The sequence below is a fragment of the Pseudomonas sp. SDO524_S393 genome, assembly GCF_054071875.1.
This window is the reverse complement of record NZ_JBSVVZ010000047.1, coordinates 1-51,974: the sequence shown is the minus strand read 5'-3', so window position 1 is coordinate 51,974 and position 51,974 is coordinate 1. Positions and strand designations below refer to the sequence as shown.

The following is a 51,974-nucleotide window of genomic DNA, read 5'->3' as shown; positions in this document are numbered from 1 at the left end:
GAGATGTGATCGCTGACACGCCGCCTTCGCGAGCAAGCCCGCTCCCACATTTGAAGCCGAGACCGGCTTCCAGAAACCGGTCTGCAAACACCCCCGAAATCCTCCTGAAAGGGCCAGTACTTTGACGTCAAAACCCCAATACTGGCCCGTTGATAACTAATCCCCCACCCGAGAATTATTCTCGCTACAATCCGCCGCTTTGCCCCCGGATACGGGCGTTCCCAGCCCGTCGGTCACGAGATGTCCCATGCTTATCGGTAGTTATTCACCCTCCCTGGTCGTGATCTCGCTGTGCGTCGCGATCCTGGCTTCCTACACCGCACTGGACCTGACGGGTCGCCTCGCGACCGCCAAAGGCCGGGCGGTTTATTTCTGGATGGCGGGCGGTGCCCTGGCGATGGGCGTGGGGGTATGGTCGATGCATTTCATCGGCATGCTCGCATTGCGTTTGCCGTTTGCCCTGGGCTTCGACCTGGGGATCACCGCACTGTCATTGGCGATTGCCGTGCTGTCCTGCGGGTTCGCCTTGTGGCTGGTCAGCCAGCCCCGGCTGCCGGCCTGGCAACTGGCGTTTGGCGCGCTGATCATGGGCGCGGGTATCAGCAGCATGCATTACACCGGCATGGCCGCGATGCGCATGACCCCGGGCATCGATTACGACCCGACGCTGTTTGGCGCTTCGTTGCTGATCGCCGTGATAGCCTCCGGCGCGGCGTTGTGGATCGCTTTCCATCTGCGCCGGGACACACCCTACGTGCGTCTGGCACGCGGAGGTGCCGCGGTGGTGATGGGCTTTGCGATTGTCGGCATGCATTACACCGGCATGGCCGCCGCGCGGTTTGCCGATGAGAGTTTCTGTGGCGCGGCGCTCAACGGCTTGAGCGGCAAGGGCCTGGACAACCTGGTGCTGGTGACATCCCTGGCGGTGTTGATCATCGCGTTGTTGACCTCGCTGCTGGATGCGCGCCTGGAAGCTCGTACCGCCGTGCTGGCCGACTCCCTGACCCTGGCCAACCAGGAGCTGACCCATCTTGCCTTGCACGACATGCTCACCGGTCTGCCCAATCGCACCTTGCTGGCGGACCGCATCCAACAGGCCATGCAGGCGGTCAAGGAGCAGGGCGGTTGCTTTGCATTGATGTTTATCGACCTGGACGGTTTCAAGCCGGTCAACGACGCCTTCGGCCATCACATGGGCGACCAGTTGCTGCGCGAAGTCGGCCTGCGCCTGCGGGAGGATTTGCGTAGCCAGGACACCCTGGCGCGTATCGGCGGTGACGAGTTCGTGCTGCTGGTGCAACTGAACCAGCCGGATGACGCCCTGCGCCTTGCCGAGCGCCAAGTGGTGCTGATCAATCGCGCGTTCACGGTTGCCGAGCATGAGCTGAAGATTTCCGCCAGTGTCGGCATCGCCATGTACCCGGGCAACGGCGGCAATCCCCAGGAATTGCTGATGAACGCCGACGCCGCCATGTACCACGCCAAGGGCATGGGCAAGAACGGCTACAGCTTCTTTGATGTGTCGATGAACACCAATGCTCGCAAGCAGTTGCAGTTGTTGCAGGACCTGCGCAATGCCCTGGAGCACGGGGAGTTTCGCCTGTACTACCAACCCAAGTTCGACGCGGTCAGCGGGATTGCCGTCGGCGCCGAAGCCTTGCTGCGCTGGGAGCACCCACAACAGGGCCTGTTGTTGCCTGCCACGTTTATCGAACTGGCGGAAAAGACCGGGTTGATCATCCCCATTGGTGAGTGGGTGCTCAACGAAGCGTGTCGCCAGATGGCGCTCTGGTATGCCCAAGGGTATGAGGATTGGCGGATTGCCGTGAACCTGTCGGCCTTGCAGTTCTGTCATGCCGGGCTGGTCAAGAGTGTGGCCACGGCGCTGGAGCGGCACCGGTTGGCGGCGAATAACCTGACCCTGGAGATCACCGAAACCACCGCCATGAGCGATGCCGACGCGAGCATGACGGTGTTGCAGCAGTTGTCGGACATGGGCGTCGATCTGTCCATCGATGACTTCGGCACCGGCTACTCCAGCCTGATGTACCTCAAGCGCCTGCCGGCCAATGAACTGAAGATCGACCGCGGGTTCGTACGGGACCTGGAGCACGACAGCGATGACGCCGCCATCGTCTCGGCCATTGTTGCGCTGGGCCAGGCCCTGGGTCTGCGCATCGTCGCCGAGGGCGTGGAAACCGACGTGCAGCAAAGCTTCCTGACCCGCCTGGGCTGCAATTCCCTGCAAGGGTATCTGCTGGGCCACCCGCTGCCGGCAGAGGGGTTCATGGCCGATATCCAGCGTGCCGAAGACGCGGTGGCGCCTGACAAAAGCCGTGCGTGACGGCTATTCTCTGGTTCAGCCATACACATCAGGTTGAATCAGGAGACTGCTGGCATGGACAAAGTCCTCATCATCACCGGGGGCAGTCGCGGGATTGGCGCCGAGACGGCCTTGCTGGCCGCGCGGCAGGGCTACCGCATCTGCATTAACTATCAATCCGACGAGGAAGCGGCCCACCGTGTTCTGGAGCAGGTGCGCGGCCTGGGCGCCCAGGCGATTGCCGTGCGGGCGGACGTGAGTATCGAAGATGAGGTGATCGGCCTGTTCAACCGTGTGGATGCCGAGCTGGGGCGGGTCACGGCGCTGGTCAGCAATGCCGGCACCGTGGGCCACAAATCGCGGGTCGATGAAATGTCCGAGTTCCGCATTCTCAAGATCATGAAGACCAACGTACTGGGGCCGATCCTGTGCGCCAAGCATGCGGTGCTGCGCATGTCGCCCCGCCATGGTGGGCAGGGCGGCAGCATCGTCAATGTGTCTTCGGTGGCGGCGCGCCTGGGTTCGCCGGGTGAATACGTCGACTACGCCGCTTCCAAGGGCGCCCTCGACACCTTCACCCTGGGCCTGTCGAAGGAGGTCGCCGGCGAGGGCATTCGCGTCAACGCAGTGCGCCCGGGCTACATCTTCACCGATTTCCACGCCCTGAGCGGCGACCCGGACCGGGTCAGCAAGCTGGAGTCCGGTATTCCCATGGCCCGGGGCGGCCGCCCGGACGAAGTGGCGGAAGCGATTGTGTGGTTGCTGTCGGACAAGGCTTCCTATGCCACCGGAACCTTTCTTGATCTGGGCGGTGGGCGTTGACGGTGGGCCAGTCAGTGCCCGAGGTTCTGTAGCGCGTCGTAACCTTTTTCTGCAAATTCCACCAGAAGACGCGCTTCTGAGTTTTTGCGGGTGGCATAGCCCGCGTTGTGAAAGCCGTTGATTTTATTGTCGCCGCGCTCACTGTTGCCTACCTTTCGATCATTCAGGTTGTCGATAAAGTTTACGACCCGGGCAAGGCTGTAGACCGTATCGGCACGGCGTTTCCTGCCGAGATGGGTGGCTGTCCAATCGCCCAGCTGGCGCTTGAGTGCGTCGGTAATGATGTAGCTGTGGGGGCGCCGCAACAGGTGTTTGAGGGCGGGACTGGTGTCGATGATCTGTCGGGCTGTTCGCGTGTCGCCGGAGGGGCGCTGTTCCGGGGCTGTGGGGGCGTACAGCCAGTTATGTTCGGGAAGAAGTCCGGGAATGACACTGGGGGCGTTGAGGCGCATGAAAGGCTCTGCATCAGGTTGAAAGTCACTGAGTGGCGTTTCGCGAGGGAGGGTTCCAGTGACGTTGCTGCAACCTAAAACGACCGCACAATCCGCCCCAACGTCTCCATTGCCTTCTCCGACGCCTCGGTCCACGGGCTGCCGTAGTTCAAGCGTATGCAGTTCCTGAAGCGCCGGGTGGCGGAAAAGATCGGTCCCGGTGCAATGCTGATGCCTTGCGCAAGGGCCATCTGGAACAGCTTCAGCGAGTCGGTCTGCTCCGGCAGTTCCAGCCACAGGAAGTAGCCGCCGGTCGGCCGGCTGACGCGGGTCTGTGCCGGGAAGTAGCGGGCGATGGCCGCCAGCATGGCGCTTTGCTGTTCCTCCAGGGCATAGCGCAGTTTGCGCAGATGCCGGTCGTAGCCGCCGTGTTGCAGGTAATCGGCAATCGCCGCCTGGGCCGGCATCGATGGGCACAACGACGTCATCAGCTTCAAGCGTTCGACCTTCTGCGCAAAACGCCCGGCCGCCACCCAGCCCACGCGATACCCAGGGGCGAGGCTTTTGGCGAAGGATCCGCAATGCATCACCAGACCCTCGGTGTCGAAGGCCTTGGCCGGTTTCGGTGCTTGCTGGCCGTAATACAGCTCGGCGTACACATCGTCCTCGATCAACGGTACCTGGTGGCTGCGCAACAGTTCGACCAGGGCCTGCTTTTTCGCTTCGGGCACGGTGGCACCCATGGGGTTCTGGAAGCTGGTCATGGTCCAGCAGGCCTTGATCGGGTAGCGCTCCAGGGTCTGCGCCAGGGCGCCGAGGTCAATGCCATCGCGGGGATGAACGGGAATTTCCACGGCCTTGAGCTTCAAGCGTTCGAGGACTTGCAAGCAGGCATAGAACGCCGGGGCCTCGATGGCCACCAGGTCGCCCGGTTCGGTCACGGCCTGCAGGCACAGGTTCAGGGCCTCGAGTGCGCCGTTGGTGATCAGCAGCTCTTCCATCGGCAGCATCAGGCCGCCGACCATGTAGCGCAGGGCGATTTGCCGGCGCAGTTGCGGATTGCCCGGCGACATATCGGTGACCACCATGCGCGGGTCCATCTCACGACCGGCGCTGGCCAGCGAGCGCGCCAGGCGCGGCAGCGGGAACAGCGTCGGACTGGGGAACGCCGAGCCGAACGGTACGGTATTCGGGTCCTTGATCGAGTCGAGCACCGAGAACACCAGCTCGCTCACATCGACTTCGGTGGACTCGTGCACCTGTTCGCTCACCACCGGCTCGGAAAACGGGCTGGGCGCGTGGGTGTTGACGAAGTAGCCCGAGCGCGGTCGTGCGCGGATCAGCCCGCGACGTTCCAGCAGGTAGTAGGCCTGGAACACGGTGGACGGGCTCACCCCGTAGGTCTGGCTGGCATAGCGCACCGAGGGCACGCGCTGGCCGGGGCCAAGCACGCCGGAGCGGATCAGTTCTGCGATGTCATCGGCGAATTTTTCGTAGCGTTTCATGGGGGCCTAATTTACTTGCTGAAATGTACGCAGGGCAAAATGTGGGAGCTGGCTTGCCTGCGATGACGGCGGCAGATCCGCCGACAGTGTTGACTGACGTGACGCTATCGCGGGCAAGCCCGCTCCCACAGGTGGAGCTCTACAGGTTCGCATGGATCTCAGCGGTTCAGCGGCGCCACGAAACGGCTGTCGGCGGCAGTGTAGATCCAGGGTTCATCCACGTCCGTGACCTTGAAGCGCAATGTCTGCGAACTGTTCGTCGGCTTGTCGGCCAGCAGCGTCACCGACACCGGCACATCGCTGATTTCTCCCGGGGCCAGGCTGAGCAGGGTTTTGCCTTGCAACTGGAAGCCCTCGGCATCCACCAGTTCCAGACGGTAATCCTGGCGCTGCTGGGTCTTGTTGATCACTTTGAGGCTGTAGATGTTTTCGATCAGGCCCTGGGCGTTCTCGCGGAACAGGCCCCGGTCCTTGGTGACATCCAGCGACACCATGGGCCGTTCGATCAGCGCCACCACCAGGGCGGCGATCATCACCAGCAACACGGCACTGTAGCCGATCAACCGTGGCCTGAGCAGGTGGGTTTTGCCGCCTTGCAACTGATGTTCGCTGGTATAGCTCACCAGGCCACGGGGGTAGCCCATCTTGTCCATGATCGAATCGCACGCATCAATGCACGCCGCGCAGCCGATGCATTCCATTTGCAAGCCATCACGGATGTCGATGCCGGTGGGGCACACCTGTACGCAAAGCTGGCAATCGATGCAGTCGCCCAGGCCGACGCTGGCCGGCTGCACATCACGCTTGCGCGGCCCACGGTGTTCGCCCCGGGCGGTGTCGTAGGCAATGGTCAGGGTGTCTTTGTCGAACATCACGCTCTGGAACCGTGCATAGGGGCACATGTGCATGCACACCGCTTCACGCAGCCAGCCGGCGTTGAGGTAGGTGGCAGCGGCGAAAAACAGCACCCAGAACAAGCTCACGCCGCCCAGTTGCAGCGTCAGCAGTTCTGTGGCGAGCGGGCGAATGGGGGTGAAGTAACCGACAAACGTCAGCCCGGTCAGCACACTGATCGCCAGCCACAACGTGTGTTTGGCCGAGCGCCGCGCCAGTTTGCCCAGGCTCCACGGCGCTGCTTGCAGTCGAATGCGCTGGTTGCGCTCGCCTTCGGTGAGTTTTTCGCACCACATGAACAGCCAGGTGAAGGTGCTTTGCGGGCAGGTATAACCGCACCACACCCGGCCGGCGAAAACGGTGATGGCGAACAGGCCGAAGGCGCAGATGATCAGCAGCGCCGAGAGCAGGATGAAGTCCTGGGGCCAGAAGGTCGCGCCAAAAATGTGGAATTGGCTTTGCGCCAGATCCCATAGCACCGCCTGGCGACCGCCCCAGTTCAGCCAGACGGTGCCGAAGAACGCCAGGAACAGAACACCGGCACCGCAGATCCGCAAGGTACGGAACAGGCCGGTAAAACTGCGGGTATGGATCAGCGCGTCGCTGGCGTTGGCCTTCACCTTCTTCGGGGGCTTCGGGGTGTACAGCTCCACGGATCGGACGGGGATTCTTTCGCTCATGGTCATTCGCTCATCAGCCTCCATCAGGCGGATGCACTATGACCGTGGCACTGTTTTCATAACAGATTCAGATAGGGCTATAAAAAGCGGATCAGATGAACCGTGAGACGCCCCCTGCGACAATGCGCTGCACCCCATATCTCGTAGGGTACAGCGCAATTGCAAATGGGCTGATACAGATCAATCAAATCGCCGAACCAGGTTCGCTGACCTTCTTGTGCTGCCGCTCATCGGCGGCGCCGGCGACGGTGAGCGCATCGGCTTCCTGCTCGGTGATGTACACCGGGTGGGTGCCGAGCTCGACATACGACATGGCCTTGGGGATATCAGTCCTGACCGTCACCCGTCTGGCCGGCAGGCTCTGCTCCTGGCCGTCGTCATTGACCTTGAAATAGCACGTCTGGTTTTCGATGCGTACGGGCATGGCGATCTTCCTTTTCCGGATCGGTGTACGTGTTAGGGGCAATCGGGGGGCCAATGGTTCGAGGCAACTGACTGGCGGTCGCCGCTGTCCATCCTTTACCGATAACGATAATGGAGCGCGGTCCATGGACGCCTGGTGGCATGAAGTGTGGCAAACCCTGCTGGCCGAGTTCGCCGATATCGGCGACGCCAGGCAACTGACCCAGATTACCGTGCGCTTGCTGATCGCCGCCGTGCTGGGCGGCATTCTGGGCTTCGAGCGCGAGAGCAAGGGCAAGGCGGCCGGCGTGCGCACCCATATGCTGGTGGCGCTGGGCGCGGCGTTGTTCGTGTTGGTGCCGCAGATGTCGGGCAATCAGGCGGATGCCATGAGCCGTGTGGTGCAGGGTGTGATTGCCGGTATCGGCTTTCTGGGCGCGGGCACCATCATCAAGGGTAAGGATGACGAAGAAGGGCACGTCAAGGGCCTGACCACTGCCGCCGGCTTGTGGATGACCGCTGCGATCGGGGTCTCGGCCGGGTTGGGCCGGGAATCGACAGCGGTCCTGAGCACCTTGCTCGCCCTGGCGGTGTTCAGCGTGATGCCCAAAATCGTCAGGCTGCTGGAGAAGGAGCGCTGATCACAGCACCAGGTTGCTGTGCCGCACCTCGCCAAACACCTTGATCACCATGGGAGGTTGGCCGGGGTTGCCGTTGATGGCGATCACGCTGGTGTGGGTGCCGGGCAGATAGTGGATCTGCATTTCGCCAGGCGCGCCGGAGAAGTGTTCGACCAGGTGTAACGGTTTTCCCGTTTGGCGTTGAATATCGGACAGGTCCAGTTTGTCGTTTCGATTGAAGTTCCTGATTTCGCTGGGCGTGCCCAGGGTGGACTCTTCGATCGAGCGATAGCGGTAGGTTTCCGGGCCGTTGCTGGCGGATGGGGGGGCGTCGTTGGCGCCTCGCGCTGCATCAATCTTGTCTGCGGTCAATGATTCGCCGATTCCGATCAACGTATTGCCGACGGTCTGGATTTCGGAGAGCTGGCGCTTCAGGCCGGAGAGGCGCTTTTGGATGTTGTTCTGTTGCGAGACGTCACTCTCGAGCCCGCCACCGTCGAATGACTGCGGCAGCATGGCAACGTTGTTCAGTGTTTCCTGGCGTTTGTAGTTTTTTCCCACTTCATCGAGCGCCGGGTCTCGCTGAGTGCTGACCGTCTCCTTGCTCAGTTGCTTGCCAATGGTCTTGAGGACCTTGGCATTTGCTTCGGCGTCCGGACCGCGTAACAGGCTGGCAATATTCCCGGGGCTCAATAATGAGCGCAGTTGTTCCAGCAGGGCTTTGGTGCCTTTGTCGGTGGGCGAGCGCAACAACAGGCCGAGATTGGCTGGGGTCAGCAGGGCACTCAGCTCGTTCAGCGCCTGGGTGGTACCGGAGGATGGGGCAGGCGCAGAGGCTATCGCTTCAGCGGTCTTGGGTTGCACGGACCATTGCGGTCCTGATCTCAACAGGGCGGCGATGTGTTCCTGCGTCAACACTGACGCAGGAGGCGGTGATGCGGACTGAGGTTGCAGGACGGGATGATTCTGTCGGGAAGCGATGGGCCACATAAGTCTGTCCTCGCGCAGGAGTCAACGCGGTCACCCAGGGGTTGGGCGTCGCGTGCGCGACACGCAGTGTAAAAAACACGGGGTTGGCGACAGCCAAGGACAAACCTTTTGATCCTGTGGGAAGTTTTACTTTTTAGAACGGTTTGACGCTTGAACCGGTGCGCTCGCCGATGCGCACCGGCCTGATTCCCGGAAGATTCAAACGATCACCGGCGGCATGGTCGTCGGCGGTTCTTCCACCGCTGGCGGTTGGTTTTCCGGTGGCTCCTTCTCGGGCACCGGGTCCGGCTCGGTCGGCGGCAGGGTGGGTTTGTCGATGTTCGGGTCCGGGGTTTCGGCAGGAATCGGGATATTCATCGGTATGGCCTCCTTTGTGCTTTGCTGTATCGGTGGACAACCGGTGCGCGGGTTTGATTCCCCGCTCAATGGCCGCACATCCACCTGAACTTTTGCCCGGCGCCCAGGCTCGGACCTATGACGGCGCGGCTCAGGGAGGGCGTGCCGGTTCAGAATTTGGATCAAGCGGAGAGCGTCCACGGGGCGTAAGGGGAAGATGCTCGATGACGACTGAAACACTGGCTTCAGACAAATCCTTGCTACCGCTGTCCCAGGCATTGCTGTTGCCCAGGATCGCCATCGAAAGCACTTCGCCGGTTATCGACGGCGGCGATTTTGCGGTCAAGGCCGTGGTGGGCCAGCGGATCCACGTCACCAGCAAGGTGTTTGCCGACGGTCATGACAAACTCGCGGTGCTGGTGCGCTGGCGCCCGCTGGGGGAAGAGCGCTGGCACAGCGTGGTCATGACCGATGTGGGCAATAACGGCTGGGAAGGCGCTTTCACCGTGACGCGCCAGGGGCCGCACGAATACTGCATCGAAGCCTGGATCGATACCTACGCCAGCTTCTGCTATGAGCTGCGCAAGAAACACGAAGCCGGCGTGCCGGTCAGCCTGGAATTGCAGGAAGGCCGCAGCCTCGTGTTGCAGGCTGCGGAGCGCAGCGATAACGAGCTGCGCGATCGCCTGATGCTGCTGCACCACGAACTCTCCGGTCTGCTGGAAACCGAGCAGGTCGCGCAGTTTCTGCACGAAGACAGTGCACACCTGATGACCCAGGCCGATCATCGTGCCTATCTGAGCATCGGCACGGTCTATCCAATCGATGTCGAGCGCCAGGCCGCACAATTTGCCAGCTGGTACGAACTGTTTCCGCGTTCGATCACCGACGATCCTGCACGCCACGGCACCTTCAACGATGTGCATTCGCGGCTGTCGACGATCCATGACATGGGCTTCGACGTGCTGTATTTCCCGCCGATCCACCCCATCGGTCGCAGCCACCGCAAAGGCCGCAACAATTCCCTGACCGCCGGCCCTGATGACCCGGGCAGCCCGTACGCCATCGGCAGTGCCGACGGTGGCCACGAGGCGATTCACCCGCAGTTGGGCAGTCGCGATGACTTCCGGCGCCTGGTCAAGGCCGCCGCCGAGCATGGCCTGGAAATCGCGCTGGACTTCGCGATCCAGTGTTCCCAGGATCACCCGTGGCTCAAGCAACACCCTGGCTGGTTCAACTGGCGCCCGGACGGCACGATCAAATACGCGGAAAACCCGCCGAAAAAATACCAGGACATCGTCAACGTCGATTTTTATGCGGCCGATGCGATCCCCAGTCTATGGACCGAGCTGCGCGATATCGTGGTGGGCTGGGTGGAAGAGGGCGTGAAGACCTTTCGCGTCGACAATCCCCACACCAAACCCTTGCCCTTCTGGCAATGGTTGATCAGCGATGTGCGCGCCAAGTACCCCGACGTGATCTTCCTCGCCGAAGCCTTCACCACGCCCGCGATGATGGCGCGCCTGGGCAAGGTCGGTTATTCCCAGAGCTACACCTATTTCACCTGGCGCAACACCAAGGCCGAGCTGAGTGAGTACCTGACGCAGTTGAACGCGTCGCCGTGGCGTGAGTGCTATCGCCCGAACTTCTTCGTCAATACGCCGGATATCAACCCCGGCTTCCTGCATGAATCGGGACGCCCGGGTTTTCTGATCCGCGCCGCGCTGGCCACCATGGGCTCCGGCCTGTGGGGCATGTACTCGGGTTATGAGCTGTGCGAAGCCGCGCCGGTGCCGGGCAAGGAGGAATACCTGGACTCGGAGAAGTACGAGATTCGTCCACGGGATTTCAACGCGCCCGGCAACATCATTGCCGAGATCGCCCAGCTCAACCGTATCCGCCGGCAGAACCCGGCCTTGCAGACGCACCTGGGGCTCAAGCTCTACAACGCCTGGAACGACCACATCCTGTATTTCGGCAAACGCAGCGAGGATGGCAGTAATTTCATTCTGGTGGCGGTCAACCTCGATCCCTTCAACGCCCAGGAGGCGCATTTCGAATTGCCGCTGTGGGAAATGGGGCTGCCGGACGATGCGCAGACCCAGGGCGAAGACCTGATGAACGGTCATCGCTGGACTTGGTACGGCAAGACCCAGTGGACGCGGCTGGAGCCGCAGATGCCGTTCGGGATTTGGCGTATTACATATTCCTGAGACTTTCTGAGACGGGCGGCTTACCCCTGTGGGAGCTGGCTTGCCTGCGATAACGATCTATCAGTCAATATTCTCGCTTCTGACAGACCGCTATCGCAGGCAAGCCAGCTCCCACATTGATCGCGTTCCATCAGGCAGATCTCAAAGCATTTCGGGAGTTTCCAATGGCGAAGAAACCCAAGCCAGCCACTTTCATCAAGGACCCGCTCTGGTATAAGGACGCGGTGATCTACCAGGTTCACGTCAAGTCCTATTTCGACGCCAACAACGACGGCATCGGCGATTTTCCCGGGCTGATCGCCAAGCTCGACTACATTGCCGACCTGGGCGTGAACACCATCTGGCTGCTGCCGTTCTATCCTTCGCCACGCCGCGACGACGGCTACGACATCGCCGAATACCGCGGCGTGCACAGCGACTACGGCACCCTGGCCGACGCCAAGCGTTTTATCGCCGAGGCCCACAAACGCGGGCTGCGGGTCATCACGGAACTGGTGATCAACCACACTTCCGACCAGCACCCCTGGTTCCAGCGTGCGCGCAAGGCCAAACCCGGTTCGGCGGCGCGGGACTTCTACGTGTGGTCCGATGACGACCAGAAATACGATGGCACCCGCATCATCTTTCTCGACACCGAAAAGTCCAACTGGACCTGGGACCCGGTGGCCGGCCAATACTTCTGGCACCGCTTCTATTCCCACCAGCCGGACCTCAATTTCGACAACCCGCAGGTCATGAAGGCCGTGCTGGGCGTGATGCGTTACTGGCTGGACATGGGCATCGACGGCCTGCGCCTGGACGCCATTCCCTACCTGATCGAGCGCGACGGTACGAACAACGAAAACCTGCCGGAAACCCACGCGGTGCTCAGGCAGATCCGTGCCGAGATCGACGCCCATTACCCGGACCGCATGCTGCTGGCCGAGGCCAACCAGTGGCCGGAGGACACCCAGCTGTATTTCGGCGAGCAGAAGGGCGACGACGGTGACGAGTGCCACATGGCCTTTCACTTCCCGCTGATGCCCCGCATGTACATGGCGCTGGCCCAGGAAGATCGCTTCCCGATCACCGATATTTTGCGCCAGACCCCGGAAATTCCCGCCCATTGCCAATGGGCGATCTTCCTGCGCAACCACGATGAGCTGACCCTGGAAATGGTCACCGACAAAGAGCGCGACTACCTGTGGAACTACTACGCTGCCGACCGTCGCGCGCGCATCAACCTGGGCATTCGCCGACGCCTGGCGCCGTTGATGGAGCGCGACCGGCGCCGGGTCGAGCTGCTCAACAGCCTGTTGCTGTCGATGCCGGGCACGCCGACCTTGTATTACGGCGATGAAATCGGCATGGGCGACAATATCTACCTCGGCGACCGCGATGGCGTGCGCACGCCGATGCAGTGGTCCATCGACCGCAATGGCGGATTCTCCCGCGCCGATCCGGCCAGCCTGGTGCTGCCGCCGATCATGGACCCGCTCTACGGCTACCAATCGGTCAACGTCGAAACCCAGGCCCAGGACCCGCACTCGCTGCTGAATTGGACGCGGCGCATGCTGGCGATCCGTAAACAGTCCAAGGCGTTTGGCCGTGGCAGCCTGAAGATGCTTTCGCCGAGCAACCGCCGCATCCTGGCCTATACCCGCGAATACACCGGCGAAGACGGGCGTACGGAAATTATCTTGTGCGTGGCCAACGTGTCGCGCAGCGCCCAGGCCGCCGAACTGGACCTGTCGGCGTTTGCCGGCATGGTGCCGGTGGAAATGCTCGGCGGGAATGCCTTTCCTCCCATCGGCCAGCTGAATTTTTTGCTGACCCTGGCGCCGTATGGTTTCTATTGGTTTGTGCTGGCGGCGGAAAATCAGATGCCCAGCTGGCATGTGGAACCGGCGCAAGGCATGCCGGACTTCACCACCCTGGTCCTGAAAAAACGCATGGAAGAGCTGCTGGAAGAACCTTGTCGCGCGACCCTGGAGCAGACCTCATTGCCGGCCTGGCTGGGCAAGCGCCGCTGGTTTGCCGGCAAAGACAGCGCCATCGACGCGGTGCACATCGTCTACGGCGTACGGTTTGGTGACTCGGAGCACCCGGTCCTGCTCAGCGAAATCGAGGTGACCAGCGCCGGGCAGGTCAGCCGCTACCAATTGCCATTCGGTTTCCTGGGCGAAGACCAGTTCACCAGTGCCTTGCCACAACAACTGGCCCTGGCCCGGGTACGCCGCAACCGCCAGGTGGGCCTGGTGACCGACGCGTTCAGCCTCGAGCCGTTTATTCGCGCGGTGATCCATGGTCTGCAGGCGGGCACTCGCTTGCCATCCAGCGACGGTGAGTTGCGTTTCGAAGCGACGCCGCACTTGGTTCCATTGCAGCTCAACGATGAGTCGCCGGTGCGCTACCTCTCTGCCGAACAGTCCAACAGCTCGGTGGTGGTGGGCGAGAGCCTGGTGCTCAAGTTGATCCGCAAAGTGGCAAGCGGCGTGCACCCTGAACTGGAAATGAGCGCGTACCTGACCGCGGCTGGCTATCCCAACATCTCGCCCTTGCTGGGCTCGGTGATCCGCCGCGACGAAACAGGGAACGATAATCTGCTGATGATCGCCCAAGGCTATTTGAGCAACCAGGGGGATGCCTGGGCCTGGACGCAAAACAGCCTGGAGCGAGCGATTCGCGATGAACTGGCCGAAGCCATCTCCGAACAGGAACAGCACTACAACGCCCTTGGCGAGCTGAAGGATTTTGCCGGGTTGCTGGGTCAGCGCCTCGGTGAAATGCACCAGGTGCTGGGCGCCAAGACCGTCAACAAGGATTTCAAGCCCGAAGGCACCACGGTCAAGGACACCCAGGCGTGGGCCAGGGACGTGGGTGCGCAGATCGATCGCGCGCTGCAATTGCTCAAACTTCATCAAACTCAGTTGAACCCTGCTGATCAGGCGTTGGTCAGTGACTTGCTGGCGCAGAAAAAAGCCATCGCCGGCCACGTCCAGGCATTGGCGAAAGCTACCCTGGGCGGACTGCGAATTCGGGTACATGGGGATTTGCACCTGGGCCAGGTACTGGTGGTGAAAGGTGATGCCTATTTGATCGACTTCGAGGGCGAGCCGGCACGTGCGCTGCACGAACGGCGCGGCAGGCACAGCCCGTATAAAGATGTGAGCGGTGTGTTGCGCTCCTTCGATTACGCGGCCGCCATGGCCTTGAACGGGCAGGGGGTGGATCAGTCGCCCGAAGCCGACCAGGCGCGCAAACGCGTGACCGAGCGTTACCTGAAGGAAGCGCGCCAGGCATTTATCCAGGCTTATCAGGCGGCTACGTCTACACTGGCGCATGACTGGCAGGATGCCAAAGGCCAGGACGCCGCGCTGACGTTGTTCAGCCTGGAGAAAGCCGCGTACGAAGTGGCTTATGAAGCGGAAAACCGCCCGGGCTGGCTGCCGGTGCCCCTCCAGGGGTTGCACGGGTTGCTGAGCGGGTTGGCACCTATATTGAAAACTGCACGCGGTGGGGAGACGTCATGAGCTTTACGCACAAAGAACCGCTGCAGCCGAAGTTGACTGCATTGCCGGCGTCCCGGGACGTCGAGGCGCTGGTACGCGCCGAACACCAGGACCCGTTTTCGATTCTCGGGCCCCATGATGATGAGCAGGGCGGCCAGTTTATCCGCGCGTATTTGCCGGAAGCGCTGAGCGTGCAGGTGCTGGCGCGGGAGGGCGGCGAATCGCTGGGCAATCTGGACGCAAGCCAGGTGCCGGGATTGTTCGTCGGGCACCTCGACCATCGCCAGCCCTACCTGCTCAAGATCCAGTGGGCCGGCGGCGAGCAGATCACCGAAGATCCCTACAGTTTCAGCCAGTTGTTGCTGGGTGAAATGGACTTGTACCTGTTTGCCGAAGGCAACCACCGTGACCTCAGCAGTTGCCTGGGCGCCCAGGTGGTGAACATCGACGGCGTGCAGGGTGTGCGCTTTGCCGTGTGGGCACCGAATGCACGGCGGGTGTCGGTGGTGGGTGACTTCAACGTCTGGGACGGCCGCCGGCATCCCATGCGTCTGCGCCATCCTTCCGGCGTATGGGAGATATTTATCCCACGCTTGCAACCGGGTGCGGCCTACAAGTACGAGATTCTGGGCGCCCATGGGATTTTGCCGCTCAAAGCCGACCCGGTGGCGCTGGCTACCCAGTTGCCGCCCGACACCGCGTCGAAGGTCGCGGCGCCGTTACAGGTGGACTGGCAGGACCATGCGTGGATGCAGGCGCGGGTCGAAAAACAGAAGAGTACTGCGCCGCTGTCGATCTACGAACTGCATGTGGGCTCCTGGCAATGCGAGCTGGACGAGGCCGGTGAAGTGTCCCGCCAGTACCACTGGCGCGAGCTGGCCGAACGCCTGATCCCCTATGTGCAGCAGTTGGGCTTCACCCATGTCGAGCTGATGCCCATCATGGAACACCCCTTTGGCGGCTCCTGGGGTTACCAGGCGCTGTCACAATTTGCGCCCACGGCGCGCTTCGGCTCGCCCGAGGATTTCGCTTACTTCGTCAATGCCCTGCATCAGGCTGATATCGGCGTGATTCTCGATTGGGTACCGGCGCATTTCCCCACCGATACCCACGGTCTGGCGAATTTCGATGGCACGGCGCTGTACGAATACGCCAACCCGCTGGAAGGCTTTCACCAGGATTGGGACACCCTGATCTACAACCTGGGTCGCACCGAAGTGCACGGTTTCATGCTGGCTTCGGCGCTGCACTGGCTCAAACACTTTCACGTCGACGGCCTGCGTGTGGATGCCGTGGCCTCGATGCTCTATCGCGACTATTCGCGCAAGGCCGGCGAGTGGGTGCCCAACCGCCACGGAGGTCGCGAGAACCTGGAAGCCATCGATTTCCTGCGCCATCTCAACGATGTGGTTGCGCTGGAGGCGCCGGGCGCATTGGTGATCGCCGAGGAATCCACTGCCTGGCCGGGGGTCAGCCAACCGACCCAGCAGGGCGGTCTGGGTTTCAACTACAAGTGGAACATGGGCTGGATGCACGATTCGCTGCATTACATCCAGCAGGACCCGGTGTACCGCGCCCATCATCACAATGAGCTGAGCTTCGGCCTGGTGTATGCGTGGTCCGAGCGGTTCATCCTGCCGATCTCCCACGACGAAGTGGTGCACGGCAAACATTCGCTGATCGACAAGATGCCCGGCGACCGCTGGCAGAAGTTCGCCAACCTGCGTGCCTATCTGACATTCATGTGGACGCATCCGGGCAAGAAACTGCTGTTCATGGGCTGCGAGTTCGGCCAGTGGCGCGAGTGGAACCACGACCAGCAACTGGACTGGTACCTGCTGCAATACGCCGAGCACAAAGGTGTGCAGAAACTGGTCGGCGACTTGAACCGCCTGTACCGCGAAGAGCCTGCCCTGCATGACCAAGACCACGCGCCCCAGGGCTTCCAGTGGTTGATCGGCGACGATGCGATCAACAGCGTCTACGCCTGGCTGCGCTGGAGCCAGGAGGGCAGGCCGGTGCTGGTGGTGGCCAACTTCACCCCGGTGCCCCGTGAAGCCTATAAGGTCGGCGTGCCGTTCGCCGGGCGTTGGAGCGAGGTGATCAACAGCGACGCGGATACCTACGCCGGATCGAATTTCGGCAATGGCGGGGATGTCTTCACCCAGGACGAACCGCAGCACGGGCAGCCAGTATCGTTGTCGTTGAATTTGCCGCCGCTGGGGGTGTTGATTCTGCGGCCCGAATAGGAGCAATCAACAGGCACTCAACGGGCCGTGCAGCGGTTATATCGCGCTGCACGGCCCGTTGTCGTTTGGCGTCACCGAATGTTGACGCGGCTTGTCACAAATATCTCTGGAACATTTTCCTACGTGGCTTCCACACAGGGACTTCAGCGATGAGGCGCGGTTCTTTCAGTTCAACTCGCCTTTCCGTTGGGTTTAAGAACGCCAACCCAGAGAAGACGAGACACCATGACGCCAGTCCAGTTAAAACCCACCGGCAAGCCCTTGGCCGTTCCCGGCCCCCTGCTTTCTGAAAAAACTGCGGCACGCCCCGCAAAAGACCAGCCTTCGGCGGCCATGGATTACCCGCCCCAACCCGACGCCGTGAGTGCCAAGCTCGCTGATCTTGACCAGGTGTTGAAGGGGTTGCGCGAGCTGAAGACGCGCAAGGGCGACCCGAATGCCCAAAAAGTCCATGTGGTGCTTGGCAAGCAATCCCCACTCATACCGTCCAGCGGTGAAACCGCGTCGGGCACCCACCAGTTGGACAACCTGCTCAGGTTCTACGGCATCGTTCCATCGAACCCACGCACACCCGCCGAGGTGCAAGCGGCGATTGATGCGGTGGAAAATACCCGCAGTGAAATATCCCTGGGGCTGGATGACAACACAGCGCAAGTCGATGCGCTGTTGCATGAGCGCAACGAGGGCGCTATTGCCGAAGTGGTCAGCGCGCAAGAAACCACGCGCAAGAAACCCTTGCTCAGTTATCTGACCGAAGGCATTCCCGCGCATGCACTGGAAAAGGCCAAAGCCACACCCGCCGCACTGTTGGCCTTGATACTCAAGTCACCCAACGCCGAGCAATTGCTTCAGACGTTGCTGAAAAAGCTGGGCGGTGCCGAGTACCCGTTGAATCAAGTGATTTCCCCAGCCGTCAAGGTCCGGCTGGTGATGAAAGCCATCGCCCTGAGCCTGGACCCATTGCCAGCACGTCATGACGGGCACGTGGCAGGGTTCGACCTGACCTCGCGTGAGCATTGGGGGCAAAGTTATGCGTCGATTACCGCGAGCTTTCAGCAGCATCTGGTGGGTGCGAAGAAGCTGTCTCCTCTCGAAGCGCAGCTGGCTTCTTACATTCTGAAACCCGATTTTCCGGCAGAATTCGCTGTCGCGGATATCCCCGAGGCCCTGCCGTATCAGGGAAGCGCTGTCTGGGTGAACTTCAAGCACGGTGTTGCGCTGGCCGAAATGATCGAGCCAGGCTCCGCACGCCGCATGAGCTTTCAGGAGCTGGTCGACTTGCCTGGCAGGCTGAGCGAGCAGGCGACCACGGACGAACAGCGCTCGGTTATCGCCGCGACGCGCATTCCAGCCGTTCTGGAATGGGCAACGGTGCAGGGCGTCATCCCGCAAAAAGACGCGTATTCCCAGGATGAAATCCACAAGGCTGTCTCGGTATTTGACGAGCATGTGAGTGACATCGTAGAGGCCACCACCCAACTGGCTGTGGATGTGCCCCTGCGCAAGCATTATTTCGAGCGGATGGAGAAGGGTACTTCCCGCACTGAAGTGCTGTCGCTGATCAACCCGTTCTTTGCGCTGTATCGACACCTTAATGGCGAGAAGCTTGCGCCTTCGGATGTGAGCTACGAATACCCGGTTTACGATGAGGACCGCTTCAAGACCGAGTTCGAGCGCTACCTGACCCAGGCCAAGGCAGGCTATGCCAGAGTGGTGTCCAGTCATTTGTCCCAGCTTCCGCTCAAGGACCGGGTGGCGATCGAACAAGGTGAGGTCACGCTGTATGCCCTGAGGGTCAAACCTGACTCTGACAAGGAGACCGAAGATGACAAGAAGGCCGCTGTGACTCGGCCGGGGTTCATCATCAAGGCGGAGCATGAAGGGCAGACCCACTACTACGAAATGAACCCGGTGAAAGGTATCGCCCGGCGCCGAGATGACCTGAAGCCGGTCCTGGAGTCGTACGACCCGGCCGAAAAAAGCTACACAAAAGACTTTATTTCCATTGACCACTCGACCGATGGCGTTCCGTCCGAGTCGATCGTCGTACGCAACAGTCGCGCGGGCAGGGCGGCATTCAAGCAGGAGTGGAATGACTTCAAGGCCGGGAAGGGGCCGCGACCGAAAAGCTTCAGCGTCGTGGTGCCGCAGCAACTGGCGCACTTTCCTGCCCCGGCCAATCCGTCCAAGACGCCGGTCCCCAAGACTTTGACGTCCAACCGGTCTGAAGAAATCGCCGTGGCTATCAGCCGTGGCCTGTTCTACGTCGATGAAGACCATTTGCAGGAATGGGCGGCGTCGGATCCCGCGCGGGAAAGTGCGGCGCAGAAAAATGACGAAGCGTTCTGGGAGCGAATCAAAGGCGTGGGGCAGTTCTTCATTCCGTTCTGGGGCGGGATCGAGGACTTGGTCAACGGTCGCACCAAAGAGGGCATTCTGAGCCTGATGGTAGATGGGTTATTGACCTTCGCCGGTCCGGCCGGCCGGTTGGCGTCGGGTTCTGTACGCCTGTTGTCCGGCGCAGGGCGGATCTCCCTGCGAGGGCTTCTGCCCAAGTTCGCACCTTTGGTGAAGGAGTTCGGTGTGTCCGTGGGCCGCAACCTGAACCCACTGGACCCTGTATTGCCAGGCATTGGCTTCAAAGGTACAAAATCGCTCAAATTCAACGCCGCGAGCATCGCCAGAATCAAGGCAGGTGCTGCCCAGTTCAAGCAGTCTTTACCGTTCAAACTGCCTGGCAAAGGGCGTTATGAGATCACCTCGGGCCTGCCGCTCACCGCCAGGACACTGCCCGAAGGCGGTGTCGTAAGAGTTCCCGAAGGCATCTCCAGCGATCAAGTGCGCGTGCTGAAAAGGCAAACGCACACTGACGTGGTGGTCGGTGACGACGTTTTTCGGTTTGACCCGCGTAACCCCGACAAAATGATCAAACTGGGTGGCGCGGAGCATACCGGTCCGCTCGATGGCTTCGCGCTGACGTGTGGAGCGCCGGGCAAGCGCTCGAAGCGTGACCTCACCGACCTGTGCTACACCAAACACATTGAGCCTGGTGGTACGCCGGTCTTCCAGGATGCCCAGGCCCTCGAGCATCGCCGATTGATTCCCCTGGCCGGGCAATCCAGCGGGCCGCGTACCGTGGTGCATGAACACCGCTTGTACCGAGTCAACGAAGCCGGCAGCCAGGAACTCTTGCCGATTGCGACGCGCCAGCCCATCACCTACAAGCGCCAAACGAGCGGCGAGCTGGTGAACGAGCCGGATTTTGGCTTTGACGACTTTGGGCAGCCCCGGGCACTCAACCGGGACACGGTGGTGGTGAAACTGGATGCGATCAGCGACTTGAGCCATGACCAGCGCGTTGTGAGGGGCTTCAAGGTCGACCACGGCGGCAGGCAGTACGTGGTAGTGGAGGGCGACACGGGCGTTCACTATTACGCCGAACTCACGGGCTCCGGCCCTCTCGATTTCCATCGGCTGACCCGTAACGACCCGGTCGACCTGGATTTCATCCGCCAGCACGATCAATACAAGGACCTCCACGGCCATGTGGCGCAAGGTACACCCAATAATCAGTTGGTGGTCCTGCCGAGCATCGAAACGCTGATCAACAAAATCCTGGCGGAGAACCCCATGTCACCCGCGGAAATCGACCATTTGATCAAGGTGTTGAGCGGGCTTCCTGTCGAAAAACGCCGTGAGGTTTTGATGAGTGTCTACGCGAGCGGCAGCAACCCGGGGAAAGTGGTGGTCGCGGCAAAGCCGATTCGGCTCGAGCCCATCAAGAAGCCTGCGGACTTCGCTCAACTGACGCCTGAACAGCAGAATGGCGTGTATGCGCAAGGCGGCAAGAAGACGGTAGATGATCAATTCGACGCCACGGGCATCCGCTCCGCTAATCAGCAGGTGCCAGGGCTACCGGGTGAGCATCTGCGTAATCAGAGCGCTTCTGAGACGGTAGGGTGGCTGTATACGCGAACGAACGCGCCCAATTACTCCGAAATTGTCCTCAAGACGGGGGCTGGTAACTGCGATCAAATGGCCAAGGTGGCCGTCGATACCATCAACGTCAGTGGCGGTCATGCCCGTATCGCGCAGGTGCCGGGGCATACATTCGCTGTCGTGGGCGGCCCACCCGGACACCCGCGCAGCCGGGGGTTTGCCGGACCGGAATGGGCAGACGCCTGGGTGGTGGATCCCTGGGCGGGCATCACCTGCCCGGCCAGGGACTACCCGGCCCGGTTCAAGCAACGAATGCAGGAATGGAGTCAATCGGGCCGGCGGATTCTGGTCAGTGACGGGAAAACACCCGCGCAGTCGGTCTGGAGTGATCCTATGACGCCCAGCTGGATCGATGCAACGGTCAATGGGGAGGCCCAAGTGTTTTAAGAGCGGGAGATCGACCTGTAGCCGGGTATTTCAGTCGGGCAGGGCCCGACAATGCCTCTATCTGGCGTGATTCAGTTGTCCACGTTGCTGGCAGGGTGCCACAATGGCGCCTTTGTCATGGCAGTCGGATCGGGCGGATTTCATGAAGGGCCTTGGGCGTGGGCAAGACCAGGATGGCTTTATCGAAGAGCAGGTGCGGACAGACCGTTTGCACCAACTGTTTCGCCAGTCATTTGCTGCGATTTTCGGTAGCTATCTGGGCGCTGTCATGCTGTGCTGGCTGTGTTGGGACCGTTTTGACCATGAGGTGATTCTGGTCTGGCTGGTGGTGCTGGCGGCGACGTCGCTGTTGCGCATCAAGATGTTCATGGAGTGGTTCCGCTGCCCCAACGCCGAGCGCACACCCGAGCGCTGGGAGCGTCGTTACTGGATCACGCTGATGCTCTCGGCCGGGGTCTGGGGCCTGGGGGCACTGGCGGTGATGCCGACCGACGACCGGCTGTCCCAGGTGCTGGTCATGCTGTTTACCGTGGGCATGTCGGTCAGTGCGGTCTCCTGTTACTCGGCATATCGCTATATGACGCTGGTGTCCATGGGGCTGGTGCTGCTGCCGTGCACCCTGTGGCTGCTGTTCCAGCCGTCGCCGATGCAAGTGGGGGTGGCGATTGCGGTGCTGGTGTTCTCCTCCTTCGTGGTCAGCGCCACGCGCAAGCTCTCCGATGCCCTGGAAAAAGCCTTCCGCCTGACCCGGCAGATGGAGCGCGCGCACAATATCTCCACCCGCGCTGCCCAGACCGATGAACTCACCGGCCTGATGAACCGCCGGGCCTTTTTCGAACATGCCCAGGTGTTGTACGCCCAGTGCCGCCACAACCATCAGCCGTTGTGCGCGCTGATGATGGACATGGACCACTTCAAGGACATCAATGACACCTACGGCCACCAGGCCGGCGATCAGGTGCTGCGCCAGATTGGCGGGGTGATCAGTGCCTCGTTCCGTCAAGCCGATGTGTATGGCCGGCTGGGCGGTGAAGAGTTCGCGGTGCTGCTGCCCAATACGTCGCTGGAAACCGCGCGGGACATCGCCGAGCAATTGATCAAGGCGATCTCGGGCCTGTCCTCCGAACCGGTGCACGGGCTGACCGCCAGCCTGGGCGTTGCTTCAACCCACGCCCATGACCAGGACCTGCACAGCCTGATGAACACCGCCGACAAGGCGTTGTACCGGGCCAAGGCCATGGGGCGTAATCAGGTGGCGGTAGCCGAGTAGGGCGCGGCTCAGTCCTTGTGCATGGCCCTGGCCAGCGCCCGCGCGACCTGGTCGGCGGAGTAGGGCTTGGCCAGGAATTCGAAGCCCTCGTAACCACTGTCGGCCAGTTCTTCGCTGTAGCCCGAGGTGAGCACCACCGGCAGGTCCGGTCGGCGTTGTCGCAGTACTTTGGCCATGGCCACGCCGGTGATGCCCGGCATCACCACATCCGAGAAGATCCCGTCGAAGGCCATGGCCTCCGGTCCGGCCAGCGCCAGCGCCTGTTCGGCATCGGTGGCCCAGGTGGTCTGGTAGCCCAGGTCCTGGAGGATCTGATTGGCGAAGCGGCCGACCTCCAGGTTGTCCTCAACGATCAGAATGTGGCGCAGGGCGGGGTCGGGTATGGCCGTCTGGGGGGGCTGAACGGCGACGCTCGGGGTGTTTGCCGGGGCCACTTCGGGCAAATACAGGGTAAACACGCTGCCTTGGCCCAGGGTGCTGACCACATCGACATTGCCGCCGGACTGCTTGGCAAAGCCGAACACCTGAGACAGCCCCAGCCCGGTGCCCTTGCCGACGGCCTTGGTGGTGAAGAAGGGCTCGAAAATGCGCTCGAAGGTGCCATCGGGAATGCCGCTGCCGGTGTCGGTCAGGGCCACGCTGACAAAGGGCCGGGGCGTGTCGGCATCGCCCCGGATGCGTGGCAGCACCGGCACCTTGGCCACACGCAGGGTCAAGGTACCCTGGCCGTCCATGGCATCCCGGGCGTTGAGCGCCATGTTGATCAGTGCGGTTTCGAACTGGCTGGAGTCGGCATGCACATGGCAGGGATCTTCGGGTAACTCCAGTTGTACGCGAATGTGTGTGCCGGTCAGGCTTTCGAGCATTTCGCCGATGTTGCGTACCCGCTGCCCCACATCGAAGACTTCCGGGTTCAGCGGCTGGCGCCGCGCGAACGCGAGCAATTGGCTGGTGAGTTTGCTGGCGCGCTCCACCGTGTCGGAAACCGCGCCCATATAGCGCTGACGCCGCTCTTCGGACAGGCCCGGTTGGCGCAGGAAGTCCACGGAGGAACGAATGATGGTCAGCAGGTTGTTGAAGTCATGGGCCACACCGCCGGTCAATTGGCCGATGGCCTCCAGCTTCTGCGACTGGTGCAGCGCGGCTTCGGCCTGGGTCAGTGCGGTGGTGCGTTCTTCCACCCGTTGTTCCAGCGTCGCGTTCAATTCGGTAAAGGCCGCCAGGCCCTCGCGCACGGCGGCATCGGCGCGAACCCGCTCGATATGCGCCCAGGAGCGCTCGGTGACTTCCCCCACCAGCGCCAGGTCGTAGGGCGACCAGACCCGCGCCGCCTTGTGATGCACCGCCATCAGCGCCGTCAGGCGGCCATCCTTGATCAGCGGGAAACAGACCGTGGCAAGGGCGCCGAGGGCTTGATAGCTGGCGGCTTCTTCCGGCGCAAACTCGATCCGGTTGTCCTGCACCACCAGCGGCTCGCCGGCGTTCAGGCGCTGCACCGCCCGCGCGCCGAACGAGGCCAGGCTGTAGCGTCCCACGATGCTCGGCGAACCTGGCGCGGCCCAATTGCCGCGAATGGTGAAGCCATCTTCATCGGCATCCATATCGGCATAGGCACAGTTGGACACCTGCAGGTGCTCGGCCAGCAACCGGGTGGTGGTGGTCATGATGGCTTCGGCGTCGGTGGCGTTGGCCACCGCGCTGCCGACGGCGTCGAGCACCGCCAGGCGGCGCGCGAGGAACACGGTGGCGGTGGTTTCGGTGACGGTGTCCAGCATGCCCACGACCTTGCCCTGGGGGTCGCGGATCGGGCTGTAGCAGAAGGTGAAGTACGCCTGCTCGGGACCGGCACCGCGCTCGATCAGCAGCGGAAAGTTCTCGATATAGGTGGCATGCCCTTCGAACGCGGCCTGGGCAATGGGGCTGACGTCGGCCCAGACCTCACGCCACACTTCGCTGAAGGGGCGGCCCAGGGCATAAGGTTTATCGCCCAGGATCGGAATGAACGCGTCGTTGTACAGCATGGTCAGTTGCGGCCCCCAGACGATGGATTGGGGGAAGCTCGAGGCAAAGCACAGGGCCACGGTGGTCTTGAGTACATCGGGCCATTGTTCCAGCGGCCCGAGGGGCGTGTTGGACCAATCATGCTGACGAACCCGTTCGGCCATGTCGCTGCTGCTTTGCAGCCAATTCATCATTGGGAGAACACCTTGTTGGCCACGCTCGTCTCAGTCACCTGGAAGATCAGGCTATCACGCTACTAGACCGGCAGAGCCGGCGCCAGTTCGCAACAGGTGGCAATTTGATGCTCTCGTCATTGAACCCGGCCAGCCTGTCGACTACTGGGAACCGAAAACCCCGGTCCAGTAAATGCCCGCATCGCTCTTCGGGTCCATGGCATAGGCTGCACCCAGGTCGCGAAATTGCGGGTTCATCAGGTTGGCGCAATGCCCTGGGCTGGCGAGCCAGCCGTCCACCACTTTGCGTGGAGTGTCCAGGCCGGCGGCGATGTTTTCGCCGATGTTCTTCGCGATGTACCCGGCCAGTTCGGCACGGTCGCCCGGGGTGCGGCCGTCGTGGTCCAGATGGTCGAAGAAGTTGCCGTTGGCCATGTTGCGGGTGTGGCTGTTGGCGGCGCCCGCCAGGTCATCGTTCCACGACAGGGGCGTGGTCGCGGCAAACGCCTGGGTGCCGCACTGGCGTGGCTGTTGACGGGCGGTGTTGATCAGGCCCAGCAGTTGCTTGCCTTCGGTCTGCCAGTCGCCCAGGCCACTGGACAGCAACGGGCGCGCAAGCACGATGCGCCAGTCCTGGCCACTGTTGCTCACACCGATGTCGACGAATTGCGGGTCCAGCACCACACGACAGAAACTCTCGCGCACCGCCTTCATCGCGGCCTGGGCATCCCGGGGACCGGACAGACTGATGGCTTGCACATTCACCATGGGGTAGGCGGCGCGGGCCAGGGCCTGTTGCAAGTCGCCGACATTGGTGGCCGGCAGCACCAGGCGCGTGTCACTGGCCAATGGCGGCAGCTCCTGGGAACCCTGGTCGCCGCAGCGTTGCACCTGGCTGCGATACTGGTTGATCTGTTGCACCAACTGACTTTCTTCATTCGCCAACGCGCTGGCGCAGAACGCCATGTTGGCGGCCAGCGTCGTAAGACCCATCATCAATGACAGAACGCGCATGGACGTTACCCTTGAGCTTGAAAGTGCCCATGATGCGCGATGTAACCCGGTCTGGCGCAACGCCTTTTTTGTTTTTTTGCCTTAACGGGCGTTTCGCAACGCATTCACGGCGCCATGACGGCCCCAGGCAAACAACCCGGCCAGAAGGATGAGGCCAAGTGCCACTGTGAAGGTGGCGTGCAGGCCATTTGCTACGGTCTGCGGCGCTGCCCGGGTCACATTGGGTGCGGCCCAGGCAAATACCGCGCCGAGGGCCGAGGCACCGAACAGCAGGCCCAGGTTGCGCGACAGGTTGAGCAGGCCCGAGATCGTGCCACGGCGCGCGGGCTCGACATCCCTCATCACGGCGGTGTTGTTGGCGGCCTGGAACAGGCTGTAGCCAAGGGTGAGTATGACCAGCGCGCCGAGATAGGCGATCAGTCCCGAGGCTTGCGACAACAGCAGCGCGCCGCACAGCAAAACGCCGAGCCCTGCCTGCGTGGTGCGCCGGCTGCTCAAACGCTCGGTGAGCCGGCCAGCGGGCACGCCGGCAAGGGCCGCGACACAAGGCCCGACGGCCATAGTCAGGCCCATCCACTCGGGGCTCAGGCCCAAGCCACGGGACAGATAGAAGGGACCCACCACGAAGGTAGCCGTGATCACCGCCGATACCAGCGCGCTCATCGCCAGCCCGGCGCGCAGTGATCCGTCCTGCAAGGCTGTGGCAAAGGTCGTAGCCGCCGTGGGCGCTGCAGGGCGACGATCCACCGGCAAGCAACGCCAGGCGAAGAGGGCGGTGAGCACGCCCAGGGGCGCACCGACCAGAAACAGCGCCCGCCAACCCCACAGCCCCAGCAACAATCCCCCGATGCTGGGACCCATGGCGGTGCCCATGGCCGACATGGTCGCGAGCAGGCCCATTGCGCGACCGGTGCGCTCTTTGGTGACGGTGTCGCCGACCATGCCGAGGGCCATGGCCATCATGCTCGCCGCGCCTAGGCCCTGAAGGGCGCGCGCGCCCACCAGCCATGCCAGGGATGAGGCCGCGCCACACAGGGCACAGGCAAACGCGAACAGCAGCAAACCGGCGAGCAGCAAACGGCGGCGTCCCAGTCGATCACCGAGACGACCGGCGGTGACGATCACGGCGGTGATGGCCAGCAGATACGCCAGGACCACCCATTGCACCGCAGCAAAGGACGCGTCGAACGCCTGCGCCAGGCTGGGCAGGCCGACATTGGCGATGCTGGTACCCAGGGAGGCCAGCAAGATGGACAGGGACAGACTGACGAGACTGCCGCGAGGGGACGGGCGCATGGGACGACTCCTTGAGTGAACGCAACTGTCACAAATCTACGGCCTGGCCTAACATGGCGGAAGACGCATGGTTTGCAATCAATAGCTGCATATGACGCCATGTGAGGAGTGCCGATGCCTGACCTGAATTTATTGATCACCCTGGACGTATTGCTCGCCGAAGGCAGTGTCGCCCGTGCCGCCCAGCGCCTGCGCCTGAGCCCGTCCGCCATGAGCCGTGCCCTGGCGCGCCTGCGTGAAACCACAGGCGACCCGTTACTGGTGCGTGCAGGGCGTGGCCTTGTGCCGACCCCCCGTGCGGTCGAGTTACGCGAACAGGTCAGCCGCCTGGTACAGGATGCCCAAGCGGTGCTGCGTCCGGCGCAAGCGTTGGACATGGTCGAGGTCAAGCGCACCTTCACCCTGCGTGCCAGCGAAGAGTTCGTCGAGAATTTCGGCCCGGCGCTGCTGGCACGCATCGCCCGGGAAGCCCCTGGCGTGCGCCTGCGCTTCGTGCACAAGACCGACAAGGACAGTGCGTTGCTGCGTGAAGGCAGTGTCGACCTGGAAACCGGCGTGGTCGACCCCACCGCCAGCCCGGAAGTGCTGACCCAGGCGCTGTTTCGCGACCGCTTGATCGGCGTGGTGCGCAGCGGCCACCCTTTGAGCCGGGGTGAGGTGAGTGTGCGGCGTTTTGCCGAGGGGCAGCATGTGTATGTGTCGCGGCGAGGGCAGGATCGTGGCCAGATCGATGACGCCCTCGAGGCCCAGGGCCTCAGCCGTCACATCACAACCATCGTTGCCGGCTTTGCCACGGCCATCGCCCTGGCCCGCGATACCGACCTGATCGCCAGCGTGCCCGAGCGCTACACCGCGCACCAACGCCATGGGCTGCATTGCTTTGCGCTGCCCGTCACGCTGCCGACGTTCACCGTGGCCATGCTCTGGCACCCCCGATTGGATGCTGACCTGGCCCATCGCTGGTTGCGCAGCTGCCTGCGCGAGGTGTGCGGGCACTGACGGGGCCGCAACAGGTACAATCGCCGCTGCCTTGACGTGAAACCCCAGGAATCTGCATGTTCAGCCTTACCCGTTACACCACGCCGTGCCCCGAGCCTATCAATGGCCAGATCCTGCAACTGGTGGTGGACAACCTCACCGACATCAGCAGCGTGGCGCTGCCGCCGAGCAACCTGCTGTACAACATCTATCAATATGCGATTGGCTTCGAGGTGCACCTGTACCTGGAGGCGCTGAATGGGGCGAAGGGGATTGCGGTCGAACTGATCGTGGCAACAGAGGCGCAAGACCCGGACAAGGTCATCGGCTTTCTATTGTGCCTGCCGGTGAAGGACGACTCCGACGCTTGCGGCATCCCCTTCATGGCCGTGCAGGCTGGCTTTCGTCGCCAGGGCGTGGCGCGCGCCATGATGGGCGAAGTGCTCGGGCGCTATCCCCACGCCGAACTGGCGTGTGCGGTGGAAAAAGTACCGGCATTCGAGGCCTTGGGCTTTCAAGTGCGCGGTGCGCGCGCAACCCAGGTGCTGATGAACACACGTGATTACGGCACGGAAGGCTTGATGGGCGTACTGGAGGTGGACGCGATCTACCGCTCGCTGGAGGTGCGCCAGATCCATACCTACCTGCTGCAAAAGTACGGCAAGCGCGCGATGGTGGACGCGGAGAAACAGCGTGATCGGCATCTGGATCAGCTGACGCGCAAGGTGCAACGCTTTGTGAATGAGCAGCGCTGAAGCAGGCTTGGCGTGGCGAGGGGGGGGGGGGGGTGGCCGTCCCCACCCACCCCCCCCCCCCCCCCCCCCCACGACCGCTGCCAGCGCGTGTCTTATGGCTTGGCCAGGTTCCAGTTGCCGCCAACGCCGTCACCGGTGATGTCGCCCGGCTTGCTGTCCTTGACCCAGGTGTACAGCGCCTGGCCCTTGTAGGCCCATTGCTTGCTGCCGTCGTCACGGGTGATCACGGTGTAGCCGTCGGCGTCTTTCGCGGTGGCCGACGCGGTGAAGGCTGGCCAGTTCGCCAGGCACTGGCCGCTGCACACCGATTTGCCGGCGGTGTCCTTGGCGAAGGTGTAGAGGGTCATGCCTTTGCTGTCCACCAGCACTTTGCCTTTGGCGCTGTCCGCGACTTTGGCGGGGGCGGCGAAGGCCATGGAGGAAGCACACGCGAGCATCACAGCAGCAGCGAGGGAGAATTTTTTCAGCATGACAAACTCCTGGGTCTTTTCTAGTTGGGGTACTGGCCTTGTGCTGTATTCACAAGCCGTACTCAGGTAAACACCCGTCACGCCGCTTTATTCCTCCCTGCTGAATAATTATTTAACCGCGACTGCGCCGGACCATCGCCAGGATGGTTGCCAGCAACTCCTGCTGCGCGTCTTCACGGCTGATTTCACCGCTGGCGGCGGCGTGGGACAAGGCTTCCGCCGCTCCCAGCATGGCGCGTAAGCCTGCCTGGGCCAGCGTGCCGTCCGGGGCGAAGGGCGCCAGGGCCGCGCGGCACTTGTCGAGGAAGACCGCCTCGTACTGGCGCTTGAGGGTTTCCAGTTGCGGCGAGCTGCTCAGCGCGGCGATCACCCCCGGAATTTCCCGGCCCTGCAACAACACACAGTCGACATAGGACGAGGCGATCACCCAGGCCCGGTCCTCCAGGGTCGCGTTGCTGGCCTCGATGGCCTGGCTGAACACTTGGTCCTGGCGCCCGTCGAAGTCTTCATACAGCGCCGCCAGCAACCCGGCCCGGGTGACGAAATGGTCATAGACCACCGGTTTGGTGACGCCCGCCAGTTCCGCTAGACGGCCCAGCGTCAGGGCCTCGGTGCCTTCATCGCGCACCAGTTGCCAGGCCACTTCCAGTAATTGGCGCAGGCGCTCTTCGCGGGGCAGGCGACGACGTGGCGCAGGGGATTCAACACTTGACATGCTTATATACCAAAAGTAACTTGATCGCGTTAACTTACCAAAAGTAGCTTGTTCCCAGCCTAAACCGAAAGGGAGTCAATGTCATGCACGCACTGATCGTTGTGGCCCATCACGACCCGCAATCCCTCACCCACAGCCTGGCGGCCGAGGTCGCCGCCGGCCTGGCCGCCTGCGGGCACAGCAGCGAAGTCGCCGACCTTGCCGCCGAAGGCTTCAACCCGCGCTACAGCGCCGCCGACCACCGCGTACACCGCACCCGCGCCACGCCACCCGCCGATGTGCTGGCCGAGCAGGCGCGCATCGACCGCGCCGACGCGTTGGTGCTGGCATTCCCCATCTACTGGTGGTCCATGCCCGGCTTGCTCAAGGGCTGGATCGACCGGGTATTCGTCAACGGTTGGGCTATCGACTACGGGCCGGATACCCCGGTGGTGAAAAAACTGCGGCATCTGCAGGTGCATCTGTTGGCGTTGGGCGCGGCGGATGACGACGCGTTCGATCGACACGGCTATGCCAAGGCGATGCGCACCCAGATCGACTACGGGATTTTCGATTACTGCGGGGCGAGGGTGGTGACGTCCGCGCTGTTGCTGGATTCGGAAAGTGGCGGGGCGCAGCTGCATCTGAAGAAAGCCCGGGCGCTGGGTCAAGCGCTGTTCGAAACCGAGGCCGTCGCCGGCTGACTCACAGGTCGCGAAACAGGTCGTTGGCGTCGAGCAGGCGGTAGGCGATTTCCGGGCGTTTTTCCATGCCCCGGCGAATGGCGGCGGGAATCGATTGCCGGGTTTTGCGGCACAGCCCCGGGAGTTCGTCGATCTCGATCTGAATGCCGCGCATGCTCTTGACCTCGGTATGCCCCGGCGCGACATGCACGCGGATGCCCAGTTGCTGGTACATCAGCTGTTGCATGCGCTCCAGGTCTTGCAGGCTCTTGAGATCTTCGAGGCGGTCGAGCAGGATTTTTTCCTGCTGGCGTGTCAGTTGCAGGATACGCAGGTCGGCGCCCGGGGCATCCAGCAACTGTTCGCGGTCACACACGCAGGCGCCGGGTGGGCAGGGCTGGCGAATTGTCATGTGCATTGCCTCCCCATTCCGACGCGAACCTCTCAATAGCTCAGTTGAACCCCGAGGCTGCCCAGGGCCTTCCAGTACTCAGGATAGGTCTTGCCGACGCAGTCCGGGTCCTGGATGCGAATGCCCGCGACCTTCAAGCCGGCCAGGGCAAAGCACATGGCGATGCGATGGTCGGCATGGGTGTCGATCAAGGCCTGGCACGAGGTTCCGGCCAGGGCCGGATCGCTGGCCACCAGCAGGTCGTCGCCCTCGATGGTTGCCAGGCCCGGGCGAATTTCGTTGAGGCCGTCATGCAGCGCCTGCACGCGGTCACATTCCTTGACGCGCAAATTGGCCAGCTCGGTGAAGCGCACTGGTGTGTTGTTGAACGCGGCCAGCACGGCGAGGGTCGGGATGGCGTCCTGCATCTGCGAGCCGACCACGGTGGCCTGCATGTTCGGGAACTGGGCGATCACGGCCTGGGCCTTGGCGTCCGGCTGGGTGAAGTCTTGGGCGGCCACACCGATATCGATGCGCCCGCCGGTCAGTACCTCGGCAGCCCACAGGTAGGTCGCGGCGGAGGCGTCGGGTTCGATCAAGTAATCGTGGGCGGTGTAGCCGGTAGGCGCGACGCGCCAGGTGGTGTCGTTGACTTCGCTCACTTGCGCACCAAAGGCACGCATGCAGTCCAGGGTCAGGTCCACATAACCACGGGCACCGATGTCCTTGCCGGTGAGGGCGACTTCAATCGGCGCTTCGCCGCAGGCTGCCAGCATCAGCAGTGCCGACACGTACTGGCTGGACAGGCCGCCGTCGATCTCGAAGCGCTTGGCCTGCACCTTGCCCACGCCGTGTACGGTGACCGGCGGGCAGCCGGTGGGGCTGTCAACGCGGATACCGTTTTGGCCGAGGGTGGCCAGCAGGGGGCCAATCGGGCGTTTTTGCATGTACTCATCGCCGTCCAGCACGACTGTGCCCTCGACGGTGGCCACGGCGGCGGTGAGAAAGCGCATCGCGGTGCCGGCGTTGCCGAGGAACAAGGGTTGGGCGGGCAATTGCAGTTTGCCGGTACTGGTGACGACGAAGGTGGTGTCGTCCGGTTCGTCGATGGTCACGCCCATCTGGCGCAGGGCCACCGACATATGGCGGGTGTCGTCGCTTTTGAGTGCGCCGCTCAGGCGGCTGGTGCCCTTGGCCAGCGCCGCCAGCAGCAGGGCGCGGTTGGTGATGGATTTGGAGCCGGGGGGTGCGACCTTGCCAGTGAGGGGGAAATCGGGCGGTGTCACGGTCACGGTTTTCTGCGAACTCAAGGTACAGGGCTCCTGTTTCAAGGCAAGGGCGGCGGGCGGAGTCGAATAATCGGGTATTGGGGCGGTGGTTGTCGAGCTTGGGTGCAGGTATTTACCAGGTGTGCATCAATTCCTGCGGGAGCAATAGTCTTGATGACTTCAAAAGCGGACGCGGAGCGTCCAGGGCGGCATTCCCACGCGGAGCGTGGGAACAATCAAACAATCAAGTCCCCTGTGGGAGCTGTCGAGCCCCGGCGAGGCTGCGAAAGCGGTGGGTCAGGCGGCCGCTCCATTGGCAGTGCCGCCGTCTTCTCCGGCCCGACAAGCCGGCTTTCACCTTATCGTTTGGCCAGCCAGTAATCATGCAGCGCCCGCGCAGCGGGTTCGATTTCGCTGACACGTTGCTGGTGGGCGGTTATGTCCAGGTCCGCCGGCAGTTCGAAGTTGTCCTGTTCGGCGCACCAGGAGATCTTTTCCAACTCGGCTGCCTGGGCGGCTGGCAATTCCGGCCAGTTGCCGATGGCGCCGCCGCGGATGTAGCCGAAGCACCATTCTTCGGCGAGTGTCACGGTGTGGCCCTGATGCTCGGTGTCGTCGAAGCGGGCGTTGAAGGCGCTGGCGTCGGTTGCCAGTTGTTCGGCCAGGGTGTTGAGGTGGCGCACGCACAGTGCCAGGAAGTGCTGGGCTTCTTCGACGCTTTCCCAGTCAGGGTTCTCGCCACCCCAGATCGCCGGGAACCATTCGCTCACGTCCACCGGCGTCGGGCCGGACACCAGGGCGGTGAAGTAGCCGTCGAGTTCGGCCAGGTTCAGCACCGAGTGGTCGTCGCCGTACTTGAGCAGGGTCTCTTCGAGGGCTTCGAATTCGGCGTGGGTGAGGGGTTGGGCGTGCATGGGCATATCCTTTCAACGTCGAACGCCGCGCGCGAGGCGGCTCAAAGCGCGAAGGATGGCCTGTGCGTCGGCATTTATCCAGCGTTTTCCAGACGTTGGCACAGCTTGCTCACGCACACCGAGCCCACCACAGCGAGGATGATCGGCACCAGAAAGTCATGGTCGATGCGGGTGAATTCCGCCACCAGCACAATCGCCGTCAGCGGCATGTTCATGCTGGCGGCCAGGAAGGCGGCCGCGCCGATGATCGCGAAGGCGCTCAAGGGCACGCCGGGCCACGCCAGGCTCCAGGCGCCGCCGAGGATGATCGCCAGCAGCGCGCCATTGGCCAGGCCCGGCGTGAGCAGGCCGCCTTCGGCGCCGGCGCGCAGACTGCTGGTGGTGATCAGCACCTTGACCAGCAGCAACAGCGAGGCCAGGCCGATGCTCAGCTCATTGTCGAAACCCAGTTGTGCCGGGCCTTTGCCGTTGCCGAGGATGGGTGGCAGCCACATGGCCAGCACGCCGATGATCGTGAAGTTGAGCAATGCCAATACCGGCAGGCGCCAGCCACGGGCGGCATGGGCCCGTGCTGTGCCGGTCAGGCGGGTGAAACCGTATGCCGCCAGGCCGAACACCGGCCCGCACACCACGGCCCAGGTGATCAACGCCGGGCTCAATACAAAGTGCGGCACGACATACTGCGACTCCGCCCCCAGCCCGATCCAGGCCACCGCCGCGCCAATCGCCGAGGTGGCCAGCGCAATGATCGCTGCCGGCCAACTGAAGGCGCCCACCAGCACTTCCAGCACAAACACCGCGCCACCCAAGGGCACGTTGTACACCGCAGCCAGGCCGGCACCGGCGCCGCAGGCAACGATCAGCCGATGCAACTGCGGCGCCAGGCGCGCCCTCCGCGACAACCAACTACCGGCCAGGGCGCCGACTTCGCGCGGCGCCACTTCGCGCCCCAGCGGCGAGCCCAGGGCCACGGTGATGATTTGCAGCACGGCGTGGGCGAGGGTGGTTTTGGGCGGCATGTCCGGCATCTGTTCCGAGACGGCCTGCTTGATGCTCACCAATGGGCGGCCATAGCGGTACACCGCCCACCAGCCGAACCCCGCGACCAGCCCGCAGATCACCAAGACGCTCAAGCGTCGTTCGGGCGCGGCGGCGGTCACGCCCCATAGAAAGGTTTCGTGGCTGACCAGGTTGTCGAGGTTGTAGCCGTAGGCCAGGTGCTGGATACCGTGTAGCAACAGGGCCAGCAACATCCCGCCCAATCCGGCGCCGACGCCGGTCAGTACCACCACCAGGGCGAGGATCAAGGATGGGCGAAAGGTCGTCGGCATGGGCGGCTCCGGGCAGTGGCCCTGATTGTATAGCCGATAAATCGATGGCCCCGGGTGAAATGTATCGGTGGCGCATGCGGGCCTGCATCCACAACATTCCATTACGTTTTGCCGTCCCGTTTTTGGCAGATGCGCCGTCCTGCAGCCTTGTTATAGTTCGGGCTTTATCACTCGCCAGTCAGGGATCACTGCCATGTCCGAATACCAAGCTTTCGTCGTCGAACTCACCGGCAACGTTGCCCATGTGCAGATCAACCGCCCGGAAAAGATCAATGCGATGAACGCCGCGTTCTGGAGCGAAATCATCGATATCTTCCAGTGGGTCGAAGACACCGACGTCGTGCGCGCCGTGGTGCTCAGCGGTGCCGGCAAACATTTTTCGTCGGGTATCGATCTGATGATGCTGGCCTCGGTGGCCAACGAGTTCGGCAAGGACGTGGGCCGCAACGCGCGTCTGCTGCGCCGCAAGATCCTGGAGCTGCAAGCCTCGTTCAACGCTGTCGACAACTGCCGCAAGCCGGTGCTGGCGGCGATCCAGGGTTATTGCATCGGTGGCGCGATCGACCTGATCAGCGCCTGCGACATGCGCTACGCCGCCGAAGGCGCGCAGTTCTCGATCAAGGAAATCGACATCGGCATGGCCGCCGACGTCGGCACCCTGCAACGCCTGCCGCGCATCATCGGCGACGGCATGTTGCGTGAGCTGGCCTATACGGGTCGCCAGTTCGGCGCCGAGGAAGCGCGCAGCATCGGCCTGGTCAATCGGGTCTATCCCGATCAGGACAGCCTGTTGGCCGGGGTGATGGAGATTGCCCATGAAATCGCCGCCAAGTCGCCGATTGCCGTGGCCGGCACCAAGGCGATGATCAGCTACATGCGTGACCACACGGTCAATGATGGCCTGGAATACGTTGCCACCTGGAACTCGGCTATGTTGCAATCCAACGACCTGCGCGTGGCCATCGCGGCCCACATGAGTAAGCAGAAACCCGAATTCGTGGATTGACTGACATGACCCCAGGCTGGATTACCACAACGCTGCTGGATAACGACACCCCTGGCGGCTGGGCCGTCGCCCGCAGCCGCGACGGCTTTTTGCATGACACCAACGGCCCGCTGTTCCCCCGGGAATGGCTCAAGCGCCAGGACCTGGCCGTGTTCGCCGAACACGGCATCGGCCACCTCGACGGCGAACCGGTGTACCTGCTGGAGCTGGACGCTGCCGGTGAGGTGCCAGGTTGCAGTTGGCAGGGGCTGCGCGGCTTCATGCTGCAAGGCGATCACACCCTGTACAAAGTACTGGGCTACGCCGCGCAGATCGGCACCTGGGCGCGGGAGCACCGGTTTTGCGGCAGTTGCGGCCAGGCCATGGTCCAGGTGCCGCGGGAGCGGGCGATGCATTGCGCGGCCTGCGACCTGCGCAGCTACCCACGGATTTCTCCGAGCATGATCGTGCTGGTGACCCGTGGCGACGAGATCCTGCTGGCGCGTTCGCCGCGCTTTGTGACCGGGGTCTACAGCACCCTGGCCGGGTTCGCCGAGCCCGGGGAGTCGGCCGAAGACTGCCTGATCCGCGAAGTGCGCGAGGAAGTGCAGGTGGAGGTCAAGAACATCCAGTACATGGGCAGCCAATGCTGGCCGTTCCCGCACTCGATGATGCTGGGTTTCCATGCCGAGTACGCCGGCGGCGATATCGTGCCCCAGGCCGACGAAATCGAGGACGCGCAATGGTTCAATATCCACGACCTGCCGCCATTGCCGGCGTCACGTTCGATTGCGCGTTACCTCATCGACCTCTACCTGGCCCGCCGTTCAGGTCACGCTGAACCAGTGCTGCCAGGCTAGGCGCACCGTCAGGCCGAGGACCACGGTGATGAACACCGGGCGAATGAATTTGGCGCCGCCGCTGATGGCACTGCGGGCGCCAAAGAACGCGCCACACATCACCGAAACGCCCATGGCCAGGCCAACGATCCAGTCCACCGACCCATTGATGATAAACACCGTCAGCGCGCCTGCGTTGCTGACAAAGTTCATGCTGCGCGCCACGCCGCTGGCTTTCACCAGGTCGATGGGGTGCAACAGCATCGTGCTCACGGTCCAGAACGCCCCGGTACCCGGGCCGGCCACGCCGTCGTAGAAGCCCAGACCGAAGCCCTGGGTGGATTGCCATTTCTTCTTGATCGGCGCATCGGCGTCCAGCGGCGCCTTGGGCGTGCCGCCGAACAGCAGGTACACGCCGCAGGCGAACACAATCACCGGCAGCATTTTGTTCAGGGTTTCGGCAGGCAGGTAGTGCGCAACCACCGCGCCGCTGAGCGCCCCGACCAGCGTGCCGACGATGGCATGTACCCACTGGCGCGGGTGAAACAGCTTGCGGCGGTAGAAGGTGAAGCTGGCGGTGGCCGAGCCGAAGGTGGAACTGAGCTTGTTGGTGCCCAGCACCAGGTGCGGCGGCATGCCGGCTGTGAGCAAGGCGGGTGTGGTAAGCAGTCCGCCGCCGCCGGCGATCGCGTCGATGAAACCGGCGATAAAGGCGACAAGCGCCAGGATGGCGAGGGTGGTGAGGTCAACGCTGAGTTCGAAGGGCATGGGCAGGGCTTATGGCTGGCAGGGTGCGCAGCGAAGGGGCTGCGCCAAAGGCCTGCATCTTACCTGCCGGATGTAGGGAGTTCCAATGTGGGAGCTGGCAAGCCAGCTCCCACATTTTTACGGTGCCCGCTTAGGACCTGTGTGTTTCGAGCCACTCCAGCGCCGTACGCCACACACAAATCCCCAGGAAATACGCCGACATCAGCGACCACAGCCCAAACGTCCACGGGTTGGTGTTGGGGTAGTCCACCACCATCAAGAAGCTGCACAGCAACCAGATCGTGGTCACGGCGATATTGATCGGCATGAAGCGCTTGACGCGGAACGGGTGCAGGAATTTCATCGGCGTCACGGTCAACAGCGCCAGGCCGATCACGGTCGCGAGGGTCACCCAGGCTTCCGGCTGAATGATATAGACGCACAGCGCCACCACGTTCCAGGCGGCGGGGAAGCCAACGAAGTAGTTGTCCTTGCTCTTCATGTTCACGTTGCAGAAGCAGAACAGCGAAGACACCAGGATCACCGACACGGTGAACAGGTGGGTGAAGTCCGGCAGGTCGATGTAGCGGTAGATGAACAACGCCGGGATGAACACATAGGTCAGGTAATCGATCACCAGGTCCAGGACCGAGCCGTCGAAACTGGGCAGGACCGTACTCACATTGACCCGTCGCGCCAGTGAGCCGTCGACGCCATCGACCACCAGCGCCAGGCCCAGCCACAGCAAACAGGCCTTCGGTGAGTTTTCCAGCAGCGCCAGGGTGGCCAGAAAGGCCAGTACCACACCGGTGGCGGTAAAGCCGTGGGCGCCCCAGGCTTTGAGTCTGGCTACATGCAGGGTCGATATCACGGGCGGTTCTCCGAAAGGTGAAACGGGGCAGCCGACAGCGCGACGCCGTCGAGTCTGGCCAGGGAATGCAGGTATCGACCGGGAAGGGGGGGATAAGGTTCACCGCCCCGGTGTATCACTTAGCGTAGCAAGGGTCCGGCATTTCGGCATCAGCCCTGGCGGAACACCAGCGCCTTGAGGCCGCTTTGGGCATCAATATCAGGAAATTCCGGCGGGTTTTGCAGCCGTTCGATAAAGCGCAGGCCCGGCGCCTCGCGCGTGACGCCATCGATCAGGAAGTCTTCGCCAAAGGCCGGGTCGTTCATGCACGCCAGCACCGTGCCGTGGGGCGTGAGCAGATCCGGCAGGCGTCGCAGCACGCGCTGGTAGTCCTTGGTCAGCAGAAAACTGCCTTTCTGGAACGACGGCGGGTCGATGATCACCAAGTCATAGGGCCCGCTGTTGGTGACCTTGGCCCAGGATTTGAACAGGTCGTGGCCCAGGAAGCTCACTTTGTTCAGGTCATGCCCGTTCAGGCGGTGGTTGTCACGCCCACGGCTCAGGGCACCACGGGCCATGTCCAGGTTCACCACGTGGTCAGCGCCGCCTTCGATGGCCGCCACGGAAAACCCGCAGGTATAGGCAAACAGGTTGAGCACGCGCTGGCCCTTGGCTTGTTCGCGCACCCAGTTGCGGCCGTAGCGCATGTCGAGGAACAGCCCGCTATTCTGCTTTTTGCCCAGGTCGATCAGGTAGCGCAGCCCGCCTTCGGTGATGGTCAGCTCGTCGACCGGGTTGCCCACCAGCCATTCGGTGGTGCTTTGCGGCAGGTAGCGATGTTGCAGGGCCACGGTGTATGCACTGAGTTGCGCGCGTAGCAGTTGTTTCAGGGCCTCCAGCTGCGCAGCTTCAGGCTCCTTGAACAACGCGACCAGTATCACGCCCTGCAGCCAGTCCACGGTCAGTTGCTCCAGGCCCGGCCAGCACCGGCCCCGGCCATGGAACAGACGACGGGTTTCCGCCGGCGGAGTGGCCAGGGCGTTGAGCAGGTGAGCGTGCAGGGTGGCGAGTGCGTCTGGGGTCATCGTTGAGCGTCGGTCGTTGAGCGGGCGGCATTTTAAACATAATTGCGAGGTCTTGGGGTGCTTGAGCATATCGTGCTGGGAAAACATTGATTGGCAGTGAATCATGCTCAAAATATTGAAAAGTGCGCCTGATAACAGGCAAAAAATCCTTTGGCGCCGCCATAAACTGGAAAAAAAACGCCTGGAGGTGCCCATGAACGGTTTCGCAAATGCAGTGAACGACACAGCAATGGACCAGCAAGAGCTGGACGAATGGCGCGACGCTCTGGCGTCTCTGGTGGCCAATGCCGGCCCGGCGCGGGCGCGGCAGATCCTCGACCTGCTGGCCGGCGATGCCAGTGCCCCGCACATCGACTGGAAACCGCGCCACGGCACGCCTTACATCAACAGCATCAGCGTGGAGCAGCAGCCGGCATTCCCCGGCGACCTCGCCACCGAAGAGCGCCTGGCTTCCCTGGTGCGCTGGAACGCTTTGGCCATGGTGGTGCGGGCCAACCAGGCCTATGGCGAACTGGGCGGCCATATCGCCAGTTACGCCAGTGCGGCGGATTTGTTCGAAGTGGGCTTCAACCATTTTTTTCGTGCGCGCAACGACCGCTTTGGCGGTGACCTGGTGTTCTACCAACCCCATTCCGCGCCCGGCATTTATGCCCGGGCCTTTCTGGAAGGGCGCCTGAGCGAAAGCGACCTGGCCCACTATCGCCAGGAAATCGGCGGCCCCCAGGCGGGTGCGCGCGGGTTGTCGAGCTATCCGCATCCATGGTTGATGCCGGACTTCTGGCAGTTTCCCACCGGCTCCATGGGCATCGGCCCCATCAGTTCGATTTTCCAGGCGCGGTTCATGCGTTACCTGCACCATCGCGGCTTACAGGACACCACCGACCGCCATGTATGGGGCGTGTTCGGCGATGGCGAAATGGATGAGCCGGAAAGCATGTCGGCCCTGACCCTGGCGGCCCGCGAAGGCCTGGACAACCTGACCTGGGTGGTCAACTGCAACCTGCAACGCCTCGACGGGCCAGTGCGCGGCAATGGCCGGATCATCGATGAGCTCGAAGGCTTGTTCGCCGGCGCCGGCTGGAACGTGATCAAGCTGGTGTGGGGCTCGGACTGGGACGCCTTGCTCGCCAAGGATGCCGATGGCTCGTTGGTCAACACCTTGTCCACCACCGTCGATGGGCAGTTCCAGACCTTTGCCGCCAAGGACGGTGCCTACAACCGCGAACACTTCTTTGGCCAGAGCGACGCCCTTAAAGCGCTGGTTGCCGGTATGAGCGACGAACAGATCGACCGCCTCAAGCGTGGCGGCCATGACATGGTCAAGATTCACGCCGCCTACTCTGCGGCGCGACGGGTCAAGGGCAAGCCCACGGTGATTCTCGCCCAGACCAAGAAAGGTTTCGGCATGGGCGAGGCGGGGCAAGGCAAGATGACCACCCACCAGCAGAAGAAGCTTGATCGCGACGCGCTGATCGCCTTCCGCAATCGCTTCCAGTTGCCCCTGACCGACGAACAAACCGAATCCCTGAGCTTCTTCAAACCGGGCGAGGACAGCCTGGAGTTGCGTTACCTGCACCAACGCCGCAACGCCCTCGGCGGTTTTGTGCCAAGCCGCAGCCAGATTGCACCCACCGTTGAGGTGCCGCCGATTGCAGGCTATGCCGGTTTTGCCACCCTGGCCGAAGGCAAGGAAATGTCCACCACCATGGCCTTCGTGCGCATGCTCAGCAACCTGCTCAAGGACAAGGCCCTCGGCCCGCGCATCGTGCCCATCGTCGCGGACGAGGCGCGCACCTTCGGCATGGCCAACCTGTTCAAGCAGATCGGCATCTATTCCAGTGTCGGCCAGCGCTACGAGCCGGAAGACATCGGCTCGATCCTCAGCTACCGCGAGGCCACCGACGGGCAGATTCTGGAGGAGGGCATCAGCGAGGCCAGTGCCATCAGTTCCTGGGTCGCGGCGGCTACCAGCTACTCGGTGCACGGTTTGCGCATGTTGCCGTTCTACATCTATTACTCGATGTTCGGCTTCCAGCGCATCGGCGACCTGATCTGGGCCGCCGCCGACCAGCGCGCCCGGGGCTTTTTGCTGGGCGCTACCGCCGGGCGCACCACCCTGGGCGGTGAAGGTCTGCAACACCAGGACGGCAGCAGCCACCTCACCGCCGCCACCGTGCCGAACTGCCGTGCCTACGATCCGGCGTTTGCCGGGGAGTTCGCGGTGATTCTCGACCACGGCATGCGCCGGATGCTGGAACAGGAGGTGGACGAGTTCTACTACGTGACCCTGATGAATGAAAACTACCCGCAGCCGAGTCTCCCACAAGGCGTGGAAGCGGCGATCATCAAGGGCATGTACCGTCTCGAAGGCGCGCCGAACGCCCGGGTGCGCCTGCTCGGCGCCGGCACACTGGTGCGCGAGGCCCAGGCCGCAGCGCAGTTATTGGCCGCCGACTGGCAAGTGGCTAGCGAGGTATTCAGCGTGACCAGCTTCAGCGAGCTGGCGCGGGATGCGCGGGAGGTGGAACGCTGGAATCGCTTGCACCCGCAGGCCGTAGCGCGAGTGAGCCATGTGAGCGCCTGCCTGCCCAAAGGCGCGCCAGTGATTGCGGTGTCCGACTATGTACGGGCGGTGCCGCAGATGATCGGTTCCTATATGGACTCTCCTTACACGGTTCTGGGCACTGACGGGTTCGGGCGCAGTGATACCCGGGCGGCGTTGCGCGATTTCTTCGAAGTGGACCGCCATCACCTTGTGCTGGCTGCACTGACGGCGTTGGTGGAGCAGGGGGAACTGGCCGCGAGTGTGTGTCAGCAGGCGATCAAGCGGTATGGCATGCAATCGGAGCGTGCCGCGTCCTGGATCTCTTGACGGGCGCAAATCAAAAATGTGGGAGCGGGTCGGGTCGCAGCCTCGCCGGGGCTCGACAACTCCCACAGGGGATTCACAGTGAGCAGGGCATCGAATGGAGTTCCAATGTGGGAGCGGGCTTGCCCGCGAATACGGTCTGTCAGTCGACGAGTGTGATGACTGACACACTGCCTTCGCGAGCAAGTCCGCACACCCATTGGTTTTGCAGTGTGTTTAGAGGGTGGCGATCAGCGCCGGCCCAAAGGCTTCCTGTAGAAAACCCGGGGCGATATACCGCTCGTAATGCGCCTCGGACAGCAGGAAAAACTCGCGGTCGACCGCGTCGCGCAAGTCCGCCAGGCTGCGTTCGCGGAACTCCGGCAACAACGCCAGCCCATAGGCCTCCAGCTTGGAAATCACCCGCGCGCCCCGAGCAATCAACTGATACGCCCAGCAGTAGGGCGACTGGTGCGGCATGAAGCGGATCTTGCGGTTTTCCAGTTGCTGGCGCAGCAACTGTGCGTCGAACACTTCCAGCTTGCTGGCCATCACTTGCACCAACAATTGCTCCAGGCGCAGCCACACCGCTTGTTTCTCCTCAAAGCTGTAGCCGTTCCACTGGATCACTTCGTGGTGATAGCGCTTGCAACCCCGGCAGACCAGGTCACCGTAGACGGTGGAGCACAGGCCGATGCAGGGGGTCTTGATGGTGTGATTGGGCATAAAAAAACGTCGTCAGGTGAAACAGCACGGCCTCGGCAGAGGGCGTTTCGCAGGCATTAACGATTTCCCGCGGCGCATAGTCTGAGGTTTTTTGGACCCCCGTGTCACCCGTATGCGCATGATTTTGTACAGAAAGAATGCTTGACAGGTATGAGGCGCGCGGAGAACACCGGCGTGGCTGGAAGCCGCACTTTATGTATATCGGTCACGATGTCAGGCGCTATGCCATTAATGGCCTGTAGCTACCAAGTTAAGGGCATAAGTGCAGGAACTGTCGCAAATGCCGCCCTTAAAATTGGATCCCCAAAAAAAATAAAAACTTGTCCTACAAGAGCCTTGATTTCACTCGTACAGACGAGTATTTTTTCCTACAGCATATTACGCAGGAAGCTTCTAACAATAATTATGAAAAGATCAATCGCATCCATCACCACATGACAGTATGAAGTTGAAAGACTGGCCAGGTGCCTTCTTTTAATCTGATACGTAAGTACATGCTTGCGCGTCTTCATCTGCAAAAAAAGTATAAATTTTCCGTGCGAAAGTGCGGGGTGTCGATGCTTTTTTAACAGTGTCATGTTCAGTTAAAGCTCCAGCGTTATTCCAAATAGTCGTTATGAGTACGTAATCATCCATGCATCTTTATTGGTTTGGAGAGTATTGCTATGCCTGCCGGAGCGATATTTATATCATTTGATGCCGTCGCGGTATCGGGAATCACTGTTGAGGCCTTGAAGATCGCCAAGGGTTTCGATCAAAAGGGCGTCAAGCTTTATCTGGACCTGGGCTATGACATCAAGGTCGACAAGGGCAACTTCAACAAACCTTATAGTTATGAAACCCATCTCTACAAAGATATCTTCACCTTGGTGCGCGTCGACGCTATCGACACCATCCCCCATTACAACGTCGACTTCATCGAACACTCCCATGGGGTCCTGATCGCCGAGAAAATACCGGCATCCCCCGAGGAAAAAGGCCGCCTTGTCAGTGCCGTTCAGGTGTCGGCCCAGGCCTTGGCCCAGCGCATCGTCCAGCAGTGGGACGCATTGAACATCCGCTACGTCATCGTCGAAAACGGCACGCTGCCCGAAAACATCATCTACACCCAGGCGCTTTACCTGGCGATCGAGGCTTACGGCAACCGGCACGACCTGGGTAATTTCGTGATCTGGCGTGACCACGACCTGATGTGGAGCAGCGAAAAAAGCGCGATGAAGTACGGGCCAGAGCCCTACACCCACGCGGTCAAACCCGTGCGCTCGCGGCATATTTCCTATGTGACCCTGAACAACGACCTGAAAAACCGGCTGGAGGCGTGGTGCAACCACGAGGTCGAGGTCAAGGTACGTAAAAACACTTACGATTTCAGCGGGCAAAGCCAGTACGCCAACATCAAGGAGCGTCTGGACATTCGTGATACCGACATTCTGATTGCCCGGACCACCCGGATCATTCCGCAAAAACGCCAGGACCGCGATATCTACCTGGTGCAGCAATTGAACCAGCGGTTCGCCGACAGCGGCAGCCCGCGCCGGGTGTACCTGGCGGTAGCGGGCGATCCGCAAGAACATCCCGGGTTTTTCAATACGCTGAATAATCTGGTCAAGGAGTTGCAAGTTGAAGCCTATGTAAAGTTCATTGGCTCGTTGTCCCATGACGTGATGCGTTCGAACAAATCGGACATCAGTATTGAAGACCTGTATTACTCCTGCGATCTGGTTTCTTTTTTAACCTCATGGGGTTACGACAGTTATGGCAACCCGGTGGGCGAAGCCATCAGCAGTCGGCGCTGCTATATCGCAACGCGCTATGAATATTATCAAGAGGTGTATGGCCAGCACGGATTCGAAGCCCCCGTCATGGCGATTACCGAAGAGCAGGACGGGCTGCCGGACGAGGCATTCATTAATGAGGTTTACCAGCTGTTGAATAACCGGCTGCAGATGGAGAGGGTGGCTCGACGCAACTTCTCGATTGGGCGGCGGGCACTCGCCAATAACGTAATGAGCATGTTGGACTTGAATTCTTCTGGAGAAAGTATGCGTGATTCCGTATTTGTCTCGGTGGTGCTGCCGCTTTATAACGAAAGCGACCGCATTGATAGCGTTCTGGACTCTTTGTTCAATCAGAAAACAGAAGGGGGGCTGATTACCCACGCCACCTATGAACTGATCTTTGTCGACAATAACTCGACAGACGATTCCATCAAGAAAATCAATGCGTTCAAGGCCAATAACCCCTCGCTTGATATTTATGTGATCGAAGAAACCACCCAAGGCGTTTCATCGGCACGTAAACGCGGCATGGATTACGCCTCCGTGCGGTCCAGGAACCGCGATATCCGCATTGGCGAAGAGAACAAGCACTACATCGTTTCGGCGGATGCCGACTGCACCGTCGACCCGTACTGGCTGCATGCCTTGATCCTGAAAATGATCGAAGAGGACGGCGACCTCGGCACCTGCAATTACTACTACAACGAAGCCGCCTTCGAAAAGCGTCCGAACCTGTACAACGAAATCCAGAAAACCCTGCGCTGCCGTGAAGTGTCCTTCTCGCTGTTCGGCGGTTTTCCGGACGGCAAGGGCTTCGCGGTGGAGCGCGGCTTGTACGACAAGGTCGGTGGGATCGAGATTTTCTACCAGTTGGACAAGGGCCGTTTCGTCGAGCATTTGTCCGACGACTGGGACTTTGGCATCCGTGTAATCGCCTGGGGCGGCAAACCGGTCTACGCCCACAAATCGCGTATCGAGATCAACAGCCGCCGCGTGGACACCATTCTCGACGAGGTGATCACCGGCAATGCCTACGGCCAGGACGGCATCATCATCATGAAGGACGTGCGCCCGGACGTGGAGCAACAGATCCCCACCCTGAGCGACACCACGCCGGCGCAGTCGGTACAGGCCTGGCATTACTCGATCAAGGATTTCGTGCCGAAAAACATCGCGCTGCCGGCACTGCTCAACCCGCAGATCCTGCTGGAAAACCCGGCGGTGCGGGATTTCTTCGGCGGCCCGGTGGCTGACCGCATGTACCAGCGCATTCATGAAATCAAGCACAGCTCGCGGGTGATCGACTTCAAGCCGATCCATGCCTACAAGACCCCCAGCTACCGCCTGTACTTCGAGTTCCGCGAAGAGATCTTCAGCGCCTTGCGCCGCGCCGTGGGCGAAGACATCGGCTTCCCGCCGCCGTTGCCCGAGTGCTTCGAGACCGTCAAGCCCGAGGACTTCGAGCGCTTTGTGTACTACTTCGCCGAAGACCGCGAGTCGGGTGAAGCCCACAACTATTTTGCCAACGGCGGGGTGTTCTGATGACCAGCGAAGCGCTTGTATCACTCAATGACATCGACCCGAACTACCCGACGCCGCGGGTCTATGAGTTCCTTGCGGATCCGGACAACAGCGCGTTCCTGGAGTACGTGTACAACGACCCGTTCGGCTGCCACGTATTTCCCGGCGATATTCCCGATTACCCGCTGCCGTCGTTTTTCCAGGACATGGACAGCGAGATCCGCCAAGCCAAGCAGATTCACCTGTGGGCCTATATTCCCACCTGCCGTTATCGCTGCCATTTCTGCCAATACCCCACGGTGATCCTGAACCCCAAGGCCGCGTCGTCCCAGGTGGTGTTCAAGGACCTGGTGGATTACAACATCAAGGAAGCCACGATGTGGCTCGAAAAAGTCCCGAGCCTGGCGCAGGCCGAGGTCGGCGAGTTCAACATCTTCGGCGGCACACCTTCGCTGCTGCCGGATCCCGAGTTGCGCCGGTTGATGGCGTTCTACCGCAGCCACTTCAACTTTTCCGTCGCCACCATGCGCTTCGAGGGTGAGCCGGGCACCTTGAACAAGGAATACCTGCTGCTGCTCAAGGAGCTGGGGTTCACCAAGATCAGCTTTGGCGCCCAGTCGTTCGATGACCGCATCATCACCGCCTGCGGGCGCATGCACTCGGCTGAAGAGTGCGTGGATACCATCTATTACGCCCGCGAATTGGGCCTGGACTGGGTCAGTGTCGACCTCATCTACGGCATGCTCGGCCAGAGTGTGGATGACGTGAAATACGACATGCAGCGCACCCTGGAGCTGGAACTGTCCCACGTGGTGATCGCCAAGCTGCACATGGAAGAGTTCATGAAAAGCCGCACCGGCGTGTCGGGCGAAAAACAGAGCCACTGGCAGCGCAAGGGCCTGATCAACATCAACAACATGACCTTCCCGGGCCTGGGCAAGCAGTACCAGATGCGCGAAGTGGTCGAACAGCACCTGAACGCCGAGTACGGCGAACACCCCACCATGTACTTCCACCAGAACGGGCGGGAGGCGGAGAAGTGGAAAGGCCTGATCACCGACCTCGACAAACAGTACCCGGAAGTTGCGATTGGCCTGGGCGGCAGTTCCAAGTGCACCCGCGCCGAAGCGATCAACATCACCGGCTACGCCAAGTACAAGCAGGCGCTGGACGAAAACCGCCTGCCCATCGATAACAGCCGGGGCATGTCGGCGCTGGCGCGGGAAGTCAACGCATTCAAGATGGCCTTGTCCACCCTGGTTCCCGTGGATGACGCAGTGTTCAAGCAGCGTTTTGGCGGCAACAGCTTTTTCGACAACCCAGTGATCAGCCGTACGCTCGACAAGCTGGTGGAGAAAGCACTGGTGACCGTCGAGGGCGATCTCGTGCGCCTGACCACCAATGGGGTGACGTTGGTGGAAGCGGTGATCAACACCCAGTTCGATACCCAAGCCGCTGGAGGCCACTGATGAGCCCATCCACAGCCCCGGTGTTCAGCCTGCACTACGTGGCCATCGACCATGAAGCCGGGGTGACGCCGGAACAATTCGAGCAGTTCGTGCGGCACAAAGGCGTGCACATTCCGTGCTATCCCGGCTGGCGCTGGACATTGCTGCGCGGCTTGCGTGGCGAGCGGGCCGGGCAGTTTCTGATGCTGTTCGAGATCGACAGCGCCGAGCAGCGGGACCGCTACGTGGGCGCCGACGGCAACAAGACCGAACTGGCTCGCCAGTTCTGGCGTGACCATCCCGAGGCGCTGGATATCCTTGGCGAGTGGAAACGCTACGGCACTTACAGCGAACTGCCCACGCTGTTCACCGACTACCGGTTGCTCGCCGAGAACACCAAAAGCACCGTGCCTTACGGCCCACGTTATGAAGACCGGCCCGGCAAGGAGCCGGTGGCGCGGGTGATCGGCCTGCACAACCTCGCGCTGCGCGCCGATGTGCAGCCGCACACCTTCGAAACCTTCATCGCGCAAAACCATCACCGCATCGAGGATTACCCGGACTGGAAGTTTCGCTTGCTCAAGGGCGAGCGGGGCAACCGTCTGGACCAATACGTGGTGTTCATGGAGATCGCGAGCCAGGCTGCGCTGGATGTGTTTTATCCCGAGCCGGACATCGCCACCGACCAGGCGGCGATTTTTGCCCGGGCGCACCGCGACACCAAGCAGATGTACGAAGAGTGGAAACAACTGGCGTCGTTTTCCGGCTCGCCGCAGATCTACACCGACTATCTGGCGGTGGCGCAAAGTCTGAACTGACCCGGTGTACCGGCGCGGCCCGCACGGCGCGTCGGTCCCTGAGGTCTGTGCTCAAGAAGGTGAACGCTCTGTGAATGTTTCTGCCGTAGTACTTGATTCAAATGTCCGCCAGCAACGTGCCACACGCAGCATCTTTTTCATCGCGGGGCTGGGCATGGCGTCCTGGGCGCCGCTGATTCCGTTTGTCAAAACCCGGCTCGACGTGAACGACGGCACCCTCGGGCTGCTGCTGTTTTGCATTGCCGCCGGATCGATGCTGGTCATGCCGTTTACCGGTCGCGCCATTGCCCGGTTCGGTTGCAGGGCGCTGATCCTGGCCTGCTCGGTGGTGTTCTGCCTGGTGCTGCCGTTCATGATGTACGCCACGTCTCCCCTGGCGATTGGCGCAGCCTTGCTGGTGTTCGGCGCGGTGAACGGGCTGCTGGACGTGTCGATGAATGCCCAGGCGGTGATTGTCGAACGCGAAAGCGGGCAGGCGCGGATGTCCGGTTTTCACGGCTTCTACAGCATCGGCGGCGTGGCCGGGGCAGGGGGCGTGAGCGTGTTGCTGTGGGCGGGCTTGATGCCGTTGCCGGCGATTTCACTGGTGGCGCTGTTGATCGCGCTGGTGGTGTCCCGGGCCGCGCCGCATTTATTGGCCAAGCGGCCGGTGGAGCCCGGTGAGTCGGGCGGTACGTTCCAGGCCCTGGCCCATCCGGGCGTGCTGTTTCTGGCCGCGTTGTGTTTTTTCATCTTCATGATCGAAGGCGCAATGCTCGACTGGTCCGCCGTGTTCCTGCACACCGAACGCAGCATGGACAAGAGCCATGCCGGGTTCGGCTTCACGTTGTATTCCATTGCCGTCGCGCTGGGCCGCTTGTATGGCGATCGCCTGGTCAACGCCGTGGGCCGCCAACGCGTGCTGGTGCTCGGCAGCCTGTGTGCGGCGGCCGGCGTGCTGTTGCTGGTCAGTGTCGACCACACGGGCGTGGCGCTCGGCGGGTTCATCCTGGCTGGGGCGGGTTTGTCCAACATCGTGCCGATCCTGTTTACCGCCGCCGGCAATCAGCCTGGTGTGCCGTCGAATTTCTCCCTGCCGGCGGTCACGCTGATTGGCTACACCGGCCTGCTGAGCGGGCCGGCGCTGATCGGCTTCATCGCGCATCACTCAAGCCTCACCGCCGTGTTTGGCGCCGGTGTGGTGATCATGTTGCTGGTGGCTTCCTGCGCCCGACGCATTGCGCGTTACGGCGCTTAACCCAAGGAGTTTTTATGAGTCAATTATCCGGTCCGGTGTTCAGCCTGAACTACATTGGCCTCAACCTGAAAAAAGGCGTGACAGCCCAAGACTTCGAAAACTTCGCGCGTGAAAAAGGCGTGGGCATTCCGGCGTACCCGGGGTGGCAGTGGACCTTGCTCAAGGGCCTGCGCGGTGAACGGGTGGACCAATACCTCATGCTGTTCGAAGCGCCCAGTGCCGAAGATTACGCGCGCTACATCGATCACAACGGCGACCCGACCGCCCACGCCCAGGTGTTCTGGCACGAACACCAGCAGGCCCAGGCGCTGATCGAAGAGTGGAAGACTTACTCGACCTATGCCGAGCGTCCAACGATTTATTCGTACTACGGCCTGGTCGCCGAAAACACCCGCAGCTCCTTGCCCGAAGGCCCCAACTACCGGGCCGCGGCGCCGGGCCAAGTGCCCGTGGCGCGGCTGGTGGGGATCCACAACCTGGCGCTGCGTTCGGGTGTGGCCCCGGAAACCTTTGAACGCTTCATCACTGACAATGTCCACCGCATAGACGATTACCCGGGCTGGAAATTCCACATGCTCAAGGGCCTGGGCGGCAGCCGCCTGGACCAGTACGCAGTCATGCTGGAAATCGAAAGCCTGGAGTCGTTGAACTCGTTCCACCCCGAGCTGGATGTGTCGACCCTGAAAGCCCTGACGTTCGTGCGCGAGCACCAGGAAAGCGAGCGCATGTACGCAGAATGGCGCGAGCTGGCGTCGTTCTCCGGTGCACCGCAGATCTACACCGACTACATCACCATTGCGGGAAGCGGGGAGTAACTTCTGGGGCCTTCACAGGAGGGCCTGTCACGATGTTCCGAAAAGGATGTGCCGATGACGCTCCAAGGGCATGACCGCGTACGCGCAGAAGTGTTTGAAACCGATCTGCCGGCACGCCTGGATCGATTACCGTGGGGCCGTTTCCACTCCTTGATGGTGTTCGCGCTGGGCATCACCTGGCTGCTCGATGGCCTGGAGGTCACCCTGGCCGGCTCGGTGTCCGGCGCGCTCAAGAGCAGCCCTGAGCTGCACATGAGCAATTTCGACATTGGCCTGGCCGGCGGCGTGTACATCGCCGGCGCGGTGATCGGCGCCTTGCTGTTCGGCTGGCTGACCGACCGCCTGGGGCGTCGCAAGCTGTTCTTCATCACCCTGTGGCTGTACATCGGCGCCACGGCGGCCACGGGGTTTTCGTTCAATCTCGAATCATTCCTGCTGTTTCGCTTCCTGACCGGCATGGGCATCGGTGGCGAATACACGGCGATCAATTCGACCATCCAGGAATTCACCCCGGCCCGCTATCGCGGCTGGGTCGACCTGACCATCAACGGCACGTTCTGGCTTGGCGCGGCGCTGGGGGCGAGCGGGGCGATTGTGTTGCTGGACCCGGACGTACTGGGCGGCGACCTCGGCTGGCGTGTGTGTTTCGGCATCGGCGCCGCACTGGGCCTGGTGATTCTGGTGATGCGCCTGTGGCTGCCGGAGAGCCCGCGCTGGCTGTTGATCCATGGGCGGCATGACGAGGCGCGGCGTATTGTCGAAGGCATCGAAGAGAAGCTGCGCCAGCAAGGGCACACGCTTTCGGCGGTGACCGGCAAGCCGCTGCGCCTGCACGCGCGGGATCACACGCCGCTGGGGGAAATCTTTCATACCCTGTTCGTCAGTTTCCGCCGTCGCGCCCTGGTCGGCATGACCCTCCTGACCGCTCAGGCTTTTTTCTACAACGCGATTTTCTTCACTTACGCGCTGGTGCTGACCGACTTCTATGACGTGCCCTCCGAAAGCGTTGGCTGGTATGTGTTGCCGCTGGCCCTGGGCAATTTTTGCGGCCCGCTCTTGCTGGGGCGCCTGTTCGACGTGGTCGGGCGGCGCATCATGATCAGCGCCACCTATGCGATCTCCGGGGTGCTGCTGGTGATCAGCGGGTATGCTTTCGAGCAAGGCTGGCTGAGCGTCACTCAGCAGGCGGCGTCGTGGATGGTGATTTTCTTCTTCGCCTCCGCTGCCGCCAGCTCCGCTTACCTGACGGTGGCGGAGACTTTCCCGCTGGAAATCCGCGCGCTGGCCATCGCGGTGTTCTACGCACTGGGGACTGGCCTGGGTGGCATCATCGGCCCGACCCTGTTCGGCCAATTGATCCAGAGCCAGGAGCGCAGCAGCCTGTTCATCGGCTACCTGATCGGCGCGGCGATGATGGTCGTGGCGGCGGTGGTGCAAGCGATCTGGGGCGTCGCGGCGGAGGGCAAGTCGCTGGAACATGTGGCCAGGCCGCTGTCCCAGGCCGCCGATACGGCGTGAGCCGACGTTGATGCAAAAAAAGCCCCGAACGTGTCGGGGCTTTTTTTATGTTACGTCGCTCAGGAATCAATCCCAGCTCAGCGCACCACCGGTCTGGTACTCGATCACACGGGTTTCGAAGAAGTTCTTCTCTTTCTTCAAGTCCATGATCTCGCTCATCCACGGGAACGGGTTGGTGG

The 51,974-nt window shown here is 61.9% G+C and carries 40 protein-coding genes; 20 read left to right on the top strand and 20 right to left on the bottom strand.

What is annotated here, in order from left to right:
* Positions 1-247 precede the first annotated feature (247 nt).
* Positions 248-2,344 (top strand): putative bifunctional diguanylate cyclase/phosphodiesterase, encoded by a 2,097-nt coding sequence (locus ACW9IB_RS19890; RefSeq protein WP_457415085.1) that lies wholly within the window; start codon positions 248-250, stop codon positions 2,342-2,344.
* Between the two features lie 54 nt (positions 2,345-2,398).
* Positions 2,399-3,145 (top strand): SDR family oxidoreductase, encoded by a 747-nt coding sequence (locus tag ACW9IB_RS19885; protein WP_457415084.1) that lies wholly within the window; start codon positions 2,399-2,401, stop codon positions 3,143-3,145.
* An 11-nt stretch (positions 3,146-3,156) separates the two neighbouring features.
* Here ACW9IB_RS19885 and ACW9IB_RS19880 read toward each other — a convergent pair whose 3' ends face one another.
* The 4 genes from ACW9IB_RS19880 to ACW9IB_RS19865 all read right to left on the bottom strand — a co-directional run bounded on the left by ACW9IB_RS19880 (position 3,157) and on the right by ACW9IB_RS19865 (position 7,079).
* A complete protein-coding gene (locus ACW9IB_RS19880; protein ID WP_457415082.1) occupies positions 3,157-3,597 on the bottom strand; it encodes a hypothetical protein in 441 nt (146 codons plus the stop codon).
* Positions 3,598-3,671: 74 nt separating this feature from the next.
* A complete protein-coding gene (gene mapR / locus ACW9IB_RS19875) occupies positions 3,672-5,081 on the bottom strand; it encodes a GntR family transcriptional regulator MpaR (RefSeq protein ID WP_457364785.1) in 1,410 nt (469 codons plus the stop codon).
* A gap of 158 nt (positions 5,082-5,239) precedes the next feature.
* Positions 5,240-6,655: a cytochrome c oxidase accessory protein CcoG gene (gene ccoG / locus ACW9IB_RS19870; protein WP_457415080.1), complete on the bottom strand. Its 1,416-nt coding sequence runs from the start codon at positions 6,653-6,655 to the stop codon at positions 5,240-5,242.
* Positions 6,656-6,839: 184 nt separating this feature from the next.
* Positions 6,840-7,079, bottom strand: coding sequence for a DUF3203 family protein (locus ACW9IB_RS19865; protein ID WP_457415078.1), 240 nt, complete (start codon positions 7,077-7,079; stop codon positions 6,840-6,842).
* A 124-nt stretch (positions 7,080-7,203) separates the two neighbouring features.
* Between ACW9IB_RS19865 and ACW9IB_RS19860 the strand changes: the two genes are divergently transcribed.
* Positions 7,204-7,698: an MgtC/SapB family protein gene (locus ACW9IB_RS19860; protein WP_457415076.1), complete on the top strand. Its 495-nt coding sequence runs from the start codon at positions 7,204-7,206 to the stop codon at positions 7,696-7,698.
* On the opposite strand, the gene ACW9IB_RS19855 is transcribed toward ACW9IB_RS19860, so the two are convergent.
* Positions 7,699-8,541 (bottom strand): M10 family metallopeptidase C-terminal domain-containing protein, encoded by an 843-nt coding sequence (locus tag ACW9IB_RS19855; RefSeq protein ID WP_457415074.1) that lies wholly within the window; start codon positions 8,539-8,541, stop codon positions 7,699-7,701.
* A 324-nt stretch (positions 8,542-8,865) separates the two neighbouring features.
* Positions 8,866-9,024, bottom strand: coding sequence for a hypothetical protein (locus tag ACW9IB_RS19850; RefSeq protein WP_457364780.1), 159 nt, complete (start codon positions 9,022-9,024; stop codon positions 8,866-8,868).
* A 203-nt stretch (positions 9,025-9,227) separates the two neighbouring features.
* On the opposite strand from ACW9IB_RS19850, the gene ACW9IB_RS19845 reads away from it, so the two are divergent.
* From ACW9IB_RS19845 to ACW9IB_RS19825, 5 genes are all read left to right on the top strand, one after another.
* Entirely contained in the window at positions 9,228-11,216 is a 1,989-nt protein-coding gene (locus tag ACW9IB_RS19845) for an alpha-1,4-glucan--maltose-1-phosphate maltosyltransferase (protein ID WP_457415072.1), read from the top strand.
* Between the two features lie 164 nt (positions 11,217-11,380).
* Complete coding sequence (gene treS, locus ACW9IB_RS19840) at positions 11,381-14,728, top strand: maltose alpha-D-glucosyltransferase (protein WP_457415070.1); 3,348 nt, start codon at positions 11,381-11,383, stop codon at positions 14,726-14,728.
* A complete protein-coding gene (glgB, locus tag ACW9IB_RS19835; RefSeq protein ID WP_457415068.1) occupies positions 14,725-16,956 on the top strand; it encodes a 1,4-alpha-glucan branching protein GlgB in 2,232 nt (743 codons plus the stop codon). Before treS ends, glgB begins: the two co-directional genes overlap by 4 nt.
* Positions 16,957-17,181: 225 nt before the next feature.
* Complete coding sequence (locus ACW9IB_RS19830) at positions 17,182-21,342, top strand: hypothetical protein (RefSeq protein ID WP_457415066.1); 4,161 nt, start codon at positions 17,182-17,184, stop codon at positions 21,340-21,342.
* Positions 21,343-21,445: 103 nt separating this feature from the next.
* Complete coding sequence (locus ACW9IB_RS19825) at positions 21,446-22,612, top strand: diguanylate cyclase (protein ID WP_457415064.1); 1,167 nt, start codon at positions 21,446-21,448, stop codon at positions 22,610-22,612.
* A gap of 8 nt (positions 22,613-22,620) precedes the next feature.
* Here the strand turns inward: ACW9IB_RS19825 and ACW9IB_RS19820 are convergent, their stop codons facing one another.
* The 3 genes from ACW9IB_RS19820 to ACW9IB_RS19810 all read right to left on the bottom strand — a co-directional run bounded on the left by ACW9IB_RS19820 (position 22,621) and on the right by ACW9IB_RS19810 (position 27,096).
* Positions 22,621-24,807: a GAF domain-containing protein gene (locus ACW9IB_RS19820; RefSeq protein ID WP_457415063.1), complete on the bottom strand. Its 2,187-nt coding sequence runs from the start codon at positions 24,805-24,807 to the stop codon at positions 22,621-22,623.
* 141 nt (positions 24,808-24,948) lie between these two features.
* Complete coding sequence (locus ACW9IB_RS19815) at positions 24,949-25,800, bottom strand: CAP domain-containing protein (protein WP_457415061.1); 852 nt, start codon at positions 25,798-25,800, stop codon at positions 24,949-24,951.
* A gap of 81 nt (positions 25,801-25,881) precedes the next feature.
* Positions 25,882-27,096 carry an MFS transporter gene (locus tag ACW9IB_RS19810; protein WP_457415059.1) on the bottom strand — a complete coding sequence of 405 codons (1,215 nt, stop codon included), beginning with the start codon at positions 27,094-27,096 and terminating at the stop codon, positions 25,882-25,884.
* Positions 27,097-27,210: 114 nt separating this feature from the next.
* On the opposite strand from ACW9IB_RS19810, the gene ACW9IB_RS19805 reads away from it, so the two are divergent.
* Together ACW9IB_RS19805 and ACW9IB_RS19800 are read left to right on the top strand one after the other, a co-directional pair.
* A complete protein-coding gene (locus ACW9IB_RS19805) occupies positions 27,211-28,095 on the top strand; it encodes a LysR family transcriptional regulator (RefSeq protein ID WP_457415057.1) in 885 nt (294 codons plus the stop codon).
* Between the two features lie 56 nt (positions 28,096-28,151).
* On the top strand, positions 28,152-28,829 hold the full coding sequence (locus ACW9IB_RS19800) for a GNAT family N-acetyltransferase (protein ID WP_457415055.1): 678 nt from the start codon (positions 28,152-28,154) through the stop codon (positions 28,827-28,829).
* Positions 28,830-28,921: 92 nt separating this feature from the next.
* Here ACW9IB_RS19800 and ACW9IB_RS19795 read toward each other — a convergent pair whose 3' ends face one another.
* The gene (locus ACW9IB_RS19795; protein ID WP_457364769.1) at positions 28,922-29,299 is read right to left on the bottom strand and encodes a COG4315 family predicted lipoprotein; all 378 of its coding nucleotides are present in this window, start codon (positions 29,297-29,299) and stop codon (positions 28,922-28,924) included.
* A gap of 112 nt (positions 29,300-29,411) precedes the next feature.
* Entirely contained in the window at positions 29,412-30,014 is a 603-nt protein-coding gene (locus ACW9IB_RS19790; protein ID WP_457415053.1) for a TetR/AcrR family transcriptional regulator, read from the bottom strand.
* 83 nt (positions 30,015-30,097) lie between these two features.
* Between ACW9IB_RS19790 and ACW9IB_RS19785 the strand changes: the two genes are divergently transcribed.
* Entirely contained in the window at positions 30,098-30,697 is a 600-nt protein-coding gene (locus tag ACW9IB_RS19785; protein ID WP_457415051.1) for an NAD(P)H-dependent oxidoreductase, read from the top strand.
* Between the two features lies 1 nt (position 30,698).
* Here the strand turns inward: ACW9IB_RS19785 and ACW9IB_RS19780 are convergent, their stop codons facing one another.
* From ACW9IB_RS19780 to ACW9IB_RS19765, 4 genes are all read right to left on the bottom strand, one after another.
* Positions 30,699-31,088, bottom strand: coding sequence for a hypothetical protein (locus ACW9IB_RS19780; protein ID WP_457364766.1), 390 nt, complete (start codon positions 31,086-31,088; stop codon positions 30,699-30,701).
* A gap of 32 nt (positions 31,089-31,120) precedes the next feature.
* Positions 31,121-32,377: a 3-phosphoshikimate 1-carboxyvinyltransferase gene (gene aroA / locus ACW9IB_RS19775; protein ID WP_457415049.1), complete on the bottom strand. Its 1,257-nt coding sequence runs from the start codon at positions 32,375-32,377 to the stop codon at positions 31,121-31,123.
* 317 nt (positions 32,378-32,694) lie between these two features.
* Positions 32,695-33,249, bottom strand: a complete 555-nt coding sequence (locus ACW9IB_RS19770) for a UPF0149 family protein (RefSeq protein WP_457415047.1) — start codon at positions 33,247-33,249, stop codon at positions 32,695-32,697.
* A gap of 74 nt (positions 33,250-33,323) precedes the next feature.
* Positions 33,324-34,580 (bottom strand): chloride channel protein, encoded by a 1,257-nt coding sequence (locus ACW9IB_RS19765; protein WP_457415045.1) that lies wholly within the window; start codon positions 34,578-34,580, stop codon positions 33,324-33,326.
* Positions 34,581-34,773: 193 nt separating this feature from the next.
* On the opposite strand from ACW9IB_RS19765, the gene ACW9IB_RS19760 reads away from it, so the two are divergent.
* Entirely contained in the window at positions 34,774-35,586 is an 813-nt protein-coding gene (locus tag ACW9IB_RS19760; RefSeq protein ID WP_457415044.1) for a crotonase/enoyl-CoA hydratase family protein, read from the top strand.
* A gap of 5 nt (positions 35,587-35,591) precedes the next feature.
* Positions 35,592-36,425, top strand: a complete 834-nt coding sequence (gene nudC, locus ACW9IB_RS19755; RefSeq protein ID WP_457415042.1) for an NAD(+) diphosphatase — start codon at positions 35,592-35,594, stop codon at positions 36,423-36,425.
* Here nudC and ACW9IB_RS19750 read toward each other — a convergent pair.
* The 3 genes from ACW9IB_RS19750 to ACW9IB_RS19740 all read right to left on the bottom strand — a co-directional run bounded on the left by ACW9IB_RS19750 (position 36,393) and on the right by ACW9IB_RS19740 (position 39,086).
* The gene (locus ACW9IB_RS19750; RefSeq protein ID WP_457364760.1) at positions 36,393-37,172 is read right to left on the bottom strand and encodes a TSUP family transporter; all 780 of its coding nucleotides are present in this window, start codon (positions 37,170-37,172) and stop codon (positions 36,393-36,395) included. The genes nudC and ACW9IB_RS19750 overlap by 33 nt on opposite strands.
* Positions 37,173-37,302: 130 nt before the next feature.
* Entirely contained in the window at positions 37,303-38,022 is a 720-nt protein-coding gene (pcsA, locus tag ACW9IB_RS19745; protein WP_457364759.1) for a phosphatidylcholine synthase, read from the bottom strand.
* 149 nt (positions 38,023-38,171) lie between these two features.
* On the bottom strand, positions 38,172-39,086 hold the full coding sequence (locus tag ACW9IB_RS19740; protein WP_457415041.1) for a class I SAM-dependent methyltransferase: 915 nt from the start codon (positions 39,084-39,086) through the stop codon (positions 38,172-38,174).
* Positions 39,087-39,279: 193 nt separating this feature from the next.
* Between ACW9IB_RS19740 and mdeB the strand changes: the two genes are divergently transcribed.
* On the top strand, positions 39,280-41,958 hold the full coding sequence (gene mdeB / locus ACW9IB_RS19735; protein ID WP_457415039.1) for an alpha-ketoglutarate dehydrogenase: 2,679 nt from the start codon (positions 39,280-39,282) through the stop codon (positions 41,956-41,958).
* Between the two features lie 213 nt (positions 41,959-42,171).
* On the opposite strand, the gene ACW9IB_RS19730 is transcribed toward mdeB, so the two are convergent.
* Positions 42,172-42,660: a DUF1289 domain-containing protein gene (locus ACW9IB_RS19730; protein ID WP_457415037.1), complete on the bottom strand. Its 489-nt coding sequence runs from the start codon at positions 42,658-42,660 to the stop codon at positions 42,172-42,174.
* A 731-nt stretch (positions 42,661-43,391) separates the two neighbouring features.
* Between ACW9IB_RS19730 and ACW9IB_RS19725 the strand changes: the two genes are divergently transcribed.
* The 6 genes from ACW9IB_RS19725 (at position 43,392) to ACW9IB_RS19700 (ending at position 51,795) form a co-directional block, all read left to right on the top strand.
* A complete protein-coding gene (locus tag ACW9IB_RS19725; protein ID WP_457415035.1) occupies positions 43,392-45,980 on the top strand; it encodes a glycosyltransferase in 2,589 nt (862 codons plus the stop codon).
* Positions 45,980-47,428 (top strand): radical SAM protein, encoded by a 1,449-nt coding sequence (locus ACW9IB_RS19720; protein ID WP_457415033.1) that lies wholly within the window; start codon positions 45,980-45,982, stop codon positions 47,426-47,428. Before ACW9IB_RS19725 ends, ACW9IB_RS19720 begins: the two co-directional genes overlap by 1 nt.
* Positions 47,428-48,225, top strand: coding sequence for a hypothetical protein (locus ACW9IB_RS19715; RefSeq protein WP_457364753.1), 798 nt, complete (start codon positions 47,428-47,430; stop codon positions 48,223-48,225). The genes ACW9IB_RS19720 and ACW9IB_RS19715 overlap by 1 nt, the downstream gene beginning before the upstream one ends.
* Positions 48,226-48,295: 70 nt before the next feature.
* Positions 48,296-49,462, top strand: coding sequence for an MFS transporter (locus ACW9IB_RS19710; RefSeq protein ID WP_457415031.1), 1,167 nt, complete (start codon positions 48,296-48,298; stop codon positions 49,460-49,462).
* Positions 49,463-49,476: 14 nt separating this feature from the next.
* A complete protein-coding gene (locus ACW9IB_RS19705; RefSeq protein WP_457415029.1) occupies positions 49,477-50,277 on the top strand; it encodes a hypothetical protein in 801 nt (266 codons plus the stop codon).
* 54 nt (positions 50,278-50,331) lie between these two features.
* Positions 50,332-51,795, top strand: a complete 1,464-nt coding sequence (locus ACW9IB_RS19700; RefSeq protein WP_457415028.1) for an MFS transporter — start codon at positions 50,332-50,334, stop codon at positions 51,793-51,795.
* A 66-nt stretch (positions 51,796-51,861) separates the two neighbouring features.
* Here ACW9IB_RS19700 and ACW9IB_RS19695 read toward each other — a convergent pair.
* On the bottom strand, positions 51,862-51,974 hold a 113-nt coding region (locus tag ACW9IB_RS19695), incomplete at its 5' end, for a hypothetical protein (protein ID WP_238346834.1).

Bases quoted from the DNA above. Each gene is read 5' to 3' on its own strand.
- ACW9IB_RS19890 (WP_457415085.1), top strand. From the start codon at position 248: ATGCTTATCGGTAGTTATTCACCCTCCCTGGTCGTGATCTCGCTGTGC.
- ACW9IB_RS19885 (WP_457415084.1), top strand. From the start codon at position 2,399: ATGGACAAAGTCCTCATCATCACCGGGGGCAGTCGCGGGATTGGCGCC.
- ACW9IB_RS19880 (WP_457415082.1), bottom strand. From the start codon at position 3,597: ATGCGCCTCAACGCCCCCAGTGTCATTCCCGGACTTCTTCCCGAACAT.
- mapR (WP_457364785.1), bottom strand. From the start codon at position 5,081: ATGAAACGCTACGAAAAATTCGCCGATGACATCGCAGAACTGATCCGC.
- ccoG (WP_457415080.1), bottom strand. From the start codon at position 6,655: ATGAGCGAAAGAATCCCCGTCCGATCCGTGGAGCTGTACACCCCGAAG.
- ACW9IB_RS19865 (WP_457415078.1), bottom strand. From the start codon at position 7,079: ATGCCCGTACGCATCGAAAACCAGACGTGCTATTTCAAGGTCAATGAC.
- ACW9IB_RS19860 (WP_457415076.1), top strand. From the start codon at position 7,204: ATGGACGCCTGGTGGCATGAAGTGTGGCAAACCCTGCTGGCCGAGTTC.
- ACW9IB_RS19850 (WP_457364780.1), bottom strand. From the start codon at position 9,024: ATGAATATCCCGATTCCTGCCGAAACCCCGGACCCGAACATCGACAAA.
- ACW9IB_RS19845 (WP_457415072.1), top strand. From the start codon at position 9,228: ATGACGACTGAAACACTGGCTTCAGACAAATCCTTGCTACCGCTGTCC.
- treS (WP_457415070.1), top strand. From the start codon at position 11,381: ATGGCGAAGAAACCCAAGCCAGCCACTTTCATCAAGGACCCGCTCTGG.
- glgB (WP_457415068.1), top strand. From the start codon at position 14,725: ATGAGCTTTACGCACAAAGAACCGCTGCAGCCGAAGTTGACTGCATTG.
- ACW9IB_RS19830 (WP_457415066.1), top strand. From the start codon at position 17,182: ATGACGCCAGTCCAGTTAAAACCCACCGGCAAGCCCTTGGCCGTTCCC.
- ACW9IB_RS19825 (WP_457415064.1), top strand. From the start codon at position 21,446: ATGGCGCCTTTGTCATGGCAGTCGGATCGGGCGGATTTCATGAAGGGC.
- ACW9IB_RS19820 (WP_457415063.1), bottom strand. From the start codon at position 24,807: ATGATGAATTGGCTGCAAAGCAGCAGCGACATGGCCGAACGGGTTCGT.
- ACW9IB_RS19815 (WP_457415061.1), bottom strand. From the start codon at position 25,800: ATGCGCGTTCTGTCATTGATGATGGGTCTTACGACGCTGGCCGCCAAC.
- ACW9IB_RS19810 (WP_457415059.1), bottom strand. From the start codon at position 27,096: ATGCGCCCGTCCCCTCGCGGCAGTCTCGTCAGTCTGTCCCTGTCCATC.
- ACW9IB_RS19805 (WP_457415057.1), top strand. From the start codon at position 27,211: ATGCCTGACCTGAATTTATTGATCACCCTGGACGTATTGCTCGCCGAA.
- ACW9IB_RS19800 (WP_457415055.1), top strand. From the start codon at position 28,152: ATGTTCAGCCTTACCCGTTACACCACGCCGTGCCCCGAGCCTATCAAT.
- ACW9IB_RS19795 (WP_457364769.1), bottom strand. From the start codon at position 29,299: ATGCTGAAAAAATTCTCCCTCGCTGCTGCTGTGATGCTCGCGTGTGCT.
- ACW9IB_RS19790 (WP_457415053.1), bottom strand. From the start codon at position 30,014: ATGTCAAGTGTTGAATCCCCTGCGCCACGTCGTCGCCTGCCCCGCGAA.
- ACW9IB_RS19785 (WP_457415051.1), top strand. From the start codon at position 30,098: ATGCACGCACTGATCGTTGTGGCCCATCACGACCCGCAATCCCTCACC.
- ACW9IB_RS19780 (WP_457364766.1), bottom strand. From the start codon at position 31,088: ATGACAATTCGCCAGCCCTGCCCACCCGGCGCCTGCGTGTGTGACCGC.
- ACW9IB_RS19770 (WP_457415047.1), bottom strand. From the start codon at position 33,249: ATGCACGCCCAACCCCTCACCCACGCCGAATTCGAAGCCCTCGAAGAG.
- ACW9IB_RS19765 (WP_457415045.1), bottom strand. From the start codon at position 34,580: ATGCCGACGACCTTTCGCCCATCCTTGATCCTCGCCCTGGTGGTGGTA.
- ACW9IB_RS19760 (WP_457415044.1), top strand. From the start codon at position 34,774: ATGTCCGAATACCAAGCTTTCGTCGTCGAACTCACCGGCAACGTTGCC.
- nudC (WP_457415042.1), top strand. From the start codon at position 35,592: ATGACCCCAGGCTGGATTACCACAACGCTGCTGGATAACGACACCCCT.
- ACW9IB_RS19750 (WP_457364760.1), bottom strand. From the start codon at position 37,172: ATGCCCTTCGAACTCAGCGTTGACCTCACCACCCTCGCCATCCTGGCG.
- ACW9IB_RS19740 (WP_457415041.1), bottom strand. From the start codon at position 39,086: ATGACCCCAGACGCACTCGCCACCCTGCACGCTCACCTGCTCAACGCC.
- mdeB (WP_457415039.1), top strand. From the start codon at position 39,280: ATGAACGGTTTCGCAAATGCAGTGAACGACACAGCAATGGACCAGCAA.
- ACW9IB_RS19730 (WP_457415037.1), bottom strand. From the start codon at position 42,660: ATGCCCAATCACACCATCAAGACCCCCTGCATCGGCCTGTGCTCCACC.
- ACW9IB_RS19720 (WP_457415033.1), top strand. From the start codon at position 45,980: ATGACCAGCGAAGCGCTTGTATCACTCAATGACATCGACCCGAACTAC.
- ACW9IB_RS19715 (WP_457364753.1), top strand. From the start codon at position 47,428: ATGAGCCCATCCACAGCCCCGGTGTTCAGCCTGCACTACGTGGCCATC.
- ACW9IB_RS19705 (WP_457415029.1), top strand. From the start codon at position 49,477: ATGAGTCAATTATCCGGTCCGGTGTTCAGCCTGAACTACATTGGCCTC.
- ACW9IB_RS19700 (WP_457415028.1), top strand. From the start codon at position 50,332: ATGACGCTCCAAGGGCATGACCGCGTACGCGCAGAAGTGTTTGAAACC.